This is a genomic window from Thalassobacter stenotrophicus (genome assembly GCF_001458315.1).
Taxonomy (GTDB): domain Bacteria; phylum Pseudomonadota; class Alphaproteobacteria; order Rhodobacterales; family Rhodobacteraceae; genus Thalassobacter; species Thalassobacter stenotrophicus.
In genome coordinates this window covers 1-55655 of the sequence record NZ_CYRX01000029.1, presented here as the reverse complement: position 1 = coordinate 55655, position 55655 = coordinate 1, and the positions used below count along the sequence as shown (strand labels likewise).

56 protein-coding genes (1 of these 56 running past the window's edge) are annotated in these 55655 nt (G+C 59.4%); 23 read left to right on the top strand and 33 right to left on the bottom strand.

Annotation, left to right across the window (positions count from 1 at the left end):
• Positions 1 to 891: the 3' portion of a 5-oxoprolinase subunit C family protein gene (locus THS5294_RS09885; RefSeq protein WP_058123640.1), read on the top strand. The gene continues 111 nt to the left of window position 1, outside the view; the window shows 891 of its 1002 coding nt (coding positions 112-1002); its start codon lies beyond the left edge, outside the window; it ends in the stop codon at positions 889 to 891.
• Between the two features lie 9 nt (positions 892 to 900).
• Here THS5294_RS09885 and THS5294_RS09880 read toward each other — a convergent pair whose 3' ends face one another.
• Both THS5294_RS09880 and THS5294_RS09875 read right to left on the bottom strand, forming a co-directional pair.
• Positions 901 to 1551, bottom strand: a complete 651-nt coding sequence (locus tag THS5294_RS09880) for a DUF2461 domain-containing protein (protein WP_058123639.1) — start codon at positions 1549 to 1551, stop codon at positions 901 to 903.
• 225 nt (positions 1552 to 1776) lie between these two features.
• Positions 1777 to 2463 carry a response regulator transcription factor gene (locus tag THS5294_RS09875; RefSeq protein ID WP_038007599.1) on the bottom strand — a complete coding sequence of 229 codons (687 nt, stop codon included), beginning with the start codon at positions 2461 to 2463 and terminating at the stop codon, positions 1777 to 1779.
• Positions 2464 to 2632: 169 nt separating this feature from the next.
• Between THS5294_RS09875 and ribA the strand changes: the two genes are divergently transcribed.
• The gene (ribA, locus tag THS5294_RS09870) at positions 2633 to 3703 is read left to right on the top strand and encodes a GTP cyclohydrolase II (RefSeq protein WP_058123638.1); all 1071 of its coding nucleotides are present in this window, start codon (positions 2633 to 2635) and stop codon (positions 3701 to 3703) included.
• Positions 3700 to 4194: a L,D-transpeptidase family protein gene (locus THS5294_RS09865; protein WP_058123637.1), complete on the top strand. Its 495-nt coding sequence runs from the start codon at positions 3700 to 3702 to the stop codon at positions 4192 to 4194. Before ribA ends, THS5294_RS09865 begins: the two co-directional genes overlap by 4 nt.
• A 9-nt stretch (positions 4195 to 4203) precedes the next feature.
• On the opposite strand, the gene THS5294_RS09860 is transcribed toward THS5294_RS09865, so the two are convergent.
• The 3 genes from THS5294_RS09860 to THS5294_RS09850 all read right to left on the bottom strand — a co-directional run bounded on the left by THS5294_RS09860 (position 4204) and on the right by THS5294_RS09850 (position 7200).
• Positions 4204 to 4857, bottom strand: a complete 654-nt coding sequence (locus THS5294_RS09860) for a YggS family pyridoxal phosphate-dependent enzyme (protein ID WP_058123636.1) — start codon at positions 4855 to 4857, stop codon at positions 4204 to 4206.
• Entirely contained in the window at positions 4848 to 6173 is a 1326-nt protein-coding gene (locus tag THS5294_RS09855; RefSeq protein ID WP_058123635.1) for a sulfotransferase family protein, read from the bottom strand. The genes THS5294_RS09860 and THS5294_RS09855 overlap by 10 nt, the downstream gene beginning before the upstream one ends.
• Before the next feature lie 82 nt (positions 6174 to 6255).
• Positions 6256 to 7200 carry a porin gene (locus tag THS5294_RS09850; protein ID WP_058123634.1) on the bottom strand — a complete coding sequence of 315 codons (945 nt, stop codon included), beginning with the start codon at positions 7198 to 7200 and terminating at the stop codon, positions 6256 to 6258.
• Positions 7201 to 7488: 288 nt separating this feature from the next.
• Here THS5294_RS09850 and THS5294_RS09845 point away from each other — a divergent pair, with 288 nt between their 5' ends.
• The 4 genes from THS5294_RS09845 to holA all read left to right on the top strand — a co-directional run bounded on the left by THS5294_RS09845 (position 7489) and on the right by holA (position 12108).
• Entirely contained in the window at positions 7489 to 7998 is a 510-nt protein-coding gene (locus THS5294_RS09845; protein ID WP_038007571.1) for a DUF3576 domain-containing protein, read from the top strand.
• 78 nt (positions 7999 to 8076) lie between these two features.
• Positions 8077 to 10623 (top strand): leucine--tRNA ligase, encoded by a 2547-nt coding sequence (leuS, locus tag THS5294_RS09840; protein WP_058123633.1) that lies wholly within the window; start codon positions 8077 to 8079, stop codon positions 10621 to 10623.
• On the top strand, positions 10610 to 11089 hold the full coding sequence (gene lptE / locus THS5294_RS09835) for an LPS assembly lipoprotein LptE (protein ID WP_058123632.1): 480 nt from the start codon (positions 10610 to 10612) through the stop codon (positions 11087 to 11089). The genes leuS and lptE overlap by 14 nt, the downstream gene beginning before the upstream one ends.
• The gene (holA, locus tag THS5294_RS09830) at positions 11086 to 12108 is read left to right on the top strand and encodes a DNA polymerase III subunit delta (RefSeq protein ID WP_058123631.1); all 1023 of its coding nucleotides are present in this window, start codon (positions 11086 to 11088) and stop codon (positions 12106 to 12108) included. Before lptE ends, holA begins: the two co-directional genes overlap by 4 nt.
• Here holA and THS5294_RS09825 read toward each other — a convergent pair.
• The gene (locus THS5294_RS09825; protein ID WP_116904576.1) at positions 12093 to 13241 is read right to left on the bottom strand and encodes a TIGR03862 family flavoprotein; all 1149 of its coding nucleotides are present in this window, start codon (positions 13239 to 13241) and stop codon (positions 12093 to 12095) included. The genes holA and THS5294_RS09825 overlap by 16 nt on opposite strands.
• Positions 13242 to 13303: 62 nt before the next feature.
• Here THS5294_RS09825 and THS5294_RS18590 point away from each other — a divergent pair, with 62 nt between their 5' ends.
• Complete coding sequence (locus tag THS5294_RS18590; protein WP_072936806.1) at positions 13304 to 13612, top strand: HNH endonuclease; 309 nt, start codon at positions 13304 to 13306, stop codon at positions 13610 to 13612.
• Positions 13613 to 13673: 61 nt separating this feature from the next.
• Here THS5294_RS18590 and mutY read toward each other — a convergent pair whose 3' ends face one another.
• Entirely contained in the window at positions 13674 to 14693 is a 1020-nt protein-coding gene (gene mutY, locus THS5294_RS09820; protein ID WP_058123629.1) for an A/G-specific adenine glycosylase, read from the bottom strand.
• Between the two features lie 70 nt (positions 14694 to 14763).
• Between mutY and THS5294_RS09815 the strand changes: the two genes are divergently transcribed.
• Positions 14764 to 15273 (top strand): DUF721 domain-containing protein, encoded by a 510-nt coding sequence (locus THS5294_RS09815; protein ID WP_058123628.1) that lies wholly within the window; start codon positions 14764 to 14766, stop codon positions 15271 to 15273.
• 31 nt (positions 15274 to 15304) lie between these two features.
• Positions 15305 to 15961 (top strand): DsbA family protein, encoded by a 657-nt coding sequence (locus THS5294_RS09810; protein ID WP_058123627.1) that lies wholly within the window; start codon positions 15305 to 15307, stop codon positions 15959 to 15961.
• Here the strand turns inward: THS5294_RS09810 and lpxK are convergent.
• The 7 genes from lpxK to serB form a co-directional block, all read right to left on the bottom strand.
• On the bottom strand, positions 15958 to 16917 hold the full coding sequence (gene lpxK, locus THS5294_RS09805) for a tetraacyldisaccharide 4'-kinase (protein WP_058123626.1): 960 nt from the start codon (positions 16915 to 16917) through the stop codon (positions 15958 to 15960). The genes THS5294_RS09810 and lpxK overlap by 4 nt on opposite strands.
• The gene (locus THS5294_RS09800; RefSeq protein WP_058123625.1) at positions 16917 to 18203 is read right to left on the bottom strand and encodes a 3-deoxy-D-manno-octulosonic acid transferase; all 1287 of its coding nucleotides are present in this window, start codon (positions 18201 to 18203) and stop codon (positions 16917 to 16919) included. Before THS5294_RS09800 ends, lpxK begins: the two co-directional genes overlap by 1 nt.
• A gap of 4 nt (positions 18204 to 18207) precedes the next feature.
• A complete protein-coding gene (locus tag THS5294_RS09795; protein ID WP_038007547.1) occupies positions 18208 to 18453 on the bottom strand; it encodes a DUF4170 domain-containing protein in 246 nt (81 codons plus the stop codon).
• A gap of 65 nt (positions 18454 to 18518) precedes the next feature.
• Positions 18519 to 19298 (bottom strand): inositol monophosphatase family protein, encoded by a 780-nt coding sequence (locus THS5294_RS09790; protein ID WP_058123624.1) that lies wholly within the window; start codon positions 19296 to 19298, stop codon positions 18519 to 18521.
• On the bottom strand, positions 19285 to 20631 hold the full coding sequence (locus THS5294_RS09785) for a TldD/PmbA family protein (RefSeq protein WP_058123623.1): 1347 nt from the start codon (positions 20629 to 20631) through the stop codon (positions 19285 to 19287). The genes THS5294_RS09790 and THS5294_RS09785 overlap by 14 nt, the downstream gene beginning before the upstream one ends.
• A gap of 78 nt (positions 20632 to 20709) precedes the next feature.
• The gene (locus THS5294_RS09780) at positions 20710 to 21330 is read right to left on the bottom strand and encodes a class I SAM-dependent DNA methyltransferase (RefSeq protein WP_058123622.1); all 621 of its coding nucleotides are present in this window, start codon (positions 21328 to 21330) and stop codon (positions 20710 to 20712) included.
• A 40-nt stretch (positions 21331 to 21370) separates the two neighbouring features.
• The gene (serB, locus tag THS5294_RS09775; RefSeq protein ID WP_038007539.1) at positions 21371 to 22243 is read right to left on the bottom strand and encodes a phosphoserine phosphatase SerB; all 873 of its coding nucleotides are present in this window, start codon (positions 22241 to 22243) and stop codon (positions 21371 to 21373) included.
• Positions 22244 to 22399: 156 nt separating this feature from the next.
• Here serB and THS5294_RS09770 point away from each other — a divergent pair, with 156 nt between their 5' ends.
• From THS5294_RS09770 to THS5294_RS09760, 3 genes are all read left to right on the top strand, one after another.
• Positions 22400 to 23554 carry a phosphoserine transaminase gene (locus tag THS5294_RS09770; RefSeq protein WP_058123621.1) on the top strand — a complete coding sequence of 385 codons (1155 nt, stop codon included), beginning with the start codon at positions 22400 to 22402 and terminating at the stop codon, positions 23552 to 23554.
• A 96-nt stretch (positions 23555 to 23650) separates the two neighbouring features.
• Positions 23651 to 25243 (top strand): phosphoglycerate dehydrogenase, encoded by a 1593-nt coding sequence (gene serA, locus THS5294_RS09765; RefSeq protein WP_058123620.1) that lies wholly within the window; start codon positions 23651 to 23653, stop codon positions 25241 to 25243.
• Between the two features lie 238 nt (positions 25244 to 25481).
• On the top strand, positions 25482 to 26657 hold the full coding sequence (locus THS5294_RS09760) for an acetyl-CoA C-acyltransferase family protein (protein ID WP_058123619.1): 1176 nt from the start codon (positions 25482 to 25484) through the stop codon (positions 26655 to 26657).
• 18 nt (positions 26658 to 26675) lie between these two features.
• Here the strand turns inward: THS5294_RS09760 and THS5294_RS09755 are convergent, their stop codons facing one another.
• The 3 genes from THS5294_RS09755 to THS5294_RS09745 all read right to left on the bottom strand — a co-directional run bounded on the left by THS5294_RS09755 (position 26676) and on the right by THS5294_RS09745 (position 29171).
• Positions 26676 to 28253: a gamma-glutamyltransferase family protein gene (locus THS5294_RS09755; RefSeq protein ID WP_058123618.1), complete on the bottom strand. Its 1578-nt coding sequence runs from the start codon at positions 28251 to 28253 to the stop codon at positions 26676 to 26678.
• Positions 28254 to 28369: 116 nt separating this feature from the next.
• Positions 28370 to 28810, bottom strand: coding sequence for an ATP-binding protein (locus THS5294_RS09750; RefSeq protein ID WP_058123617.1), 441 nt, complete (start codon positions 28808 to 28810; stop codon positions 28370 to 28372).
• A gap of 16 nt (positions 28811 to 28826) precedes the next feature.
• A complete protein-coding gene (locus tag THS5294_RS09745) occupies positions 28827 to 29171 on the bottom strand; it encodes an STAS domain-containing protein (protein WP_058123616.1) in 345 nt (114 codons plus the stop codon).
• Positions 29172 to 29320: 149 nt separating this feature from the next.
• On the opposite strand from THS5294_RS09745, the gene msrC reads away from it, so the two are divergent.
• Positions 29321 to 29776, top strand: a complete 456-nt coding sequence (gene msrC, locus THS5294_RS09740) for a free L-methionine (R)-S-oxide reductase MsrC (protein ID WP_503169816.1) — start codon at positions 29321 to 29323, stop codon at positions 29774 to 29776.
• Positions 29777 to 29924: 148 nt separating this feature from the next.
• Positions 29925 to 30230, top strand: a complete 306-nt coding sequence (locus THS5294_RS09735) for an H-NS histone family protein (RefSeq protein ID WP_038007528.1) — start codon at positions 29925 to 29927, stop codon at positions 30228 to 30230.
• On the opposite strand, the gene THS5294_RS09730 is transcribed toward THS5294_RS09735, so the two are convergent.
• The 11 genes from THS5294_RS09730 to THS5294_RS09680 all read right to left on the bottom strand — a co-directional run bounded on the left by THS5294_RS09730 (position 30227) and on the right by THS5294_RS09680 (position 45448).
• Complete coding sequence (locus tag THS5294_RS09730; protein WP_058123614.1) at positions 30227 to 31540, bottom strand: lytic murein transglycosylase; 1314 nt, start codon at positions 31538 to 31540, stop codon at positions 30227 to 30229. The two genes, THS5294_RS09735 and THS5294_RS09730, sit on opposite strands and share 4 nt — an antisense overlap.
• An 89-nt stretch (positions 31541 to 31629) precedes the next feature.
• Positions 31630 to 33867 carry a ribonuclease R gene (gene rnr / locus THS5294_RS09725; protein WP_038007525.1) on the bottom strand — a complete coding sequence of 746 codons (2238 nt, stop codon included), beginning with the start codon at positions 33865 to 33867 and terminating at the stop codon, positions 31630 to 31632.
• 66 nt (positions 33868 to 33933) lie between these two features.
• Complete coding sequence (locus THS5294_RS09720) at positions 33934 to 35100, bottom strand: DNA recombination protein RmuC (RefSeq protein ID WP_058123613.1); 1167 nt, start codon at positions 35098 to 35100, stop codon at positions 33934 to 33936.
• A complete protein-coding gene (mutL, locus tag THS5294_RS09715; RefSeq protein WP_058123612.1) occupies positions 35097 to 36905 on the bottom strand; it encodes a DNA mismatch repair endonuclease MutL in 1809 nt (602 codons plus the stop codon). The genes THS5294_RS09720 and mutL overlap by 4 nt, the downstream gene beginning before the upstream one ends.
• A gap of 42 nt (positions 36906 to 36947) precedes the next feature.
• Positions 36948 to 38249, bottom strand: coding sequence for a M16 family metallopeptidase (locus THS5294_RS09710; protein ID WP_116904389.1), 1302 nt, complete (start codon positions 38247 to 38249; stop codon positions 36948 to 36950).
• Positions 38246 to 39595: a M16 family metallopeptidase gene (locus THS5294_RS09705; protein ID WP_058123611.1), complete on the bottom strand. Its 1350-nt coding sequence runs from the start codon at positions 39593 to 39595 to the stop codon at positions 38246 to 38248. Before THS5294_RS09705 ends, THS5294_RS09710 begins: the two co-directional genes overlap by 4 nt.
• A gap of 98 nt (positions 39596 to 39693) precedes the next feature.
• The gene (locus THS5294_RS09700) at positions 39694 to 40221 is read right to left on the bottom strand and encodes a DUF3035 domain-containing protein (RefSeq protein WP_058123610.1); all 528 of its coding nucleotides are present in this window, start codon (positions 40219 to 40221) and stop codon (positions 39694 to 39696) included.
• Between the two features lie 56 nt (positions 40222 to 40277).
• Positions 40278 to 40748, bottom strand: coding sequence for a signal peptidase II (gene lspA / locus THS5294_RS09695; RefSeq protein WP_058123609.1), 471 nt, complete (start codon positions 40746 to 40748; stop codon positions 40278 to 40280).
• 10 nt (positions 40749 to 40758) lie between these two features.
• Complete coding sequence (gene purH / locus THS5294_RS09690) at positions 40759 to 42348, bottom strand: bifunctional phosphoribosylaminoimidazolecarboxamide formyltransferase/IMP cyclohydrolase (protein ID WP_058123608.1); 1590 nt, start codon at positions 42346 to 42348, stop codon at positions 40759 to 40761.
• Positions 42349 to 42405: 57 nt separating this feature from the next.
• A complete protein-coding gene (locus tag THS5294_RS09685; protein ID WP_233486455.1) occupies positions 42406 to 43971 on the bottom strand; it encodes a heparinase II/III family protein in 1566 nt (521 codons plus the stop codon).
• A 211-nt stretch (positions 43972 to 44182) separates the two neighbouring features.
• Positions 44183 to 45448, bottom strand: coding sequence for an RsmB/NOP family class I SAM-dependent RNA methyltransferase (locus THS5294_RS09680; protein ID WP_058123606.1), 1266 nt, complete (start codon positions 45446 to 45448; stop codon positions 44183 to 44185).
• 46 nt (positions 45449 to 45494) lie between these two features.
• Between THS5294_RS09680 and THS5294_RS09675 the strand changes: the two genes are divergently transcribed.
• The gene (locus tag THS5294_RS09675) at positions 45495 to 45728 is read left to right on the top strand and encodes a DUF1674 domain-containing protein (protein ID WP_038007669.1); all 234 of its coding nucleotides are present in this window, start codon (positions 45495 to 45497) and stop codon (positions 45726 to 45728) included.
• Positions 45729 to 45734: 6 nt separating this feature from the next.
• On the opposite strand, the gene THS5294_RS09670 is transcribed toward THS5294_RS09675, so the two are convergent.
• Both THS5294_RS09670 and dapB read right to left on the bottom strand, forming a co-directional pair.
• Positions 45735 to 46097 carry a hypothetical protein gene (locus THS5294_RS09670; RefSeq protein WP_058123605.1) on the bottom strand — a complete coding sequence of 121 codons (363 nt, stop codon included), beginning with the start codon at positions 46095 to 46097 and terminating at the stop codon, positions 45735 to 45737.
• Between the two features lie 51 nt (positions 46098 to 46148).
• A complete protein-coding gene (gene dapB / locus THS5294_RS09665) occupies positions 46149 to 46973 on the bottom strand; it encodes a 4-hydroxy-tetrahydrodipicolinate reductase (protein ID WP_058123604.1) in 825 nt (274 codons plus the stop codon).
• Between the two features lie 119 nt (positions 46974 to 47092).
• Between dapB and rbfA the strand changes: the two genes are divergently transcribed.
• The 5 genes from rbfA to THS5294_RS09640 all read left to right on the top strand — a co-directional run bounded on the left by rbfA (position 47093) and on the right by THS5294_RS09640 (position 50446).
• On the top strand, positions 47093 to 47515 hold the full coding sequence (rbfA, locus tag THS5294_RS09660) for a 30S ribosome-binding factor RbfA (protein ID WP_038007501.1): 423 nt from the start codon (positions 47093 to 47095) through the stop codon (positions 47513 to 47515).
• Positions 47512 to 48225, top strand: coding sequence for a phosphodiester glycosidase family protein (locus THS5294_RS09655; protein ID WP_058123603.1), 714 nt, complete (start codon positions 47512 to 47514; stop codon positions 48223 to 48225). Before rbfA ends, THS5294_RS09655 begins: the two co-directional genes overlap by 4 nt.
• A gap of 58 nt (positions 48226 to 48283) precedes the next feature.
• Positions 48284 to 49198 (top strand): tRNA pseudouridine(55) synthase TruB, encoded by a 915-nt coding sequence (truB, locus tag THS5294_RS09650; protein ID WP_038007495.1) that lies wholly within the window; start codon positions 48284 to 48286, stop codon positions 49196 to 49198.
• Between the two features lie 210 nt (positions 49199 to 49408).
• Positions 49409 to 49873: a hypothetical protein gene (locus THS5294_RS09645; RefSeq protein ID WP_038007494.1), complete on the top strand. Its 465-nt coding sequence runs from the start codon at positions 49409 to 49411 to the stop codon at positions 49871 to 49873.
• A gap of 60 nt (positions 49874 to 49933) precedes the next feature.
• Positions 49934 to 50446, top strand: a complete 513-nt coding sequence (locus tag THS5294_RS09640) for a DUF1643 domain-containing protein (protein ID WP_058123651.1) — start codon at positions 49934 to 49936, stop codon at positions 50444 to 50446.
• A gap of 3 nt (positions 50447 to 50449) precedes the next feature.
• Here THS5294_RS09640 and THS5294_RS09635 read toward each other — a convergent pair whose 3' ends face one another.
• Positions 50450 to 51406, bottom strand: coding sequence for a pirin family protein (locus THS5294_RS09635; protein ID WP_058123602.1), 957 nt, complete (start codon positions 51404 to 51406; stop codon positions 50450 to 50452).
• A 241-nt stretch (positions 51407 to 51647) separates the two neighbouring features.
• On the opposite strand from THS5294_RS09635, the gene rpsO reads away from it, so the two are divergent.
• Complete coding sequence (gene rpsO, locus THS5294_RS09630; RefSeq protein ID WP_038007491.1) at positions 51648 to 51917, top strand: 30S ribosomal protein S15; 270 nt, start codon at positions 51648 to 51650, stop codon at positions 51915 to 51917.
• A gap of 81 nt (positions 51918 to 51998) precedes the next feature.
• Here the strand turns inward: rpsO and THS5294_RS09625 are convergent, their stop codons facing one another.
• A complete protein-coding gene (locus tag THS5294_RS09625; RefSeq protein ID WP_038007490.1) occupies positions 51999 to 52232 on the bottom strand; it encodes an HP1242/YdcH family protein in 234 nt (77 codons plus the stop codon).
• Positions 52233 to 52535: 303 nt separating this feature from the next.
• On the opposite strand from THS5294_RS09625, the gene pnp reads away from it, so the two are divergent.
• Positions 52536 to 54671: a polyribonucleotide nucleotidyltransferase gene (pnp, locus tag THS5294_RS09620; protein ID WP_058123601.1), complete on the top strand. Its 2136-nt coding sequence runs from the start codon at positions 52536 to 52538 to the stop codon at positions 54669 to 54671.
• Positions 54672 to 54725: 54 nt separating this feature from the next.
• Here the strand turns inward: pnp and THS5294_RS09615 are convergent, their stop codons facing one another.
• The gene (locus THS5294_RS09615; RefSeq protein WP_058123600.1) at positions 54726 to 55442 is read right to left on the bottom strand and encodes a TspO-related membrane protein; all 717 of its coding nucleotides are present in this window, start codon (positions 55440 to 55442) and stop codon (positions 54726 to 54728) included.
• Between the last annotated feature and the right edge of the window lie 213 nt (positions 55443 to 55655).

The window sequence follows — 55655 nt, the reverse complement described above, 5'->3', positions numbered from 1 at the left end:
CGCTTGGCATTTGACGCCGCAAACGCGGCCCTCGGCAACGCAACGGGCCAAAGCGCGATTGAAGTCTCACTCGGCGGGGTGATTTTGCAGTGCCGCGAAGGCGATGTGACCGTCGCCATCACCGGCGGGGATTTCGTCGTGGCCCATGGGGCGGCAGAAACCCGGTCATGGACCGTTCTGACCCTGCGCAAAGGCGAACGTTTGGCCGTACGCGCGGGCAAATCCGGCAGCTGGGCCTATATCGCCTTTGCCGGCACGCTAGAGGCCGCGGAATGGCTGGGCAGCCGTGCTACACATTCAACCTCTGGCTTTGGCGGCGGCGCGCTGCAAACGGGACAGTCCCTGACCGTGTCAGATGCCACCACCCGGGAGGACCGCTTGGGCGACATTGAACGCCCTGATTTCCTACCCACTGGCCCAATCCGCGTTGTGACCGGCCCCCAAGATCAACACTTCGCGCCCGAAACCGTCGCGCAATTTCTATCCAGCGCATTCAAGATCACGGACGCCTATGACCGAATGGGTATGCGGTTGAACGGCCCCCGCATTGAACTGGACGGCGCGCTGTCCATTCCGTCGGAGCCTATTGTCCGCGGCTCGGTTCAGGTGTCAGGCGACGGTGTGCCAACCGTTCTGTTGGCGGACCACCAAACCACGGGCGGCTACCCCAAAATCGCGACCGTAGTTTCATCGGACATCGGTAGATTGGCCCAAACGCGTGCGGGCGACACGATCCAATTCACCTCTACATCAAGCCAGCAAGCGATCACTGAGACCCGTGAATGTGCCAAACGCGCAGCCGATTATCTGACGCACATCGCCGTCCCACGCGGGACCCTTGAACAGCGGCTGATGCGCGAAAACCTGATCCACGGCTGCATCTACGACTAGAACGTCAGATCAAAGATGCTCTCGCAGCATTTGATGAAATGGCAAAAGGCGCTTCACCTCAGTTACGGCGGCCTTCACCAAACCGTCGGGGTGATCGGCACGAACGTTCCGCTGCACGATCAGCCCCTTGCGACGCAACAGATCACCGTGGGTGTGGTCGGGATCAAACGGTTTGGGCACACGCTTCAACGGCTCAGGCCCATAATCCACAACATCGCCGCCCGTGGCATCAATCACATCCGTCAGGTCATCGCCCACGCGATCAACCATCCGGCGATACCGCAAAAGTCCCTCTTTTTGCAGCCCCAAGACCCCAGTGGCCAGATACACCGCGTCATGGTCGATCCCAAAGAAATACCAAGGCCGCGCCTCATCCGCGCCGGCGTCCGACCAAATCATGTGCAGCCACGGATTGAACGGTGACTTGTCCTTGGCAAAACGAACATCGCGATAGATGCGATAGACCTTGGGCGTCACAGGAATATGCGCGATGCGGCTGATTTCTTCGGCCATGATCTCAGCAAACAAAACGCCCGGTGCGCGGATATCATCGTTGTAAAACGCTTTGCGCTCATTGAACCAATCACGCGTGTTGTTCGCCTTAAGATCGGTAAAGAACTGCTGCGCGCGAGGGATAAGCGCGTTGAACCCGTCTGACATGGTGCCTCCTGTCGTGGCCTGACTCACCTTACGACGCATCGCCAAACCCGCGAGGACAAAAAAGAACCCGGACCAAAAGATCCGGGCCAAGTCCAACAGGGAGGTGCATCTGAGAGCCAGCAGATGCCACTGGTCACGATAAGCAATACGCCTTGATGTCGGGCGAAACTTTGACCGAGATCAAGTTTCTTAATGACATTAGTGCGACATACTCACCGGTTCGCATTAACTCATAAGACGATATCCACCGGACTCTGTCACTAAAATACGGGCCTGACCGGGATCGGGCTCAATCTTTTGGCGCAAACGGTAGATATGCGTTTCAAGCGTGTGGGTCGTCACGCCCGCATTATACCCCCACACTTCGTGCAACAGGACATCGCGTGCGACGACCCCATCATTTGCACGGTACAGGAATTTCAGGATGTTGGTTTCCTTCTCCGTCAGGCGAATTTTCTTTTCATCCTCGGTGATGAGCATCTTCATCGCAGGCTTAAAGGTATACGGTCCGAGGGTGAAAATCGCGTCTTCTGATTGCTCATGGGTCCGCAATTGCGCCCGGATGCGGGCCAAAAGAACAGGGAATTTGAATGGCTTGGGAATGTAATCATTCGCACCAGCATCCAGGCCGAGGATGGTATCCGCATCCGTATCATGCCCCGTCAGCATCACAATGGGACACTTCACGCCCTGCTTGCGCATCAAACGGCATAACTCCCGACCGTCAGTGTCGGGCAGACCAACATCAAGCACGATCAGATCATAAAGCTGCTCTTTGGCGCGGACCATTCCGCTTGCGCCCGAATCCGCCTCAAACACATCAAAATCTTCAGTGAGCACCAATTGCTCGGCCAATGCATCGCGCAGATCGTCATCATCATCGACCAGCAAAATTTTCTTTAGGTTAGCCATCTCATGTCTCCAATTGTTAACCAAAGGATTGCCTCTCGGCGCGACACAAACAAGAGACTTCGCGATCTTCTCACGGCGCGTTCACAAGGACGTGTCGCCAAAGGGGGTTTTGTTTCATATCATGAGGAACGGCCTTGTCCGTCCAGCCCGATTGTTACAGAGATCACCCATGATTTTGCTGCCTACCCCCGCTGAACTGGTTGCACGCGCCCGCGCGGACCTGCGGCTTGGGCTGCCAGTGGTGATTTCTGATGGCCCCTCGCGGATCGTTCTGGCCAGTGTTGAAACTGTGTCGAGTGCGCGATTGACCGAGATGCGCGGTTTGGGTGAGTTGATTCTATGCCTCAGCGGGCGACGTGCCCAAACGCTGAAGGCGCGCGCCTATGACGGTGACGTCGCGCGGATCGTCGTGCCAAGCGAGGCGGATTTGGCATGGATGCAGGCAGTCGCGGACCCTGCTGATGATCTGCGAACCCCGATGAAGGGGCCGTTCAAAACCCTCCGTACCGAGGGTGCTGCCGTTTGGCAGGCGGCGGTTGGTCTGGCCAAGACTGCGCATTTGCTGCCCGCAGTTGTCGGCGTTGACCTCAATACCCCGCTGGACGGGCTGACTGTTCTGACGCTCAGCTCGGTGCAGCAGGCACTGGTTGAAGCCTCCACCCTTGGTCAAGTCGTCGGGGCAAAACTACCCATGAACGCAGGCCGTGGCCGGCTAGAAATTTTCCGTCCCACCGATGGTGGCGAGGAACATTATGCGGTGCAAATTGGCTTGCCTGATCGCGCCGCCCCGGTTTTGGTTCGCCTACATTCTGCCTGTTTTACGGGTGATGTACTGGGCAGTCTCAAATGTGATTGTGGCCCACAGTTGCGCGGCGCGCTTGGCCAAATGGGGTCTGAGGGCGCGGGCGTATTGCTTTACCTCAACCAAGAGGGACGCGGCATTGGCCTGGCCAACAAGATGCGCGCCTATGATCTACAGGATCAGGGGTTTGACACGGTCGAGGCCAATCACCGTCTTGGGTTTGAAGATGATGAGCGTGATTTCCGTTTAGGCGCGGGCATCCTGCGCGAAATGGGCATCACCTCCGTCCGATTGATGACGAATAACCCCGCCAAGATCGCGATGATGCAGGCCCAAGGCATCGAAGTTGTCGAAAGGGTGCCGCTGCAAGTTGGCCAAACGCCCGAAAACGCCAACTACCTTGCCGTAAAAGCCGCCAAATCCGGGCATCTGCTGTGACCCCTTTGGATATGGTCGTGGGGCCAACGGGCCTTCGATTTGCGGGGCGGCAGTTCCCCTGCGTCGTCGGGCGCGGCGGCATCACGAGCGACAAACGCGAAGGCGATGGCGCGACACCGCGCGGGACGCACCGGATTGTAGGCCTGTTGTACCGGCCCGACCGCATGGCGCGGCCGACGGATTGGGCGGTCCCGATTGGTCCGAGGGATTTGTGGTCCGACGACCCGACCCATGAGGATTATAACCTCATGGTACGCGCGCCCTACCCCCACAGCCACGAACAACTGCGCCGCGCTGATCCACTGTATGATCTAGTGCTGATCACCGATTGGAATTGGCCGCGGGCAGAACGGAGCAAAGGCTCGGCGATATTCATTCACCGGTGGCGGCGGCCCGGATACCCGACCGAAGGGTGTGTCGGATTGCGGCCAGATCACCTTGCATGGATCGCCCCACGCATCCGGTACGCCACGCGGTTGATTGTGCGGTAGGCGGGCGCGCTAAGCGGTTCCCGCCCGCGCGCCAAAGATCGCAGACCCGACACGCACATGGGTCGCCCCCAGCGCAATCGCCTGCTCAAAATCACCGGACATGCCCATCGACAGACCTTCAAGCCCATTGCGCGCAGCCAATTTCGCCAACAGCGCAAAGTGCATCGACGGATGCTCATCCACCGGCGGGATGCACATCAAACCCAGCACAGGCAGTTCCAGTGCGCGGGCCTCTGCCACAAAGGCATCCGCTTCCGAAGGCAAAACACCGGCCTTTTGCGGTTCTTCCCCGGTGTTCACCTGCAAGAACACACCGGGGCAACGGCCCAGCTCCTGCGCCATAGAGGCGATGCGGCGCGCAATTTTGGGACGATCCACCGAATGGATCACGTCAAACAGCTCCATCGCGGGACGGGCTTTGTTGGTTTGCAGCGGCCCAAGCAGGTGCAACTCAACACCCGGATAGGTCTCTTGCCACGCGGGCCACTTGTCTTGGGCTTCTTGCACGCGGTTTTCACCGAAAACCCGGTGGCCTTCTTGCAAAACCGCCTCGACCCGCTCAGGCGGCTGGACCTTGGACACGGCGATTAGCGTCGTCTGCCCCACGCGGCCCGCCTCTTGTTCCGCCTTTGCGATCCGGTCGTTAATCTCACTCAGTCCCATGGCACGTCCAACGCTTTGAGGGTTTCGATCATCGGGGCAAGGTGGTCGGCATAAGCCCGCCACCCCCCGATGGATTTAGGGCTAATCGGCTGGCGGACCTGCTCAATCGACAGGGTCTGGACAGATCGCGTGTTCCGCTCGGGGTGCAAACACGCCTCTTCCATTGGCAGATCACACGCAGCCAGCAAGGCCGGGATTTCGCGGCCGGGATCGCGCACTAATGCCTCATAGGACACTTCGATGAACATATCAGGATCCTGCGCGCGCCAATAGCTGACCATCTCGGTCACGGCCTTGATCTGCCGGGCGATGTCCCGTTGGTCATTTGCATAGCGGTGGGTGCCAACCTTGAAATGGTTGCGCCAGATGGACCAGCCGATATCCCGGGGATCACGACGCACGTAGATCATCTTGGCATTCGGGATCAGGTCCTTGAGGATACCAGCCACCAGATATGTCGTGATCGACTTATCCGTATAGGTCCCCGTCGCCTTGTGGATTTGGGCCATCCCATCCACATAGCGCTGGCCGATCAGCGAATATTCATCAGGGTTCAGTTTAGACAGGTGCCGAAACCGGGTGCCCTGCTGCAAAACAGAAAACGCCGCGCGGACGGGCAGACCCGTTTCGCCAGTGCCTTTGACGGTGCTGTGGCTTGCAAGGATTTGCTCAACCAGCGTTGTGCCCGAGCGAGGCATCCCTGTGATGAACAATGGTGTCGCGTTGGTTTGTCGTTTTGGCGTTGGCCAAGGGCGGGCGTCGTAGGCGGAACGTAGAAAGGCCATTTCCCTATATCGCTCGGCAAACGTACTCGGAGCCGCGCGCTTTTGTTCTGCATTCCCTTCGGACAGATAAGGCAAACCATCCGCGCCAAGGGCCGCGAACAACGCGTAACCTGCTTCGATCTTTTGCTCAGGCGGTAGGCGACCTTGGTCCCACGCGGCGCGAACGCGCACGACATCTGGGTCGGTGGCGGTCAGCTTTGAGCTAATGCTCAAGAGCCGCAAAAGCGAACCGCTTTCGGTTTCCAGCTTAAGGGCGCGGCGCAAAACCGGCTCGGCTTCGTCACGACGGCCCAGTGTTTGCAAATAATGGGCCTTGTCCGCCAACGGCTTAACGTGGCGCGGGGCGATGGCGGCGATGCGGTCAAATGTGGCAAGCGCGCGCGTACTGTCACCTTGTGATTGATAGGCCCGGGCTAATAGGTCCAACACAATCGGCGTCTTGGTGCGGCTGGCCAAACGCTTGGCCTGCTTAAGCGCAAGTTCGCCCGAACCTGTCGCCAGTAATTTGTTTATTTTTTCAATATCACTCATGCAATCTTCCCTAGAAGGCCACTGCACAAAAGAAAAGAGCGGGCCAAAGCCCGCTCTTCCCCAACCAAATAATCCAGATGGATTAGAAGGACATTGCCATGCCGAGCGACCAACGGCCGTTGTCTGCACCAGCAGCGTTTGTGCCGTCGCCGTAACCGAAGTGTACGCCAGCGCCGCCACCCAGGTCGTATTTAGCAGCAACACCGAAGCCGTCTGCTTTGCCTGTGCCGTCTACGTCGTCTTCTGCGTAGTTAGCATGCAGGGACAGTGCGCCAGCGGAGTAGCCGAGGCCGATTTGCATCAGGTCACGGTCAGCACCGGCGCGATCTTCACCAGTTGCAATCATGATACCAGCGTTCAGAGCGCCAAAGCCGTAGCCGAGGGACACACCGGTCAGCTCAGCTTCGTCGCCAGTTGCATCGGCTGTGCCGGACTGGTGAGCGATACCGAAGGATACGCCAGCAACGTTGCCTTTGAAGCCAACTGCGAAGCCGTTTTCTGCGTCTGCAACACCTTGCTCAACCGACACTGCGAATGCGTAGTCGCCGAAGGAGTAGTCGTAGCGTGCGATCATGCCGTCGCCGTTACCGTCGAGGTACGAACCAGCGTAACCGGAGTAGGATGTTTCGCCGTCAGCGATGGAACCTGGGTTGCCGACGTTGCCGCCTTCGGTCAGGGCCCAGTCCATTGCGCCATCGGTGTCACCGAAGGTCAATGTGCCGAATGCGCCGGAGACGAAGATTGTGTAGTCGTTGGACGTGTTGTCGGTGTTGTCGCCGATTTCGCCGTTGGTTGCTGTTTCCAGTGCGTCATCCAGATCGATGGTTGCGCCGAATGCCAGGCCACCGTCTGTTTCGCCAGTCATGGAGAAACGAACGTCTACGGACGAGAAGAAGCCCAGCTCGTCGTCGCCGTTGTGATCCAGATCAGCGATACCCAGCTCAGCGGAACCGGAAACTGCGACGTCTGCAGCAGCAGCGCCAGCGAATGCGACGATTGCGGTCGTTGCAAAGAGAACTTTTTTCATAGTTTTCCCTCGTGTGTTTTTCAAAATTTGGCCCACCACGGGGAATCCGTACTGGGTATGCCCCTCTCTCACGGTTTCGTCATAGCTTTGCAAGCGAGGCGAAATGGCTACGGATTTTTCGCCATCAAAATGGTGCAGACATGCCACAGTCTGTTTCCGCCCCCGGCACCTTTTGGGTGGCAGGCCCACTATATACACGCACAAATGGATATAGAGCGCGGGGTCTTGCCGGTGCATCCCTGCTCGGATAGACCAACGTGGATAGATATAGATGCAGGGGCGAGACGCATGACGCTGGGGATTACGGCCAAGACAATCGGAACGGTGGCCCTGCTCACCATGCTCGGCGCCTGCGGCGGCGGCGAAAGAACCGGCCTGTTCGGGCAAACCCGCGACGAGCGGATCGCCAACCAGACCAACCCTGCCAAGGAACTAGAGGCCGAACGCCGCGCTCGTGGTTCTGTGTTTGACCTGTTCGACAACGCGGACGACCCAAATGTAACAGTCGAAGTGAACCGCTACTTGTGGAACGCAACGCTGGATGTCCTGAGCTTTATGCCCATTGAGGCCGCTGATCCGTTTTCGGGCGTGATCCAGTTTGGCTACGGCACGCCCCCCGGCAGCGGCCGCGCGTATCAGGCCACCGTGTTCGTGACGGACCCCGCGCTCGATGCTCGGTCGCTGAACCTTGCGCTGCGGACTCGCTCCGGCGCCGTTAGCCCCGAAATTCAGCGCCAGATCGAAGATGCGATCATGACCCGCGCCCGCCAACTGCGGATTGCCGACGGCGACCTATAGAAATTCTGCGCCCAGCGCTTTATGCGTCCCGTGAGCACGCCACACTAAAGGGCGGCCCGCGTTTAAGAAGGATATCCCATGAGCCGGTATGAAACCTCCGAAGTTGAGCCAAAGTGGCAAGAGAAATGGGATGCCGCGCAGGTTTTTGAGGCCAAGGTCGATCCGAACCGGCCCAAATACTATGTGTTAGAGATGTTCCCCTACCCCTCGGGCCGGATCCACATCGGGCACGTGCGCAACTATACGATGGGCGACGTAATTGCGCGGTATAAGATGTCGTGTGGCTTTTCGGTGTTGCACCCGATGGGATGGGATGCGTTCGGCATGCCTGCCGAGAATGCCGCGATGGCGTCCGGTGGTCACCCCAAGGATTGGACCTACGCCAATATCGACGTGATGCGTGGCCAGATGAAACCCCTTGGCCTGAGCATCGACTGGACCCGCGAATTCGCGACCTGCGATCTGGAGTATTATGGCCAGCAGCAGGCACTGTTCCTAGACATGCTGGACGCGGGCCTTGTGTACCGCAAGAAGGCCGTCGTGAACTGGGACCCCGTGGACATGACCGTTCTGGCCAACGAACAGGTCGAAGACGGCAAAGGCTGGCGGTCCGGCGCTGAGGTGGAGCGCAAGGAGCTGACGCAGTGGTTCTTTGCCATTTCATCCATGGCGGATGAGCTGTTAGAAGCCATCGGTGATCTGGACGACTGGCCACCCAAGGTGAAGCTGATGCAGGAAAACTGGATCGGCAAATCGCGGGGCCTGCAATTTGGGTTTGAGCGTGTTGATGGGGGCGATCCGATTGAGGTCTATACCACCCGCCCCGACACCCTGAACGGCGCGTCTTTTGTTGGTATTTCGCCCGGTCACCCCATTGCCAAAGCGATGGCGGAAGAAAACCCCGAGGTTGCAGCCTTTATCAAAGAGGCCAGCAAGGGCGGAACCACCGCCGAAGCCGTCGAAAAGGCGGAAAAGCTGGGCTATGACACTGGGCTTCGGGTCAAACACCCGCTTAACCCCGACTGGGAACTGCCCGTCTGGATCGCGAACTTTATTCTGATGGATTACGGCACGGGCGCTATTTTTGCCTGTCCCGCCCATGATCAGCGTGATCTCGATTTCTGCCGCAAGTACGATCTGCCGGTGATCGACACCTTCTTTGGCCTAGAGGATGCGACCCCCGTTGAGGCAGAGGCCTTTGTGCCGACCAAGACTGAGCGTGTGCGCTGGGTCGATCACTTTGCCGGGCTGGATATCGCGACGGGTGAAGAGGCCATTGAGGCCACAATCGATTTCGCCGAGGCCGCTGGCTGGGGCAAAGGGGTTGAGCAGTTCCGCCTGCGCGATTGGGGCCTGAGCCGCCAACGCTATTGGGGCTGCCCCATTCCTGTGGTGCATTGCGCCACCTGCGGTGTGGTTCCTGAAAAGAAAGAAAACCTGCCCATCGCGCTGCCTGATGACGTCAGCTTTGACGTACCTGGCAACCCACTAGACCGCCATCCGGCATGGCGTGACGCGACCTGCCCCACATGTGGTGGCGCAGCTCAGCGTGAAACCGACACGATGGACACCTTTGTCGATTCGTCTTGGTATTACGCGCGCTTCACCGCGCCGCGCGCAACGACCCCCACGGACATGGCCGAGGTCGACTATTGGATGAACGTCGATCAGTACATCGGCGGGATTGAGCACGCTATTTTACACCTACTCTATTCGCGGTTCTTTGCCCGGGCGATGCAGGTCACTGGCCACCTCCCCGAAAGCGCGAAAGAGCCGTTCAACGCGCTGTTCACCCAAGGCATGGTCACCCACGCGATTTTCAAAACAACCGGTGCAGACGGTCGGCCAAAGTATCACTACCCCGAGGAAGTCGAACTGCGCGAAGGCAAAGGCTTTCTTGAGGACGGCACCGAGGTCGACATCATCCCGTCCGCCAAAATGTCCAAATCCAAGAACAACGTGGTCGATCCGCAGGCGATCATTGCGCAATACGGCGCGGACACGGCTCGTTGGTTCGTGCTGAGCGACTCGCCCCCCGAGCGGGACGTTGAGTGGACCGCATCCGGCGCGGAAGCGTCGTACAAACACCTGCAACGCGTCTGGCGCATCGCCTCAGACGTGGCGCGGGCGGATCGTGCGGCCAACGATGCAGACGCCGAATTGCTGCGCGCCATGCACAAAACCATCCAAGAGGTCACCCAAGCCATTGATGGCTTTGCGTTCAACGCGGCGGTGGCGAAGCTTTATGGCTTTACCAACACGCTCAACAAATCCGATGCAGGGGCCGAAGCCCGCCGCATTGCATGCCGGACGTTGGCACAACTGATGTCGCCCATGACCCCGCACTTGGCTGAGGAAATCTGGGCTTTGCTCGATGGCGAAGGGTTTGTCCTTAACGCAGAATGGCCCAAAGCCGACCCCGCCATGTTGGTCGAAGACACAATCACTTTGCCCATCCAGATCAACGGCAAACGCCGCTCTGAGCTAAAGATCGCCAAAGACCTTCCCAAGGATGAGGTTGAAAAGCTGGCGCTCGCGGATGAAGCTGTGGTCAAGGCTTTGGACGGCGGCACGCCCAAAAAGCTGATCGTGGTGCCGGGGCGGATCGTGAATGTGGTCATCTAGACGAAACGTACTGTTGGGGGCTGCAGCTCTTGCTGGCTGCGGCTTTACCCCTGTGTATGGGCCTGACGGAGGGGTCAATGGCATTCGCGATGCGATACGTATGGATGCACCCAACACGCGCGATAGCTTTGATTTCGTAGCCCAAATGGAACAGCGGCTGGGTCGCTCAAACGCACCGCGCTACGATCTGTCCTATGTGATCACCACGCGTGAAAGCGGGCTGGCCATCACCGGCTCTAACTTTGTGACCCGCTTCAATGTGCAAGGCACCCTGACCTATGCCGTTCGCCCCCTCGGCGCCGATGATCCGGTCACCGAGGGCGTTGTGACCGGCTTCACATCCTACTCGGCAAGCGGCTCGACCATTTCGACACTCGCCTCAGAGCGGGACGCAAGCGCGCGTTTGATGGTTATCCTTGCGGATAAGCTGGTGGCGCAACTGCTCGTGGACCCTGCTCTCACATGAAGCTGGCGGGCGCACAGGCCACACGGTTTTTCGCCAAGCCAGAGGCGGGGATCGCAGGTCTTTTGATCTATGGCGCGGATGCGATGCGCGTGGCTTTGCGCCGCCAAGAAGTGGTCGCTGCGCTTGTAGGTCCCGAGGGTGAGGCCGAGATGCGGCTCAGCCGGATGCCCGCTACCGATCTGCGCAAAGACCCCGCCGCCGCCCTAGACGGCCTCAAGGCGCACGGCTTTTTTCCCGGACCCCGCGTGGTCTTCATTGAAGACGCGACCGAAGCCTTGGCCGCCCCGATCATCGACGCATTGGCGGAATGGCAAGACGGTGACGCGTCTTTGATCGTGACCTGCGGCTCGCTCCGCGCGACGTCAAAACTGCGCAAAGCGTTTGAAGGCCATCGCCGAGCCTATGCCGTGGGCCTCTATGATGATCCACCCTCGCGTGAGGAAATCGAAGCCGCTTTGCGCGCCGCAGGACTAGAGCAAATCAGCAATGAGGCGCACCGCGATCTTGACACGCTTTCGCGGGCGTTGGACCCCGGTGACTTTCGCCAAACCGTCGAAAAGCTGGGTCTGTACAAACGCGGCGACACAACCCCAGTAACCCCTCTAGACGTCGCAAACTGCGCGCCTGTGACGATTGAGGCGGCCCTTGATGACGTGATCCACGCCAGCGCGGAGGGTCGCGGCAATGAAATCGGCCCCTTGATCCAAAAGCTAGGCGGCCAAGGCGTGCAGGCCGTGGCGTTGTGCATTGGAGCCACCCGACATTTCCGCACCTTGTACGCGGCCGCCTGTGACCCCGGCGGCGCAGCCCAAGGGCTTAGCCGCGCAAAACCGCCCGTCTTTGGCCCCCGGCGTGACCGGATGGCCCGTCAGGCGCAGCAGTGGGGCGTGCATAAACTCCAAGACGCCCTGCGCGAGCTGACAACCGCTGACCTAACCCTGCGCTCGTCCTCCATGGCACCGCAAATGGCGGTGATGGAACGGACCCTGCTGCGCCTTGCGGTTTATGCCAACCGATAGTTCGCGGCATGCCGTCCAGCCCAAAGCCCGGTCGCAAAACAGGCCGTTAGAAGGTAGCCGCCCGTAGGTGCCTCCCAATCCAGCATTTCACCGCAAACAAACGTGCCCGGCCTGTCCCGCAGCATAAACTGATCATCCAAGGCATCGCGCCGCACCCCACCAGCAGTTGAAATCGCCTCATCCATAGGGCGTGGCGGACCAAGCGGGATGGGCAGGGCTTTGATGACGGATGCCAAATCATCCGGAAACGGTCGGGCAAACTCATTCAACAGTGCGATTTGTACTGGCGTAAGGCCCAGCGCCTTCCGCAAGTGAGTTGCAACACTGGCCTTCCCTCGCGGGCGTGCCAACCGCGCGGCCACCTCATCACGTGACAGATCGGGCTTCAGGTCCAGCGCCAGCCCCGCGCCCTCTCGCAGCGCGCGGGAGATCGCATAAATGCCTCCGCCCTCTAACCCGCGGGCCGAAACAACAATCTCACCTCGATGCATCCGCTCCGCAACGCGCAGGCCGCAATTCTTAACCGGGGTCCCAAAATGACGCAGCATATGGTCGGACCAATCCACGCAAAACCCCATGTTCGCGGGTCGAAACGGGGCAACTTGCCCCAACCAATCCGCCCATGCCCCGTCAGAGCCAAGCCGCGCCCATGATGCCCCGCCACACGCCAAAACCGTCACTTCGGGGCGCGCAGCCACCGCGCCTTCGGGTGTTTCGAAACACACAGATGGACCATCCCACCCGGTCCAACGCCAATTGCGCCACAACACAACGCCCAACTCATCCAAGCGCGCCAACCACGCCCGCAAAAGTGGTGAGGCTTTCATAGCAATGGGAAACACCCGCCCCGTAGATCCAGTAAACACTTCTTGCCCCAAACCAAGGGCCCATTCCTGCACCTGCTCAGGCCCAAATTCGGCTAACATCGGCGCCAACCAATCCTCGGCTTCCGCGTAAGCCGCCCCAAATTCAGCCTCAACCTTGGTCAAATTCAGCCCAGATTTGCCCGCCATTAGGAATTTACGCGCAGGCGACGGCTTAGCCTCCGCCACGACCACCCTGCGCCCAGCTCGGGCCAAAGCCTCCGCTGCCATCAACCCGGCAGGTCCCGCGCCAATGACCAACGCATCCATGCTCTTGTCCAAATCCAACATAACTCCACCATTAGGCCCGACACACGACCGGAGCCAGCCTAATGTCCGAACCACATCCCATCTGCGCGCTCTGTGAACGGCCGGTTCCGCCGGACGCTCCACAAAGCTGGCACCACCTTGTGCCAAAACTTCGCGGCGGCAAAGGCGGACCCACGGTCCTTGTCCACCAAATCTGCCACAACGAAATTCATGCAAGCGCCTCCGAGGCAGAACTCGCCCGCCTCTGGAACACCCCCGAAACCCTCCGCACCCACCCACGATTGGCCAAATTCATCGCATGGATCCGCAAACGGCCCGCGGACTTTCACTCCAAAACACCTGGCGGCCGCCGAAGCTGGAAAAAACGCTAACCCCTCTTTGGTTCTCAAATATCCTGGGGGAGGCGGCCTCGGCCGACGGGGGCAAAGCCCCCTATTCGTAAGCTGACACCAGATCCAACGCCTTGCGAAATACCGTCGGCAAATCATCCCGAACGACGGGCTGGAACTCCACACCCCCAGATGACTGCTCCACTGTGTGCACGCGCAACACTAAGTGAAAATGCGTGAACGTATGGCGGACCTCGCCCACCTCGCGCCAATCGGCAGCAAAGGGTGCCGCTGGCGCAGGATCATCTGACCAATCAGACCCCGGGAACCCGATCATCCCCCCCAACAACCCCTTATCGGGGCGTTGCTCCACCAGCCAATGATCCCCCCGCCGCGCAAGATAGATATACCCATGGCGCGTTGGCTTCGTCTTTTTCGGCAGTTTCTTGGGCAACTCAGCCTGCACGCCTTGCGCCCGCGCGAGACAGGGCGTGGACCACGGGCAAATCCCACAAGCCGGGTTCCGTGGCGTACAGATCGTCGCCCCTAAATCCATAATCGCTTGCGCATAGTCACCGGGCCGGTCCTGTGGCGTGATCGCTTCGGCAGCCTCGGTGATTTCTGGTTTGGCCTTGGGAAGCGGCGTCTCAATTAAACGCAAACGAGCAATCACCCGCTCCACGTTTCCATCTACAACCGTTGCCGGCGCATCAAACGCGATAGAGGCGACAGCAGCCGCCGTATACGGGCCAACTCCCGGCAGCTTCAGCAGCGCCTCAACCGTATCAGGAAACACCCCACCATGATCTGCGGCCACAACGCGCGCGCATTTCAACAGGTTACGCGCGCGCGCATAGTACCCAAGCCCTGCCCATGCGGCCATCACATCGGCGTCCTCAGCCGCCGCCAAATCCGACACAGTTGGCCATTTCGCCATGAACTTACGCCAATAATCCCGCACCGCAGCGACGGTGGTTTGCTGCAACATCACCTCGGACATCCAAATGCCATAGGGATCGGGCCGTTCTCCGGTTGCGCGAGCGGCAGGTCCCACGCGCCACGGCATCACCCGCGCATGTTGGTCGTACCACCCTAACAAATCTTCGCTTAATTGCTCACGCATTGGTTATCACAGCCCTTGTTCCCCTCTGCTCACCGTGGTGTAGGATAGGACGACTCGGGGAGACAACCACATGCAGCCTGCACGGCGTTCCAAAGGATTTCGGCGGACCAGCACACTGGTGGATCAAAAAGTCCGCGCCGTGACCGGACAGCGTGGCTTTGCGGAAACCCGCATCCTGACCCATTGGGATGACATCGTCGGCCCAGAAACAGCCTCAATGTGCCGCCCCGTTGATGTGAAATACACGCGCACACATGTCGGCGCGACCCTTACCCTGCTGACAACGGGGGCAATGGCTCCGATCCTCAAGATGCAAGAGCCCGGCATCCGTGAACGCGTGAATGCCTGCTACGGCTACAATGCAATTGGCAAAATCCGCATCACTCAAACGGCCCCCACCGGCTTTGCCGAAGGTCAGGTTTCATTCCAAGCGCGCCCCAAAACACCCAGCCTTTCGGCCCAAGAGCAACATGCCAACCGCAGCAAAGCCGCCATCCACACCTCGGATGTGCAAGACGAAGGATTACGCGCCGCTCTTGAACACCTTGGCGCAAACATCATCTCAAAACAAAGCCGATAATGCGGCCCCCTAAAGAACCGGAGACCCCCCGATGCTGAACCGTCGTTCGCTCATGATCATGATCCCCGCAGCTGCCGCTGGCGTCGCATACAGCTATTGGCCCCACGCCGAGGGCACGACACCCCCAGCGTTTGACCTGCGCGCCAATGCCCAAGAGGGGTCGATCACCATCGAAGACATGACCATTGGCGACCCGAACGCACCGGTCAAAGTGGTCGAGTACGCCTCATTCACCTGTCCACATTGCGCGAATTTCCACCGCGATACGTTCAAGGACTTCAAAGCGGAATACATCGACACCGGCAAAGCACATTTCACACATCGCGAAGTCTTTTTTGACCGGTACGGGTTGTGGGCCTCGATGATGGCGCGGTGTGGCGGGGCGGACCGGTACTTTGGATTGATCGATTTGGTTTACGCCACCCAAGGTGACTGGGCGCGCCAATCCCAGCCCGCGCTGGTAGCAGATGCGCTTAAGAAGATTGGCCTTCAAGCCGGTATGGACAGCACAACGCTAGACGCCTGCATGCAGGACGCCGACATGGCTCAATCGCTTGTGGCTTGGTATCAGGACAATGCGGGCCGCGATGGCATTCAATCCACGCCGTCATTCCTGATCAACGGCACTATGCATTCCGGCAACATGTCGCTCAGCAGACTGGGTGAATTGGTCGACGCCGCCAGCTAAAGCAGCGCGCGCAGACGGGCCTCTAGCGGGGCCCAATCCTCAATCTCTAGCCGAACCGGCAGCGTCATCACCCGCCCACGCAGGGCGGGTGGCAGTCGGACGGCATCCTTTTCCGTTGTGACCGGCTGAGCGGAAAGTTTGGCGGCTTTATCGCCCAAACGAGTCAAAAGCGCTTGGGTCAGCGGCTGGTGGTCCGACAAGGCTTCGGTCCCGCGCAGGTCCGCTCCAAGCGCTTTCAAAGTGCGAAAGAATTTCTCCGGCTGGCCGATGCCCGCAAAGGCGAAGACAGGCACGCCCTGCCAACTCATACCCGTGGGCAGGGGCGCAAGCGTCCCGCGCAGCTGAGGTGGGCCGGGAATATTCACATGATCCTCAGCCGCGCCGATGCTGAGCGTGAAGTCAGCCCGCGCAAGGCCCGTTGCGATGGGTTCACGCAGAGGGCCCGCCGGAATAACCTTACCGTTGCCGAACCCTTGGCGGGCGTCGACCACCACAATGCTCAGGTCCTTTTCCAGCGCAGGGTTCTGAAACCCATCGTCCAGCAGGATAATCTGCGCACCAGCCGCGACGGCCGCCTTGGCCCCTGCGGCGCGATCCTTGGCCACCCAAACGGGACCAAAGGCCGCCATCAAAAGTGGCTCATCCCCGACAACTTCGGCACGATGTTTGCGTACGTCGACCTGCACTGGCCCTGTCGCCGATCCGCCATACCCACGTGAGACAACGTGCACCGCAACGCCCCATTCCGTAAGGCGCTGCATCAATGCAATAACGGTCGGCGTTTTACCCGTGCCGCCCGCGTTTAGGTTGCCAACACATACAACAGGTACGGGCAATCGCACCGGCGCGCCCTTGGCCAACCGCCGCGCCGTCGCTGCCGCATAGATGGCACCAAGTGGTGATAACAACGCAGACCACAGCCCCGGGGGGCGCGTCCAGAAACTAGGCGCGCGCATCAGCGTTTCGCCTTTTCTATCATCGCCAAAAGGGCATTCACCGTTTCATCGACCACCTCCGCCCCGTCGGACACAACCTCCCACGCGGCATGTGCAAGACGCGCGGCTTCCTCTGGGGACAGGGCAGCATCCACTTGCTGGCCCAGATCATCAGCCGAGGACACAAGCCGCATCGCGTTGCCATCCGCCAAGCGCCCAAAGATTTCGCGAAAATTATCCGTGTGCGGCCCTGTCAGGATCGCAGATCCCAAACCCGCCGGCTCGAACGGATTGTGCCCACCGATCGGGACCAATGATCCGCCCAGAAACGTCACCGGGCAAACCCGGAACCACAGGCCCATTTCACCCAGCGTATCGGCCAGATAAATCTGGGTGTCTTCGGTCAAATTTTCATCGGCAGAGCGTTGTGCGACGTTCCACCCGTCTGCGCGCAGGTCAGCGGCAATCGCATCGCCACGCTCCGGATGCCGAGGCGCGAGGATCAACAAAAGCCGCAATGACGCGCGGCGCGCATACTTATGCGCCTGCGCCACCAGCGCCTCTTCACCGGGATGCGTAGAGGCCGCGAGCCAACAGGGTCGTCCCGCCAGTTGCGCGGCAAACGCCGCCCGGTCCACCTCTGCGCAAGGTGGTGGGGCGGCACCTTCCTTGAGCGTGCCGGTCACACGAACCGCACTGCCTTTCGCCCCGAGACGGCGTAGTTTACGAGCCGTTTCTCGATCTTGGGCGCGAATTTGGTCAAACCGTTGCAGCAAACTGGCTGCCGCACCGGAAAACCACTTCCACTTGGAAAAGCTCTGATCGGACATGCGTGCATTGATCAACGCCAAGGGGATGCCGCGTGCGTGCGTGTGATGAATCAGCGATGGCCACAGCTCACTCTCGGTCCAGACGGCAAGGTTCGGGCGCCAATGATCCAGAAAACGGCGCACAAAAAGCGTGGCGTCCAGCGGCACATATTGGTGGATTACTTGCTCAGGCAGTTGTTTGGCCATCAATTGTGCCGACGTTACAGTGCCGGTCGTCATCAAGATATTCAGGTCTGGGTCCTGCTCGATAAGCCCTCGCACTACATCCAACACAGAAATTGACTCGCCCACGGAGGCGCAGTGGATCCAAATCAAACGTCCCTTGGGGCGCGCTCTCCCTGCAATGCCCTTACGCTCAGGCAGCCGGTCGGCGTCCTCTTTACCATCAGCGAGGCGGGCCTTTAGCTTGCCCTCAGCAAAGGGGGCCGCGCGGGCGGACCACGCGAGATAAGCGGCCAAAGCCAGTGAGCGTGCCATCAGCTTAGGTGTCCAGCTCCTCGGTGGGGGAGGCCGCTGCCTCCTCATCCCGAAGCCTGTGAATATGGGCGATGAAGTACCTCATGTGCGCGTTATCGACGGTTTTCTGAGCCTCAGATTTCCACGCATCGTAGGCCGAGGCATAGTTCGGGTACATCCCAACGATGTGAATGGCTTCCACGTCTTTGAAGACATTCTTAGTCGGGTCCACCAGTTCGCCGCCAAAGACGAGATGTAGTCGCTGAACCATAGGAGGCTCCTTTCGGGTCACTTTGCGGGCACCATAGGCGTTGACCTTGGTACGTCAAGAAGCGCTCAGGTCGCGGGGACCAAACGCGCCATCAACCCCTGATGCACATTTGCGGGCGCGGCAAGCACGCCGTTGACCTGTGGGTGCGGGTTGTTAAAGCGCAATTGTGTGCCCCTTTGGTCGGTCACGGTGGCGCCCGCCTCGCGCGCGATCAAATCGCCCGCCGCAATGTCCCATTCCCATGAGGGGCGCAGCGTGATCATCCCGTCAAATGCGCCCTCAGCCACCAAAACCATGCGGTAGGCCAGCGAAGACCGAAAGTGTTGCGTGACAGGCAATGGCCCGCCCCAATGCTCTTCCGCGAACATCTTCTTGTTGCCCAACAATTGCGCCCCATCCAGCGCAGTGCGCGATGATGTGCCCAGCGCCATACCGTTCAACGTGGCACCCTGCCCGCGCGCCGCTGTGAACATCAAATCCAACATCGGCAAGTAGACGACTGCGGCGATGGGCACGCCATCTTCAACCACCGCGAGTGCATGGGAAAACCCGGTTTTGCCATTCATAAACGCGCGGGTGCCATCAATCGGGTCGACAACAAAAACGCGGCTCCGATCAAGGCGCGTGGCGTTGTCGGCGGTTTCTTCTGACAGCCAGCCATAGTCGCTGCGCGCGGCGGTTAGTTCCTCACGCAGCATGGTGTCGACCTCAATGTCGGCTTCTGTCACGGGGCCTTGGCCCGCGCCTTTGTCCCACGCCTCGGGGTCTTTGCGAAAGTGCTTGGCGGCTATCTCTCCCGCGGCCTTTGCGGCATCGCGTAGGAGCGCGAGATCAGGCTCCGGCAATCGTAAGCCCCTCTACCCGCATCGACGGAATCGCGCGGGTCAGATGCATCCGCGCGTCATTCGCGGGCGTCATGGTCCGCAGCATATCGCGCAGATTACCGGCCACCGTGCATTCATTCACGGGATAGGTGATTTCGCCGTTTTCCACCCAAAACCCCGAGGCACCGCGGGAATAATCACCCGTAGTCGCGTTGATCGAGGACCCGATCATCGAGGTAATCAAAAGCCCTGTCCCCATTTCAGCCAGCAGCTCTGCCTGCGTTTGGGTGCCCTGCGTTATCCGCAAATTCGATACAGAAGGGCTGGGCGGTGCGGACGTCCCGCGTGAGGCGTTGCCCGTTGAGGCCAGGCCAAGCTTGCGGCCAGTGGCCAGGTCCAGCACCCAGCCCTTGAGGACCCCGTCAGCCACAATATCCCTACGTGAAACGGGCAGGCCCTCACCATCAAAGGGACGGGAGCCGTTGACCCGCGCGAGGGTGGGATCCTCCCACAGGGTCATGCCGTCCGGCAGAACCGGCGTATCCATGGCATCGCGCAGGAACGACGCCCCGCGCACCACGGAACTGCCGTTAATAGCACCCATCAGGTGACCGATCAGGCTGTTGGCGACGCGTTCATCGTACAGCACTGGGTAGGCGCCGGTTGGCGGTTTGCGCGCGCCTGCACGTTGTAATGTCCGCTCAGCAGCCATCCGGCCGATTAATTCGGGCGCATCCAAATCGGCGGCATGGATACGGCTGTCGCCGTAGTAGTCACGCTCCATTTCGGTGCCCGTCCCGGTGATGGCCACAACGCTTAGGCTGGTGCCTGTGCGCTGATAACCACCTGAAAAACCATTCGACATTTCGAGGTGAAGCCGGCGGCCACCATATCCCGCACCAGCGTCCGATACCTGCGCGATACCATCATACGCGAGCGCCGCAGCCTCAGCCCGCGCGGCCATATCCTGAAGCTCAGCGGGGGTTGGTGGCTCCGCACTTTCCGCCAATTCAAGCGCGTCCAAATCCCAGTTTTTCGCCAAATCATCGGGGTCTGCTTGTCCGATTACGGGGTCCTCCGGGGCTTCTTTGGCCATAGCAACCGCCCGCTCGGCCATCTGCGCCAGTGTCGCGGCGGACGTATCCGATGCCGACACACAGGCCTGCCGCTTGCCCATCATAACCCGCAGGCCAATTTCGACCCCCTCGGATCGCTCGGCATGTTCCAACGCGCCGCCACGCACATCAATGCTCACGGATGTGCCGTCCACGGCCAAGGCATCAGCGGCGTCAGCCCCCGCAGCTTTTGCAGCCGAAAGGAGCGCTTTGGTCAGGTCAGAGAGCGATTGCGTCATGGGAAGTCCTTGATCGAGGTCTTCACTGAGGTAGTCCGCAAGGGCGGTGCGTGCAAGGCTGACGGCTGTTAACGAGTGTTAACTGACGTAGGCGCAAATTAGGATCGCGGCATCGGTCCCGTTGCTACCTTGGTGATCGGGGCCATAGATCGGCACCTCAATTTCGGTCACGCGAATGTTCTCGGGCAGGTCCGCAATCGCAAGGTCAAACGAAGCCGCGCGGTAGTGCGCCAACCCGACAGAGATCACACCCAAACCACCCGGCGCAATCACCCGCAGGACCTCTGGTAGTGCGAGCGGACCAAGGTGGCCAAGGGTAAAGGTGCCGCTGCTGATCACACCGCGATAAGCACCGTCAGGCACAGGCATACCCGCCGTAATATCGGCGATAAATGTCCGCTCATACAAGTTTTTTTCGTCAGCAACGCTCAGCATTTCGGTGGAGATATCAGTGCCATCGATCTGGTGCACACCCTGCTGCCGCAACGCAAATGCACCGAGCCCAGTGCCCGCACCCACATCAAGAACAGGACCTTTGCCACCAAGCTCGGCAAAAGTCTGGGCCACCGAAAACGGCAGTTGATAATCCATCGCAGCAGCAAAACTGGAGTCGTAGTCCCGCGCCCAAGCCGCATACAGCTTGCGCGAGTCTTCGGGTGTCCTAAGGCGATATGCCGTTTCTAGTGAACGCTCCGTCATGTTAACAATTTCGCACTTGCAGCATTAATAAATCAACCCACTAGGCAAAATCTGCGACGCTATACCCCTGAATGAACAACAAACCTGTCAAATCGCCATGATTAATGCGCACATCGCACTGGGCCTGAACCGATGGTTTGGCGTGCAAAGCCACCCCAAGACCTGCGCGACTCAGCATTCCTAAATCGTTTGCACCATCTCCTACAGCCAGCACATCCTCTTCAGAAATTCCCAAACGGGCAGTGATTTGCTGCAGCGCAGCAACTTTGGCTTCCTTACCCAAAATTGGCCGCCCCACATCGCCCGTCAATTTGTCACCATTTGCCAACAGCGTATTGGCCCGGTTTTCATCAAAGCCCAGCGCGGCCGCAACCTGCGCGGTGAATGCCGTGAAACCGCCCGACACCAATGCCGCATAGGCACCATTCGCCTTCATCGTTGCCACAAGGGCGGCACCGCCGGGCATATGGGTGATCCGCGTGGCAAGCACGTGATCGATCGTGGCAACGGGCAGGTCCTTTAACAGGCCGACACGCTCAATCAGGGCCCCCTCAAAGTCCAATTCACCATTCATCGCGCGCGCGGTGATATCAGCCACGCGAGGCCCCACACCCGCCTCAGCGGCCAATTCATCAATGCATTCTTGCTGGATCATGGTGCTGTCCATATCCGCCAACAGCATCTTTTTGCGCCGCCCCGCACTTGGCTGCACCACAAGGTCCACGCCGACCGATTGCAAGCTTTCCCACACATCCCAACGGTTGCCCGGCACCTCGTTCACCTCAAACTCAGCAGCGACATCAGGCATAAGCCATTGCACAGCCCCCCCGCCCCACGCGTTGCGGAGATTTTCCACCAAAGCAGGCTCTAGCACGGGGGTCGCGGGCGCGGTCAGCAGGGTTACACACTTCATGAAAGTTTCCGATCGTCGTCAGGGCGTGTCGCATTTGATCCAATGAGCGGCGCTTTAGCGCAGGATTGCCGCTTGTGCGAGTCGGTTTCCCCCGATAGGTGCAGTGGCGGGACACCTCGCCCCAACGCGAGGCAAATATCTGAAAGGGTATCCATCATGGGTATGATCGAACCGGGCATTAAGCCCGCTAATCCGCGTTTTTCTTCTGGCCCCTGCGCCAAACTCCCCAACTTTTCATTAGAGATGCTTGCCGACGCGCCACTGGGCCGCTCGCACCGCGCTGCCGTTGGCAAAGAAAAACTCAAAGCCGCGATTGAGACGACCCGTGAGGTCCTCGGCATTCCCGCTGATTATAAAATCGGCATCGTTCCCGCATCTGATACCGGCGCCTATGAGATGGCGATGTGGAACCTGCTGGGCGAACGCAAGGTTGAGATGCTCGCTTGGGAAAGCTTTGGCTCCGGCTGGGTGACCGACGCTGTCAAACAACTCAAGATCGACGCAGAAGTTAAGACCGCTGACTATGGTCAGATCGTCGATTTCGCCACGGTCGATTTTAACAATGACGTTTGTTTCACTTGGAACGGCACGACATCGGGTGTGCGCCTCCCGAGCGGAGATGTGATCCCCGCGGACCGCGCGGGGCTGACGCTGTGCGATGCCACCTCGGCCGCCTTCGCGATGGATTTGCCATGGGACAAGTTGGATGTGACCACCTTCTCTTGGCAAAAAGTGCTGGGCGGCGAAGGTGCGCATGGGATGCTGATCCTGAGCCCCCGCGCCGTAGAACGCCTTGAAAGCTACACGCCCCCGTGGCCCCTGCCCAAGATTTTCCGCCTCACCAAAGGTGGCAAGCTGATCGACGGTATCTTTACTGGCGCAACAATCAACACGCCCTCGATGCTGTGTGTTGAGGATTATCTCGTGGCACTGGATTGGGCCAAATCCAAGGGCGGCGCTGCTGGCATGATTGCACGCGCCGACGCTAATGCGCAGGCAGTGCATGACTTTGTAGCCGCGCACGATTGGATCGAAAACCTCGCCGAAGATCCAGCGACTTGGTCGAACACGTCCGTCTGCCTCAAGTTCGCGGATGCCCGTATCCAAAACGGTGCAACATTCGCCAAAGCCGTCGCTAAGCGGCTCGAAAAGGCGGGTGTCGCACTGGATGTTGGCGCCTATCGCGACGCGCCGGCTGGTCTGCGCATCTGGTGCGGCGGCACGGTTGAAACCTCAGATGTTGAGGCGTTGATGCCTTGGATCGAATGGGCGTTCGAAGCCGAGATCGCGGCACAAACCGTCGCCGCCTAATCCAATTCCGGCGCGCTGATTGCGCGCCTCACCCCTCTTTTTTCACTGACCCGTAGGGTGCGCATAGGCGCATCCACTCTCAGAAGGTACAATGATATGCCCAAAGTTCTCGTCTCCGACAAACTTTCCGAAACCGCCGTTCAGATTTTCCGCGATCGCGGCATTGATGTGGATTTCGAACCCAATCTTGGCAAAGACAAAGACCGTCTGGCCGAGGTGATCGGCCAATACGATGGCCTCGCCATCCGTTCAGCCACCAAAGTGACCGAGAAAATCCTCGCCTCTGCCGACAACCTCAAGGTGGTGGGTCGCGCTGGTATCGGCACCGACAACGTGGACAAAGCGGCCGCATCGAAAAAGGGTGTGATCGTTATGAACACGCCTTTTGGCAACATGATCACCACCGCCGAACACGCCATCGCCATGATGTTCGCCGTTGCCCGCCAAATCCCAGAAGCCAGCGCATCCACGCATGCGGGCAAATGGGAAAAATCCAAGTTTATGGGCGTTGAATTGACCGGCAAAACGCTCGGCGTGATTGGCGCAGGCAACATTGGTGGCATCGTGTGCGATCGCGCCCGTGGCTTGAAAATGAAGGTGGTCGCCTATGACCCCTTCCTTTCGGAAGAGCGTGCCGACAAAATGGGCGTTGAAAAGGTTGAGCTGGATGCCCTGCTTGCCCGCGCTGACTTCATCACGCTGCACGTGCCATTCACCGATGCAACCGCCAACATCCTCAGCGCCGAAAACATCGCCAAAACGAAAAAAGGCGTGCGTATCATCAACTGTGCCCGCGGCGGTCTGGTGGATGAGGACGCATTGGCCGAGGCCCTGAAATCCGGCCACGTCGCAGGTGCTGCATTTGACGTATTCAAGGTTGAGCCCGCCACCGACAGCCCCCTGTTCAACCTGCCCAACGTGGTTTGCACCCCACACCTTGGGGCTGCAACCACAGAGGCACAGGAAAACGTGGCCCTGCAAGTGGCCGAGCAAATGTCCAACTACCTCCTCACGGGGGCCGTGGAAAACGCGCTCAACATGCCATCGGTCACAGCTGAGGAAGCCAAAGTCATGGGCCCTTGGGTCAAAGTGGCCGAGCATTTGGGATCATTCGTGGGTCAAATGACCGATGAGCCGATCCAATCGATCGAAATCATCTACAACGGCACCGTGTCCGCAATGAACCTAGAGGCGCTGAACTGTTCAGCCGTCGCAGGCATCATGAAGGCCACAAACCCTGATGTGAACATGGTCTCGGCACCGGTGATCGCCAAAGAGCGCGGCATCCAAATCTCGACCACGAGCCAAGACAAATCCGGCGCATTTGATGGCTACATCAAACTGGTGGTCAAAACCGCAGAGCGTGAGCGTTCCATCGCAGGCACCGTATTCTCGGACGGCAAGCCGCGTTTCATCCAGATCAAAGGCATCAACATCGACGCCGAGGTGGGCGCGCACATGCTCTATACCACCAACACCGACGTTCCCGGCATCATCGGGACACTGGGTCAAACGATGGGCGAAAACGACGTGAACATCGCGAACTTTACGCTGGGCCGGTCGGCTGCGGGTGCAAATGCGATTGCGCTTTTGTACCTTGATGGTTCCCCCCCTGCCGCCGTCCTTGAAAAGCTGCGCGCCACGGGTCTGTTCCAGTCGGTTGCACCGTTGCATTTCAACGTGGCCTAATACTCAATTAAAAAACATCATAGCGGGCCGCGTCTTAGCGGCCCGTTAATCCGCGTCACGCCCCCCAAACATCTTTGCGAAGCCTGCAGTCTAGCCTCAAGCGCAACACCGTCACGTTACGCTGGACGCGATGTTTCGGGCCACCTATCCATTGACAAGTCACACTTCAATTCACGTGGCAGCAGGGGGATTAACTGCTCATTTGCCGCCCGGTAATCGAAGCAATGCGGAGGATAGAATGCAAGAAATCGTAATATTATCAGGCGCACGAACCGCCATCGGGACGTTTGGTGGCGCGCTGGCGGGAACCTCAGCTATCGACCTGGGCACCGTTGCGGCCAAAGCCGCGCTGGACCGCGCGGGCGTTGCAGGCACGGCCATCGGCACCACCGTTTTCGGCCATGTCATCAACACAGAACCCCGCGACATGTACCTATCCCGGGTCGCTGCAATGCAGGCGAGCGTGCCGGAAACCGTTCCCGCGATGAACATCAACAGACTGTGCGGCTCGGGCGTGCAAGCGATTGTATCGGGAGTTCAGGCCCTGCAATTGGGCGATGCCGAATTTGCGCTGGTTGGCGGAGCCGAGAATATGAGCCGCGCGCCCTATACCGTTCCCTCCCTTCGGTTTGGCCAGAAAATGGGCGACACTGGGGCCACTGACATGATGCTCGGCGCGCTGACCTGCCCATTCGGAACCGGGCACATGGGTGTCACTGCGGAAAACGTCGCGCGTGAACATAGCATCACCCGCACCGAGCAGGATGCCTTTGCGCTAGAAAGCCAAAACCGCGCAGCCGCCGCTATCGATGCGGGCTACTTTGACAGCCAGATCGTGCCGGTTGAGGTCCGCGTCAAACGAGATACGGTCGAATTTGCGCGCGATGAACACCCCAAAGCGACCACCATGGAAAAACTTGGTGGCCTTCGCGCGGTGTTTCAAAAGGACGGGACCGTGACTGCGGGCAACGCTAGCGGGATCAATGATGGGGCAGCCGCGCTTGTGCTTGCCACCGCAAAGGCCGCCGCGAAAGGTGGGCACCAGCCGATGGCCCGCGTGCTGGGATATGCCCACGCTGGGGTCCGCCCCGACGTGATGGGCATTGGTCCGATCCCAGCCGTTGAGGCATTGTGCGCACGAACCGGCCTTACGATTGCTGACTTCGATGTGATTGAAAGCAATGAAGCTTTTGCCGCCCAAGCACTGGCGGTCAACAAAGGTCTCGGGCTCGACCCCGCGCGTGTTAACCCCAACGGCGGCGCGATCGCGTTGGGTCATCCCGTTGGCGCAACGGGTGCGATTATCACCGTAAAGGCGCTGTATGAGTTGATCCGCACTGGCGGGAAGCGTGCCCTGATCACCATGTGTATCGGCGGCGGTCAGGGCATCGCTTTGGCGATTGAACGCCTGTAACGCTAAACTGTTGCGCGCTTAGTAGCCGAGCGCGCAACCGTCCTTGCGGGGATCAGAGGCCCCTTCAAGATAACCGCTTTCATCAATGCGGATCGCTTGCGCGCCGCCAATCGGTCCATGCGGAATTTCGACATTGTGGCCCATGCTTTGCAGCTCAGCGCGGACAGCATCGCTATAGCCCCGCTCAACCTTTAGCACACCCGTGTCCGAGAAACACCGCGGCCCATCGATGGCTGATTGAGCATCCATTCCGAAGTCCGTCAGGTTGGAAACAAACCGCGCGTGCCCATTTGCCTGATACGCGCCGCCCATCACACCAAAGGGCATGATAACTTTGCCGTTCTGCTTGAGCATGGCCGGAATAATAGTGTGCATAGGGCGTTTGCCCGGACCATATTCGTTGGGATGCCCGCTTTGCAGAGTGAAGCCAGCACCGCGGTTTTGGAACAAAATACCATATTTATCAGATGCCAAACCACTGCCGAAGCTGTGGAAAACCGAGTAAATCAACGACACAGCCATGCCGTCTTTGTCGACGACTGTGATGTAGATGGTGTCTTTGTGCACGGCTTCGGTCCGTGTGTGGACCTCTTGCGCGGCACGCTTGGGGTCGATCAACGCGGCCAAACCCGAAGCAGTTTCGGGGGCCAGCATATGCACCAAAGCAGTCGTATGGTCAGGATCCGCGATGAACCGATCACGGGCATCATAGGCAAGCTTCGCGGCCTCGGCTTCAATATGGGCGCGTTTGGTGCCGAATGGATCAAGGCTCGCGATATCAAAATGCGACAGGATCGCGTTCATCAAAATCGCCGTCGCGCCCATGCCGTTGGGCGGATGCTCGACCAGCTCTAGCCCGTTGTGCATACCGCTTACGGGCGCCGTGTAATCCGCAGATGTTGCCGCAAAATCGTTCAAGGTATGCTGACCACCCAAGGCTCGCAGGCTATTCACCATGTCTTCGGCGACCGGGCCTTCGTAGAATCCGGCGCGGCCATTTTTGGCGATAGCCTCTAGTGCGTTTGCCTGATCGGGCAGGGCAAAGCTTGTGCCCATTTTGGGCGCTTTGCCCCATGGCAGAAACAGTTCGCGGGCGCGACCCTGCGGCGTTTCCTCCGCTTCGGCCCAATCAAAAGCGACCCGAGGTGCGACAGGAACCCCATCGCGGAAATATGGAATAACCGGCCCAAGGGTATCGGCGATGCCTAGCTTGCCGTGATCAGAGGACAGTTTACAAAACGCATCAACTGCGCCGGGCACCGTGACCGCATCGGCGGAATAAAGCGGCACGGCTGTCAGACCCCGGTCGCGCAGCGATTGAGCAGACGCACCTGCCGGTGCCTTGCCCGAGCCGTTTAGTGCGACAACATCTTCAGACCCCGCTGGTTTGAGCAGCACAAAGCAGTCACCGCCCAACCCGGTCATCTGTGGCTCACAGAGCCCAAGCAAAACAGCGCCCGCAATTGCGGCATCAACCGCATTGCCGCCCCGCATCAGGGTTTCGATTGCCACCCGGCTCGCTAATGGGTGCGAAGTCGCACACATGCCCCGCGAAGCGAGCACTGGGGACCGGCCAGGAAGTTGTAAGTCGCGCATTTTGTTCTCCGCTCAGTGTGAAGCGTGACTTTAGCGCGAGAATTTCAGAAGCCAAGATGGGGATTGCAGCGAGCCAAGTGAGCGGAACAGGCTTTGGTCACTTTCGAGGTCGCACCCTAAAACCCCACACAGAACGTGAACCTGTTTTCGTCATCAATTCGTTCGTAATTAATGCTGTCGGCCAACGTATGAATCATGAACCAGCCAAACCCGCCCTCGGGCATGTCTTGGCTGTCTTTGGTCAAGCTGGGCAGGGACGCACCGATCAAGGCATCGGCGGGGACAGGTGGACCTTGATCTACGGTTCGGATGTAGACCGCATTTTTGTCGGCCCGCTTGTGCGCATGAACCGTGAGGTGAATATTGCCCTTCCCCGACGCGCAATACCCATGCTCTACGATATTATTAAGCAGTTCAGCCAATACAATTAAAATGTCGTCTTTGGGCTCAGGCTCAACCGCATTACGCTCCAGCTCAACCTGTAGCTTTTTCAGATGATCCGACACATGAGCGAACGTGCCCGGAAATGCACAGTCGATCAGAGTTTGAGGTGACATGAGCCTCTCCCAAAGCTTATGCGGCGCTTTGCTCGGAGCCGAAGGCGGTTTTGGCATCTGAGTGAAGGACGAAAATACTATCCATCCGCGTTAGCTTGAGCACCTTTTGCACGGCATCCTGTAACCCCGCGAGCTCAAGTTTCTGTCCACTCGGCAGCATCTTCATCACGGCAACAAGTGCCCCAAGGCCCGAACTGTCAAGGAATGCGACCTTTTCCAGATCAACAACCACACGGCCCTTATGGCCGACCAAAAGCTTGCGAAACGCATCCTTGAACTGCACAGCAATCGCCGCATCAATGCGCTCATCCTCAACCGTTACGCAAAGCGCATCGGGCTTTATCTGGGTCGTCAACTGCATCACGGCTTCCCTTCAAACTCTCACACATTTCGAAAACCGTACGCCACAATTATTACCAATCCGTTTCCATCGATCAAAACACTCGACCCTACGAAAACACATGAGTATCTGTAGCTGCACATTTTGTGGCACTTACATCCCAAAGGACGATCATGGCCGACTACGCAATGTTGCATCAAACGACCGCTGCGCTAACGGCAGGCGAGGATGATTTAGTCGCTCTGATGGCGACCGTCGCCTGTGAGGTGCATCACGCCGACGACAGATTTGATTGGACCGGATTTTACCGCGTTGTCGCCCCTGAACTGCTAAAAATTGGACCCTACCAGGGCGGGCATGGCTGCCTTGTGATCCCCTTTTCGCGTGGCGTATGCGGGGCCGCCGCACGCACCGAGACGACGCAATTGGTACCGGACGTGGAAGCCTTTCCGGGCCATATTGCTTGCGCCAGCTCCACCCGATCCGAGTTGGTCCTGCCGGTACATGATAACGCAGGCAAGCTGATCGCGGTTTTTGACATCGACAGCAATCAGCCAGACGCATTTACCACCCAGGATGCGGCCGAGTTGGAACGCTTGCTCCGAGATGTTTTTACCCGCCCTTAACGCGAAGCGCGATCTTGCTCGCGCCTAAGTACTATCAACTCACGCTTAGACCTGCGCATATTTCGCGAAATACAATAGAAATCATGATTTTTCTTGATAGGTGCTCTATTTACTGTTAGCGGCCTCACCTATTCAGAAGGGAGCTATCATGGACCTGAATACACTTTCGCTCGACGAGCTAAAAAAGCTGAAACGCGATGTAGAAAAAGCCATCACTTCATTTGAGGAACGGCGCCTGCTTGAAGCACGCAAAAAGCTCGAAGATTACGCTAAGGAAATTGGCGTTGATTTGAACGAAGTTGCCGGCATGAAGAAAACAACGAAAAGCGTTAATCCACCAAAATATCGCCACCCCGAAGATTCAGCCCTCACATGGACCGGACGTGGACGTAAACCAAAGTGGATTGTTGAGGCTCTCGACGCTGGAAAAGACCTCGAATCCTTCGCCATTTAACGGCGTAATTGATTTAGTAAATCAAGCGAGACATATCCATCGGGCGTCGCTCCGATGCTCGCTTGATACCGCCTCACGGCAGACAACGTGTTGGGCCCAATTTTCCCATCCACACCGCCGGGATCAAAGCCCCTGCGCGCCAAAAGTTGCTGAACTTCCTTCCGCTCTACAAACCGCAGACCCCTGTCCCCACGGGGCCAAGACGCCTTAAAATCAGGCCGGCCTGCAATGCGGTCTGCTAGGTGGCCCACCGCAATTACATAGGCATCTGCGGGGTTATATCGCTCAATTACTTGGAAGTTTTGATAGATCGCAAAGGCCACGCCCTTTGCACCAGCGGGCACCAAAATCGAAACGCGATCACTATTGGGCAATTGTCCGCCGCGTGCAGGACGCACCCCCAATTGACGCCACGCATTCGCGGATTTGCGAATTCGGTCACCAGTTTGACCGTAATCAAATCCATTGGGCAATTCGACCTCTACACCCCAAGGCAGGTTTTTCTGCCATCCGAAGCGGGCCAAATAATTGGCAGTTGACGCAAGGGCATCGCTCGGATCATCCGACCAAATATCACGGCGGCCGTCCCCGGTAAAATCAACGGCATAAGCATTGTAGCTAGAGGGCATGAATTGCGTATGCCCCATAGCACCCGCCCAAGACCCAGTCATATTCTGCGGCGCAATATCCCCGTTTTGCAAAATAGTTAACGCGTTAACTAATTCACTTTCGAAAAAGCGCGCGCGGCGGCCATCAAATGCAAGGGTAGCCAATGCGGAAATAGTCGGCTCGGACCCGCGGAAGGTGCCATAGGCGCTTTCTAGCCCCCAGACCGCTACAACGGTCTCTTTGGGCACCCCGTATTGCGCCTCAATCCGGCCTAAAACACGGGCATGTTTGCGCAAAGCGGCCTTACCGTTGCGCACACGCGTCGCAGACACCGCACTGTCCAAATATTCCCAGAGCGTTTTGGTGAACTCGGCTTGGTTGCGATCCCGGCGGATCACGTCAGGCAAATACTGCGCCGCTTCAAATGCCTGATCCAATGTACGTTGCGAAATACCCTGCCCCCGCGCACGACGCTTGAACGCCCCCACCCAGCGGTCAAATCGCGCATTCGCAGCAACCTCAATTACCGGCGTTTGAAGCGTCGGGGCCGTCGGGCGTGGCACAGGGCTTAGCGTTGAGAGGGTAACCGTCGAAACCTGCACGCGTTGCGCAGGCCGCTCAGAGGTGTCCACAGCCAAAGGGCTGGCCTCTACGCCTCCACACAATAGAACAAATCCGATGACTGCTGCTGCGCCGCGCATGGTGTCTCCCATTTGACCGTTCGCACGCAGAGCGTAACGCGAATGGGGAAAATCACAAAGACAGTTCGCAGAGGATAAGCGGGTCTGTGCTACTTGGTGGATCGACGGCGCGTCGACTTTTTGACACGCTTACCTTTGTGCCGAACAGGCCCTTTTCCGCGCCGCTTGGTGAACTGTTTGGTCACCGCGCCATCGATCTCAAGCATTTCGAGGGTCAGCCCCCCCGTTACAGGCACGGCTGCGGCCAGTTTGACGGTCACGCGCAGCCCAATTCCAATTTGCAGGCCACTCTCGGTGCCCTCAAGCACCTGGGCATCGCGGTCATAGCGGAAATATTCACGCCCCAGACTGCGAACCGGGATCATCCCATCCGCCCCCGTCTCATCCAACCGTACAAACACGCCAAACGCCTGCACGCCACTGATGCGCCCCGTAAACTCCGCGCCGACATGGTTGCTCAGGAAGGCTGCGAGGTAACGGTCCGAGGTGTCCCGCTCGGCCACCATCGACCGCCGCTCGGTGTCAGAGATCAGCTTGGCCGTGTCATCCAGCGTTTCAGTATCCTGGACGCTCAGCCCGTCGTCGCCCCATTTGTGCGCCGCAACCAAACCGCGATGCACGATCAGATCAGCATAGCGCCGAATGGGCGACGTGAAATGCGCATATGCCTTCAGCGCGAGACCAAAGTGCCCAATGTGTTTGGGCGTGTAATAGGCCTGCGTCATGCTACGCAGCGTGGACATGTTGATCAGCTCGGCAAAGTCGCTCTCGGACGCGTCATTGAGCAATTTGTTCAACTGCCGGGTTTGCAGAACCTGCCCTTTGGCCAGCGAAAAGCCACTGGCCTGCGCGGTATCCCGCAGGGCCTCAAGTTTGTCGGCGTTTGGCTCTTCGTGGGCACGGTACAACAGCGCTTGGCCCCGGGTGCCCAGTTCTTCGGCGGCGGCGACATTGGCCAGCACCATGAATTCTTCAATCAGACGGTGCGCATCCAAGCGGTCCTTAAAGGCGACGGCTGTCACCTCCCCCTCGGGGCTCAGCTGGATGGTCCGCTCCGGCAGATCAAGCTCTAGCGGTTGCCGTGAGGCCCGCGCGGTCTTGAGCGCGTCATAGGCCGCATAAAGCGGACGCAAAACATCCTCAAGAAACGGCTCAGTACGGTCCGTGGGCGCGCCATCTATAGCGGCCTGAACCTCTTCGTAATGCAGCGACGCATGTGATTTCATAAGGCCCCGCGTGAACCGCTGACCAATCTTTTCGCCTGACGCATCAATCTGCATCCGCACCGCGATACAGGGCCGCTCAACCCCCTCGTGAAGCGAGCATAGGTCCCCCGAAAGCCGATCCGGCAGCATCGGCACCACACGGTCAGGGAAGTATGTTGAGTTGCCGCGCCGACGCGCCTCTCGGTCTAGTTTGGAGCCGGGGCGCACGTAATGCGCAACGTCCGCAATGGCGACCCAAATGATATGACCGCCAGGATTTTTCGGATCATCATCGGCATGCGCAAAACAGGCATCGTCGTGATCCCGCGCATCATGGGGATCAATCGTGATCAGCGGCAGCTCGCGCAGATCTTCGCGCTTGCCCAGATCGACGGGCGTTGCGGCGTCGGCTTCTTCCATGACCGCATCAGGAAAATGATCGGGAATACCATGTTGATGGATCGCAATCAGGCTAACGGCTTTGGCCGCACCCGGATCACCCAACCGCGCAACCACGCGGGCGCGGGGCATACCCATGCGTCCTTTGGGGCCGGTCTGTTCGGCCTCAACCAATTCTCCGTCCTGCGCGCCCTCGCGGGCACCGGCAGGCACGTGCCATTCGCGGTCTGCACCCTTGTCAATCGGCACGATGCGACCGGCCTCGGCCCCAGCGCGGTAAACTCCCAAAATCCGCTTGGGGTTGGTGCCAATGCGGCGGATCAACCGACCGATGTATTCGTGCGTTTCGTCCTGCACAGCCTGCAACCGCACAAGCGCCTGATCGCTTGGCCCCATTGCCGGGTCCGAGGCTTTTAGCTCCATCAGGATACGCGGGACATCGCCTTCACCCTTCCACTGCAAAGGCCGGGCAAACAGGTCACCGTCTGCGTCAGTCCCCGTAACCTCAACCACCGCAACAGGCGGCAGCGTATCAGGGTCCGTATAACTGCGAGATCGTTTTTGCAGATGCCCCTCAGCCTCCAACTCGCGCAAGACGCGTTTTAGATCAATCCGCGCGGCCCCCTTGATCCCAAAGGCCTTGGAGATGTCACGTTTAGAAGTGAGCGAGGGGTTATCGGCGATCCATTGTAGGATCTGCGGCTTGGTGGGTACCTGTGTCATAGGCATCCAGCTAGCACGCGGCCCGGTGTACGCCCAGCCCGAAAGCGGCGGGGCCGTCCTTATCGGCTACTCAGCGGGCGGGGTCGCAGCCTTGGTCAACGGAACTACAGTATCCGGCGCGCTTGGCTCGAACTCGAAACTCTCAAGCTGACCCGCGCGTTTGCCCGCGCGTTCCGCAGCGATATTGATCCCTTCAACATCGCGCCGGGCTTGGCCGAAATGTGTGTTCAGCTTGCCCACACGCTCAACCACCAATTCCACGTCGCGGTGCAAAGCCGAGATTTGTTTGCGGATTTCACCGGCCTGCGCCTGCATCCGCGCATCCTTGAGGATCGCGCGCATCGTGTTCAACGTCGCCATGCAGGTCGTGGGCGATACGATCCAAACCCGCGCGGCAAACCCATCGCGCACAACCTCAGGGAAATGCGCGTGCAATTCGGCGTAAACAGCCTCTGAGGGCAGGAACATCAACGCACCGTCCGCGGTTTCACCCTCTAGAATGTACCGCTCGGAGATCGCTTTGATGTGGGTGCGAATGGCAACGCGAAAGGCGCGCTCAGCCTCCGTTTTGGCCTGCGGCGTGTCCGCACGAACCAAGGCCTCATACGCCTCCAGCGGGAATTTACTATCAATCACGATAGGCCCCGGAGGGTTCGGCAAATGGATCAGGCAATCCGCACGCTTGCCGTTTGAAAGCGTTGCTTGCAGCGAATAGCTGTCTGCTGGCAGCGCCTTGGACACGATATCATTCAGTTGGATTTCACCAAACGCCCCGCGCGTTTGTTTGTTCGACAAGATATCTTGCAGCGACAGAACATCGCCCGATAGCTTTTCGATCTTGGCCTGCGCGCGGTCGATGGTTTCCAAACGTTCTTGCAACGCACCCAGCGAACGCGCCGTACGGTTTGAGGTCCCGTGCAGCGTCTCGCCCATGGATTTTTGCACGTCTTCCAACCGCCGTTCCATATTGGCAAGCATGGCGGATTGGGCCGTGGCCTGTGCCTCTGACACGGCTGCAAGCGCGCCAGTGATCTGCATCTGACCATCAGACAGAGCTTGGACACGGGTGCTGAAATAGGTCATCTGCCCGGCGATAGGCTCTAATGCGCGGGCGGTACGGGCAGCGGTTCGCAAAGATAGAAACACCAGCAGGATGACCAGCGCACCCGCCCCGATCAGCGCCAAGGTGACCGGATCATCCAACGCGATCTCAATGCTGCCCAGACGGATCATGTGCGCCCAAACAGCCGTTCGATGTCAGACAGTTTCAGCTCCACATAGGTGGGCCGCCCGTGGTTGCATTGGCCGGAATGGGGCGTGGCTTCCATCTCGCGCAGCAGCGCGTTCATTTCCTCTGCACGCATTTGACGGCCAGAACGGATTGACCCGTGACAGGCAATACGACTGAGCACAGCCTCAATTCGGGATTGCACCGTCAGGGTATCACCGGTGTCGTCCAACTCATCCAGAATGTCCCGCAACAGAGCCTCGGCGTTGATGGTGCCCAAAATGGCAGGGGTTTCGCGCACGGCAATCGCACCCGGGCCGAAGGGTTCCAGCACAAGGCCAAATCGCCCCAGATCAAGCTCCAACAGACGGTCCGCATCCGTCCCTAATTCAACGATATCCGGGATCAAAAGGGCCTGCGTCGGAACGCCATTTTCTGCCATCTGACGCTTTAGCTTTTCGTACACAAGCCGTTCATGGGCGGCATGCTGGTCCACGATGACCATGCCATTTTGCGTCTGGGAGATGATGTAGTTTTCATGCACCTGCGCGCGGGCTGCTCCCAAGGGGCCATAAGTCGCCTGAGGCGTTTCGGGGGCAGCGTCAATAACAGGCTCAAACCGCGCTGTTGGCTCGGCGAATGCAGGCGTTTCGATCTGATAGCTTTGGGGGCGGAGGCTCGGCGAACGCTCCATCTGATAAACCGGCGCGGTCGGGGCTTCGGGGCGCATGGCCCCAAGCGTGGCGTCGGCCACAGTGGTCGACGCACGGTGCCCCGCATTGGCCAAGGCATGCCGCAGCGCGCTGACGATCAAGCCGCGCACCATGCCCGGCTCCCGAAAGCGGACCTCCGACTTGGCAGGGTGCACGTTGACGTCCACCAATTCCGGCGGGCAGTCGATGAACAGCGCCGCAACCGGATGCCGATCCCGGCTCAAAAAATCATGATACGCGCCGCGCAACGCCCCAAGTAACAGCTTGTCCCGCACGGGACGCCCGTTCACGAACAAAAACTGCGCCACCGCCGCGCCGCGCGAATAGGTGGGGAGGGCCGCATAACCGGTCAGGCCAATGCCATCCCGCTCTGCATCAATGGGCAAAGCGTTTTCGGCGAAATCCTTGCCCAGCACAGTGGCAAGCCGCCCATGCAGCGCATCAAACAGATCACCGGTTTGCGGGTCCGCGCGAAAGGTAACCCGTGCCGCATCAGCGGACACATCGCGCAAAGTGAACCCAACGAAGGGTTCGGCCATAGCGAGGCGTTTGATGACATCCGATATCGCCTGCATCTCCGCCCGGTCGGTGCGCAAAAACTTGAGCCGCGCAGGCGTGGCATAGAACAAATCGCGCAGCTCCATCACGGTCCCGCTGCTGAGCGCGGCGGGCTTGCAGACGCCAAGCGCACCACCTGTGACGGTCAGGCTCGTCGCTTCCTCACCAGCCGTGCGGGACGTCAGCGTTAGCCGCCCAACAGCCCCAAGAGAGGCAAGCGCCTCACCTCGGAAACCGAAAGAGTGAATGTTCGTCAAATCTGAGCCGTCGATCTTGGACGTGGCGTGGCGTGAAACGGCCAAGGGCATCTGCATAGGCGCGATCCCGTGGCCATCATCCGTGACGCGGATCAGTGTTTTACCGCCATCCGCGATATCAACGGTGATGCGCCGCGCGCCAGCATCCAGCGCGTTTTCCACCAATTCCTTAACGGCAGAAGCGGGTCGTTCGATCACCTCGCCTGCGGCGATGCGGTTGACCGCGCTTTCATCAAGCTGACGGATCGTCGGAAGGGATATATTGCGGTCGGGCGCGTTCATACCGCTAGAAGTAGCATGTTCGCGCCCGATTCTGCCAGTGTGTTAGTTGAAGCCCTGCGGCTGCCCAACGATCACAAAATGCATGTCCTCAACCACCAAATGCTCAGCGGCAACGCGCTGAATGTCTTCTAGCGTGACGGCGTTTACCTGATCATTGCGGGTCTCGATGTAGTCCACACCCAACCCCTGCGCCTGCATCCCCGCAAGGATACCCGCGATCCGCCCATTGCCATCAAACCGCAGTGGATAGGCCCCGGTGAGATATGTCTGAGCGGCATCCAATTCCTCCGGGGTGACGCCGTTTTCGGCCATGTCATCCCAGATGGATTGGATCAAGTCGATGGCAGGCCCGACGTTTTCATTTGAGGTCGAAAACTGTCCCAGCCATTGGTTGCCATAATCGCGCGAAGCAAGGAACGAACTGATCCCATAGGTCAGCCCGCGCCGTTCACGCACGTTCACCATCAGGCGCGATTCAAACCCGCCGCCACCAAGGATGTGGTTCGCCACAAAGGCCGGGAAAAAGTCGGGATCGTCACGGTCCACCCCTGCGTGGCCGAACAGAACCACCGATTGGGGTGAGCGGTAGTCAACGATGGTCTGCCCACCCTCCAGCGCAAGCTCTGCCTCAACAGGCATCGGCGCGCCAGTCGCAGGCAAATCACCCAGCAACGTATCCAGCAAAGGCCCAAGCTCTGCCGCAGAAATATCGCCTGTCACGCCGATATAGACCCTGTCCCGGGCAAAAACAGCCTCATGCGCAGCGATCAGATCTGCACGCGTCAGAGCATTCACGCTTTCAACGGTGCCTTCTTGCGCAGTCGCATAGGGATGCCCCGGATAGCTTAGCGCGGCCAGCGTCGTGCCCGCGATGTCGTTTGGATCGGTTTCATTGCCCTCAATGATCGACACAATCTGCGTTTGGACGCGGTCGATGGCGTCTTGGTCAAAACGGGGGAACTTAATCGCGTCACGCAACAACGCGAGGCTTTCTTCACGGTTTTCCGTCAGGAACTGCGCCTCAATCTGGACGCTATCCCGGAAGGTATCAAAGCCGAAATTAGCAGCAACGGCTTCGGTCGCTTCGGTAAAGGCGCGGGCGTCACGGTCCCCGGCGCCCTCCTCTAGGAGGCCCATCATCATATAGGTCGCGCCACGCTTGCCTTCGGGATCAAGCGAGCTGCCGCCCTTGAAACGGATGTCCATCGCCACAAACGGGATCGAGGGTTCCTCCACCAGCCATGCGGTGATCCCACCGGGTGAGGTGACCTCTTGGATTTCAACGGCCGCACGTGCGCCGAAGGGCACGAGTACGGCGATGATCAGAGCGAAACGGAGCATCATTGCGTGGCCTCCTCGGCGGATGGGTTGGTCAGATAACCCGTGACAGATGTGTTCAGATCGAGCAGCGATTGGGCAGCAGCGAGGATTTGTTCTTCGGTCACCGCCTCAAGGATGGTTGGCCACATCTGCACGTCCTCTACGGTCAAGCCCGAGGTCAAAGCCGCGCCATAGCTGCGCGCACGCCCCTGCAAACTGTCCTGCCCATAAATCTCGGAGGCCCGCACCTGCGCCTTGAGCCGTTCCAGCTTGGCACTGTCGATCCCGGCCTCAATGAAGGTTTTGAGCGAACGCTCCATGTCAGCCTCGGCCTGCTCAAGCGTCCGGCCCGGAACGGGCACGACCAACATACCAAACGTCGTGTCGTCCAGCGACATGCCGCTATAAAACGCCTCTGTGTAAAGCGCGGATTTCTCAGTCTGCTCTAGCAGGTTTCCCATGTGCGAAGTCGCGGAATTGCCACCCAACAGCGCGGCCAAAAGGGTATAGGCCGCCGCATCCTGCTGCGCGCCCGCATCCCGTTCAGGCGCAAGCCACGTGCGGATCACATACGGGTTGGACACGCGATCATCGACCATTTCCATATGGCGAGCCGACAAATGCTCAGGCTCCGCTGGGCGTGCCCGAGGCGGTAGATTTTCGGATGGCGGCACGGGGCCATAATACTGCGTGGCCAGCGCGCGGACCTCATCGGGGTCAACGTCACCCGCCACCACAAGCACCGCATTGTTGGGCGCATAATGCAGCGCATAGAAATCAAGCGCGTCTTGGAGTGTCAGGGCGGCCACTTCATCGCGCCACCCAATGATCGGACGGCCATAGGGGTGGTTCAAAAACTGCGCCGCGCGGCGTTGTTCGCTGAACAATGCGCCCGGGTTGCTGTCGGTGCGTTGGGCACGCTCTTCGACCACAACATCGCGCTCGGTCAGCATGTCCTCATCGTCTAGCACCAGATTGCGCATGCGGTCCGATTCCATGCGCATCATCAGTTCCAAGCGGTCCGAGGCGACGCGCTGGAAATACGCGGTGTAATCATAGCTGGTAAACGCGTTGTCAGAGCCGCCGTTGGCGGCAACCACACGACTGAACTCACCCGGTTCCATCGTTTCGGTGCCCTTGAACATCAGATGTTCCAGAAAATGCGCGATACCGGATTTGCCGGACGTTTCATCCGCAGAGCCGACCTTGTACCACATCATATGGACGACGACGGGGGCGCGGTTGTCCTCAATCACGACCGCCTCCAACCCGTTATCAAGGGTAAAGGTCGTCACGCGATCAGCGGTTTGCGCCTGTGCGGCGGCAGAGAACGCGAAACATGCGAGGGTAGCGAGAGCAAAGCGGCGCATAGGGCCTCCGAAGGTCAGGGCTATTGCATAGGAGATGGGCACCCATGCCGCGAAGTCAACGGACAGCGCCTATTCCTGACGACCTCGTGAGGACGCGACTACTGCTCTAGCAGGGCAGGATTTGGGGGAGCGGCCGGTGTCCGAACACCTGCGTCACGCAAACGTTGCAGTTCGCGGTACTTGTCCAGCGACTGGGGCCGGTAGGATTTATAATAGACGTTAACGTTAAACAAACGCTCCAGCGTCAGGCCATCATTGGCCCGGCGAAACGCCTCATCCTCGGTGGCAAGGGTCGCGCGAATGTCGGACCCCACGCCATAGCGCGTTACAGTCGCGATCAGCCCACGGTCACCGCCAACGCCCGCATCCACGCGACCACCCAATGCGGCCACTGCGTCAGCTGCGGGGGTTGGATCGGTCCGATTGACGCCACCGGGCGTCGGTACGGGCAGTTCAGCAAACGTTTCGGGCTGTAGCAATGGGGTCGTCGGCAGGATCGAAAACTCATCCGGCGTTCTATCCGTGTTGCGCAGGTTCATCAGGTTAGGGGCCGCATCCCGGTCCCCACAGGCTGACAACGCCACAAGGGCGGCAAGGCTCATTAGGCTGACCCGAAGTTTTCCCATTGGTCCAAGACTTTCCTGCTGCTCGTGAATTCGTTTACCGCAAAGAACGGACGCCGTCACGCGGGCTTTTTCGTCTCATCGGCAAAGAACACCAAACCGAATGCCCCAGCAAAGATAAAGATATCAGCAATGTTGAAGGTAAACGGGTTTTGGATGCCGCAGCAGGACATGTTGAGAAAGTCCGCAACGGCGCCGTAAATCACCCGGTCCAGCGCATTGGCCAATGCCCCGCCCACAATCATCCCTGCCGACACCCGCGCGATGGGTCGCGGCAAACGACGCGCCCAGTGGACCAGCCAACCCGAGATGCCCAGCGCCAACGCGATCAAAACCCAGCGCGTCACATCACTGTCTTGGGCAAAAAGCCCAAAGTTCACGCCCCGGTTCCACCCCATGCGAAAATTCAACAGCGGCGGCACCACATCCAGCGCCAACCGCGTCTTGAGGTCCAGAATATGAACCACGGCAACCTTGGACATCTGGTCGATGGCAAAGGCCACGATGGCCCATATAAAGATCAATCGCATGTTTTGGACCTTAGTGCCGGAAGTGGCGCATGCCAGTGAACACCATCGCAAGACCGGCCTCATCGGCGGCAGCAATGACTTCATCGTCGCGCATAGAACCGCCCGGCTGGATCACACTGGTGGCACCGGCGGCAGCGGCCTCTAACAGACCATCGGCAAACGGGAAGAACGCATCCGAAGCCACAGCCGACCCAATGGTCAGGGGTTGTGGCAGCGAAAGTGCCTCGGCCATACGCTCGGCCTTTTTGGCCGCGATAAGCGCGCTGTCCACACGGCTCATCTGACCTGCGCCGACACCTACAGTGGCCTTGTCTTTAACGTATACGATAGCGTTGGATTTCACGTGTTTGGCAACTTTCCATGCGAACAGCAGGTCAGCCAATTCCGCATCAGAAGGCGCGCGTTTGGTCACAACCTTTAGGTCATCAAGCCCGATGTGGCCCGCATCCTTGTCCTGCACCAACATCCCGCCTGCAACCTGACGGTAGCTGCGCAGTGCAGTGCGCGGGTTGGGCAAGCCGTCCGTCGTCAACAGACGCAGATTTTTCTTTTTGCCCAAGATTTCGCGCGCATCGGCATCGGCACCGGGGGCAATAATCACTTCGGTAAAGATGCCGCCAATCAGTTCGGCCGTGGCACCGTCCAGCGGTTGGTTCAGTGCGATGATCCCACCAAAGGCTGAGGTCCGGTCGCAGTCAAACGCGCTGCTGTAGGCTTCGGCCAGTGTCGCACCGCGTGCCACGCCGCAAGGGTTTGCATGCTTAATGATTGCACAGGCAGGGCCATCGACGGGGTCAAACTCCGCGACCAACTCAAACGCCGCATCGGTGTCGTTGATGTTGTTGTAGCTGAGCTCTTTGCCCTGATGTTGCTCGGCGGTGGCGACGCCGGTGCGTGCAGAGCCGTCCACATAGAACGCAGCCTGTTGGTGCGGGTTTTCGCCATACCGCAGGCTTTGGGTCAACTCACCGGCGACGACGACGCGGCGGGGGGTTTCCTCACCGATGGCGCTGGCCATCCAGGTTGAGACCGCAGCGTCATAAGCACCCGTGCGGGCATAAGCGATCTGCGCGTGCCGCTGGCGGAATGCGAGGCTGGTTTGACCGTCTTGGGCGTCCAGCTCTGCCAAAAGGGCGCTGTAATCCTCGACATCGACGATCGTCGTGACAAAGCCGTGGTTTTTCGCAGCAGCACGGATCATGGCAGGGCCGCCAATGTCGATGTTCTCGATCATTTCACCGTAGTCCGCGCCACGGGCAAGGGCGGCCTCAAACGGATAAAGGTTCACGACCAGCAGGTCGATGGCCCCAATGTCATGCTCTGCCATGGCCGCCGTGTGCTCGGGGTTGTCGCGCAGCGCCAGAAGGCCGCCATGCACCTTGGGGTGCAGCGTCTTGACCCGGCCATCCATCATTTCGGGAAAGCCTGTCACATCCGCCACGTCCCGCACCGCGATACCTGCGTCCCGGATTGTCTTGGCCGATCCCCCAGTGGACAGCAACTCAACGCCCCGCGCGTGCAACGCGCGTGCAAGGTCCAGCAGCCCGGTCTTGTCGGAAACGGAGATAAGCGCGCGGCGCAGTGGCACGAGATTGGTCATAGGAGGTGTCCTCTTGGGTCTTTGGTCGGGCGGCCCCGGCGATGATACGCCCTAGGCTTAGGGCGACACATGCGCGTCCTGCGCCTTGGTCAGGGTCCAGTCAATGGTGGCGGCATACTTCACCAATCGGTCGGATAAAACGATCTGTTTTGTCGCGCGTGGCTTTAATCGCGCCGGGTCCAGATACACGGAGGGAGCAAGGCTGGCAAATCGGCCTTCACCGGGACGGAAAATCCAAACCTCGGAGTTGGGCAATTGAATCGAGACGGCGCGCCCGCCCAAATCCACCTCAGCCTCAGTATCCGGATGCAGATGGAACCGCAGGCTTAGCGCGATGCCTTCAAATCCGGTGGCATCCATGACCCGGTCAAACTGTGCTTTGTCCGCACGTGTCAGGGCGCGCAGGCTGTCCTCAGCAGTCAATGTGCGCCCATCCAAGCTTAGCGCGAGGCGGCGCAGGTGGGTCAACCCTTGGCCGCGCACATACCCATCATGGCTCATGATGAGGGTCGTCATTTTGCGGCTTTCGGACTTTTGGGCGATGACTTTGTGCGGGGCCTGAACCAGCGGTGCGATGGGCCCTTCTGCGCCAATCACCTCGGGCCCGATGCGGGCCGAGGAATATTGATCCAACCCCATTGTCGAATGGCTCGCCGTGGCCCGGCACGCCCGCGCCCAATCAGAGCCAAACGCAGAGCCCGTTCCGCAATTCACGATCACGCCGTGTCCGTCGGAGTTCAGCTCGAACGCAAGCGTACTGGCGTGGGCCACACCCGAAGCCTCACCCGTAGGTGGGGCAGCCGCATCCACAATGACGGTCGTGCGGCCATGGTGCAGCGTGTCGTATCCCATCGCCTGAACCTTGGCAGCGGGTGTGCGGATATCCGATAAGACCAACGCCTTGTCCAACTGTCCCGGCGCGCCGCCATTGCCACCATGAAACCGCGCCAACTGACCATCCACATGGCGCAATGCCCGCAAGGTGGGCGCGATCCGTTGCAGCGCGGCCTCGATCTCAAACACCGGCTCTTTGCCGCCTTCGCTTAGGGCAGACCGAACCCACCCCAGCAAGGTAAACACCTCAAGCAACTCATCCGGGTTGCGCGACGCAACGCCACCATCCGGCGTCACACTGGCGGCAACCGTGCGCGCCAACGCCTTGAGGGCGGCTTCACGGATGGGCTCATACCCCTCAAGCGTGAGACCCGCATAGATCAACCCCGTCAACGCCTCGATCCGAGGCAAACCCTGCGGACCACGCGGCCATTCACGGCGCAAAAACAGCGTTTGCCGGGAGAGGCTGTGAAACAGCAAAGCCTGCGATTTGGGCGGCATATGCATCAGCAGCATTGGCGCATGCGTGATCAACCGCACCAACCGCCGGCCCGTCACCGCAGGGGTCCAGCCCGGCCCCTTTCCGGTGCCAAACCGCGCGATCCAGTCCAGCGTCCATGCCTGCGCCGTCTCGCGCGCGGCGGTGTCACCAATGGCTGCAATATCCTCAAGCCACTCGAAACTGTGCAAGGCGTTGGCAAAGGCATCAGACGGCGGATCAACTGCCCAAACAGATGTGGATATGGGATGTTCAACCAGTGCGCCTGCAAACAGCAGGTTACCCGCCATGATCTGACGCCCCTTGGGATAGGACCCGATGGCCTGCGGCTGAGGATGACTAACAAAGGCGCGCGCACCACGCCCCGGATGCGCAAGCAAAACCCGCAACCTGCGGGCCGTACCCGGTCTGGGCCAGCGAGGATGTGAGGTGGGGAAAGCCACCATGGCGCGTCTGCTCAGTCTTGTTTTGCAACAACCCTAGGCGCTGACGCGCAACCTGTCACCCGTCGCGACGCAGCACCGAGATGTAAAAGCCGTCCATGCCGCCCTGCTCTGCCCAAAGATCAGGCAAAAGCCGCAGGCCATGGGGGCTTTGAGCTTGTTCCGGCAGGCCAAGGTCGGTGGGGTCCAGCGGCAGCGCGTTCCAGCCTGCATGACGCTTAAGCGCTGCTTTGACTTGGAATTCTCCCTCCACGGGCAGAAGCGAGCATGTGCAATACAGCAAACGCCCCTCCGGCGCGACAAAGCCCAGCGCCCTGTCGAGCATCTGATATTGCAGCTGAGTGAGGGTCTCGATCTCGGCGGGTTTCCGCAAATGCGGCAAGTCCGGGTGACGGCGAATAGTTCCCGTGGCCGAACATGGCGCATCCAGAACGACCACATCGAAGGGGGCCTCGGGCTCCCACTCCATCACGTCGGCAACGATAACATCCGCCGCAAGGCCGGTCCGCGCGAGGTTGTCCCGCAGACGCCGGACGCGTCCCTCAGAGATATCAAGCGCGGTCACATGCGCGCCAGCCGCTGCCATTTGCATGGTTTTGCCGCCGGGGGCCGCACATAGGTCCAACACCCGAAGCCCCGAAATATCGCCCAAAGTGCGCACGGGTGTTGCGGCAGCCGCGTCCTGCACCCACCAATCGCCGGTCTCAAACCCCGGAAGGGCCGTCACCTGCGCGCCCTCAATCCGGCGCGAACCGGTGGGCAAGTCGGTGCCGGGCAGCCCCTCTGGCATCGTGGTTTTCATCGTTAAATCTAGCGGCACTTGCGCCAAATGCGCGGCCTCAATCGCCTCAAGCCGGTCCCGGCCATAGGCCTTGGCGATGGGTTTGCGCAGCCACGGCGGCAGGGTTGCACTGGGCAACGCATCCCACCCGGCACGGTCCTGTGCCACTTTGCGCAGAACGGCATTCACAAGACCCGATTGCTTGGCCGTTTTAGGCACTGCCCCGGCAAGGGACACCGCACTATCGACCACACCATGCGGGGCGGCGTCGTCCAGCATCAATTCCGCCACGGCCAGCCGCAGAATTGCCTGCGTCCGAAGCGCGGGGGCGCGTTTGAGGTGCGGGCGCAACAAGGCGTCAATCCGGCTGAGGTGGCGCAGCACCAACCCCGCCAAACGGCCGGCACGCGCGGCATCAGCCCCATACATCGACAGGTCGGATTGCGCCTCGGTGAGCATCCGTTTTTCGATAAGAACAGCGTGAAGCAGCCTGAGCGCGCCGTTGCGGGCGTCCTGACCTGAGGCGATGGGCGTTGCGGACATGGCGCTTTCTCTTGAGTCTGCGGAAGTCACGCGTATATCAAAGGCCATGGCTGACACAACACCCACCCCACCCGAAGTTGATCCCGACACCCCACGGGAAACCGAAGCTGAGCGTCGCGCCAAGCTGCCCGAAGTCGCGCGCCGCGCCCTTGAGGAAGCCGACGCACGCAAAGCCGCGCAAGCCGCCGCCGAGATGCCGACAGAATTGGGCGGACGCGACGGGCCGGAACCCGTCCGCTATGGCGATTGGGAGAAAAAGGGCATCGCGATCGATTTTTGATCGCGCCTAGCGCAGCTTCAAGTCGGCGGAATCTCCAGCACCCTGATCGGACGTGAACCGCAGCGTGTCGCCGTTCACGCGGACCTCTTGGCAGTTGTACCCAAGGTCATAGGTGCCCCAGTAAAGCGACCGGCAAAAGTAGTTGCCCTGCCATTGCCAAGCGCCCGTTACATCACGACCAAAACCACGGCCAAGGATGTCCCCCTGCCCGGTGACATCCAGTTTGATCCCAAAGCGTGTCAGCGCCTTGCCATCAATCAAAGAGACGAAATCCGTCCGCGAATCTATTTTCTCAAATGCATGCGCCGACACCGGCAACATCAGCATGACCGCCCCAAAGGCTGCCAAAGCCGTCCAACGTTTAACCATAACATCACTCCTTGGTGATGCAGAGTATACGCAGGACTATGACATTTGGATTTATTTCAGTCCCAAAACGTCGAGCATATCAAATGCACCGGGGCCTTTGTCCTGCCCCCAAAGGGCGGCCTTTAGTGCCCCGCGGGCAAAAACAGAACGGTCGCTGGCAACGTGGCGCAGGGTCAAACGCTCTCCCTCGGCAGCAAAGAGGACGTCATGTTCACCAATGATGTCGCCGCCGCGGATGGCGTGAAAACCGATGGCTCCACGTTCCCGCGCGCCAGTGATCCCGTCCCGGCCACGGTCCGCCACATCCGCCAGTGAAACACCGCGCCCTTCGGCTGCCGCCTCACCCAACATCAGCGCAGTCCCAGAGGGTGCGTCGACTTTGTGACGGTGGTGGCCCTCAATGACCTCAATGTCGTAGTCGGCGTCCAACGCAGCGGCGACCTGTTTCACCACTTGGGTCAACAGATTAACCCCGAGGCTCATGTTGCCTGCGCGCACAATCGTAGCGTGGCGCGCGGCAGGGCCGAGGGCTGCGATATCCTCATCCGATAGCCCCGTGGTGCCAATCACATGCACGGCACGGGCCTGTGCGGTCAGTTCGGACATCGCGAGGGTTGCGGCAGGCGTTGTAAAATCGATCACGGCCTGCGCATTGGCGACCACCTCAATGGGATCATCCGTCACCGGCACGCCGATATCCGCCCCACCCAGACACGAACCCAGATCTCGACCTGCCCAGTCGTGGCCCGGACGTTCCGTCACCCCCACAAGGCGACAATCGGGGGACGCTTGCACCACGTCGATAAGCATCCGCCCCATGCGACCCGAGCCGCCCATCACAACGATACCGGGCGTCTGCGACTGTGATTGGACCATGTTTTTGCCTCCTGGGAATTGAGCCCCGTTGATGCGCAATCCGCAGCCCAAAGGCAACGGGTTGCTTGCGCCCTTGCGCTTGCGGGCCTATCTGAAGCGAAACAACCAAGGGGCGCGCCATGGGCAAGTCGACTTTCTCTGATGGGGCCGGACCCTCGCAACGCCAGCTACGTGTTGGCGAATTGATCCGACGCACCATGTCGGAATTGCTGTTGCGCGGTGATCTGCATGACCCCGATCTGAACGCGCTGTCGATCACTGTGTCCGAGGTGCGTGTGTCCGGCGATCTGCGGATCGCAACGGCCTACGTCCTGCCCTTGGGTGGTGACAACAAGACCGCCGCAATCGAAGCACTCAAGCGCAACAAAGGTGAAATTCGCCGGGCCGTGTCCAAGGGCCTGACCATCAAGCATTCGCCCGAGATCCGCTTTTTGATCGATGAGACATTCGACAAAATGGACGAAACCAAACGGCTTTTGGCCAGCGATCACGTGGCCCAAGACCTCAAGCCGGATACACCCCAAGACCCCGACACCGAATGATACTGCGCGCGGCCATTGCACTTCTTTGCTTGTTGGCCGCGCCCGCAGTGGCCTGTGAGCAGATCACGCACCGTGATGCGCGCTTTACCGTATGCGAAGTCGCGCCAGACGCCCGTGTGGAACTGTTCCTGCGTGATGAAGCGGGCGATATCCTTGGTGCGTTCTCATCCGTGAAATCCCGCGTTGACGGCACCGTTGTCATGGCGATGAACGCGGGCATGTATCACGATGACCGCCGCCCCGTGGGCCTGTACATTGAGGACGGCATCCAAGAAGCCCCGATCGTCACCCGCGCTGGGCCGGGGAACTTTGGCCTTCTTCCCAACGGGGTCTTTTGCCTGCGCGCGGATCGCTCAGATGTGATCGAAAGCCGCGCATTTGCCGCCAACCCACCCGCCTGCACCGACGCCACGCAATCGGGGCCAATGCTGGTGATCGACGGCGCACTGCACCCACGGTTTCTGCCCGACAGCACGTCACGCAACATTCGCAACGGGGTGGGCACTTCGGCCGATGGGCAACGCGTTGTTTTTGCCATCTCGGATGATGCGGTCACCTTTCACGAATTCGGAACCCTTTTCCGCGATACACTGGGCCTGCCGAATGCACTGTATTTCGATGGTCGGATCTCACGGCTGTATGCCCCCGCCGTGGGGCGCAATGACTTTGGCCTGCCTCTGGGGCCGATCGTCGCCGTGATCGCGGATTGACGGGCTTACACGGGCGCAGTAGCACGCGGCCTTCATCTTTCAGGACGGATCAAAACACATGGGACGCAAACGCAAGGGTCGCGCAGTGCACGGATGGCTGGTTGTGGACAAACCTGCGGGCGTGACCTCAACCGCTGTGGTCAACAAGGTTCGCTGGGCGTTGGGCGCTCAGAAAGCCGGCCACGCGGGGACCTTGGACCCTGATGCAACAGGCGTTCTGGCCGTCGCCTTGGGTGAGGCCACAAAAACCGTGCCCTACATTACCGATGCGCTGAAATGCTACCGGTTCGAAGTGCGGTTGGGGGCCTCTACCACCACCGACGACGCAAGCGGTGAAGTGATTGAAACCTCTGATGCCCGCCCCACGGACGCTGAAATCGAATCTGCCCTTGCAGCCTACCGTGGCGATATCATGCAGGTCCCGCCGCAATTTTCCGCCGTAAAGGTCGATGGTGAACGCGCCTATGACATCGCCCGCGAGGGTGAGGTGATGGAACTGGCTGCACGCCCCCTTTGGGTGGATAGTCTGGATCTGATTGAGCGGACCGGCCCTGACACTGTCCTACTTGAAATGGTCTGCGGCAAAGGCGGCTATGTCCGGTCAATCGCGCGCGATCTGGGCGCGGATTTGGGCTGCTTGGGGCATGTCGCGTGGTTGCGCCGCACATGGTCTGGCCCGTTTGAGGCCGAAGCCGCGCTGCCCTTTGACCAAGTCGATGCCTTGGCCCAAACACCCGAGCTAGACACCCATATCCAACCCTTGGAATTAGGCCTTGAGGATTTGCCCATGCTGCCTTGCGCCGCCGACGGCGCCGCGAAACTGCGCAACGGCAACCCCGGAATGGTCTTTTCCTCTGACGTTGACTACGGCGAAGAGGCGTGGGCCGCGCTAGATGGCAAAGCCGTTGCCATCGGAACCTACCGGAGCGGTGAATTGCATCCCTCAAAGGTGTTTCAAACCTTCCAAAGTTGAAACATTTGGGGGGACGAGCATGTAAGTCGCAGCCCGTTGCCCCCCAAACACCGTCTAATTGTTACAGCCAATCACGGTGATAGGAACGCGCCTACACCTCGCCGTGAGGCGTGTATCCCGCTGCGTGTTTTGCCTGCATCCTAAGTGCAATCACATCAACGGGCCGTGCGTCACACACACCGCACGGTCCACCATTTTTAGGACTGCACAATGAACCGCTCTTTCTTTCAAATCCTCACCGCAGGTGCGCTCGCGACCATCGCGTTTGACCTTTTCGGCCAAGGGCTTTCACCGCTTTTTGGCTTTGCAAAACTTGCCCCTGTGGGCCTTGCCAACGGCACGCTCAACGCGGTTTTTGGCAGCTCGCCCAAAGGCGCTGCTGATGCGCTACATATCATGACAGGGCTGCTTGCCTATCCGCTGGGCTATCTGCTCGTCGCACGGCCCATTGCTGGAAAAATCCTGCCCAACCTACATTGGAGCGGTGTCGCCATCGGCTATGGCATCGGACTGTGGGTTTTTGCCCTGTATGGTATGGCGCATCTTGTGGCCGGGCTGAAACCCTTCCTCGGGTTTACGGGCATCACTTGGGTCGCGCTTTGGGGGCATATCCTCTTCGCGCTTGTCGCCGCATGGGTGCTAGAGCGAGAGGCCGAAGAACCCGCACACGCCTAAACAGACCAACACGCGGCCGCCCCTTTCCTCAGGGGTGGCCGTTCGTATATGCCACCCGTCATGATCACACGCACACATATCAAAGACGACGCCCCCTCTGTGGCGACCTATTCCGATTGTGAAACATACCGCTACGCGTTGACCCGCACATGGGACGACAGCGGCGCGCGGGTGAATTTCCTAATGCTCAACCCCTCCACCGCGACGGAGGTACAAAACGACCCCACAGTGGAACGCTGCGAACGCCGGGCGCGGGCCTTGGGGTTCGGCGCATTTCGGGTCACGAATATCTTTGCACTTCGCGCCACAGACCCGCGCGACATGCGCGCCGCTGCCGATCCCATCGGTGCAGGTAATGACGCCGCCATCCTAGAGGCCGCGGATTGGGCCACACAGGTGGTCTGCGCGTGGGGCACGCACGGCGCACATATGGGGCGCGGGATTGCGGTTGAGGCCCTGTTGCGCCCAACGGGCGTGCCGTTGTTGCACCTTGGGCTGAGCAAAGCGGGCCATCCGAAACACCCGCTTTACATCAGCTACACGACCCAGCCAGAGCCGTGGCACCCCGCCTAGACCCTAGTCCTTGGGCGTGGTGCGCGCATACTCAGGCGTGATTGGGATGTGTTCATCATCATCGCCGGGTGGCAGCTGAAACGGGCCGTTTTCCCAATCGGCCGCCATCCACGCCTCTTTAGCCTCTTCGATCTTGTCCTTTGAGGACGACACGAAGTTCCACCAAATATAGCGCTTTTCATTCATCGTCGCGCCGCCCAGCACCATCAGCCGCGCGCCCTGCGGACCTGCTTTGGCGGAAATGGAATCGCCGGGGCGGAACACCATCATCCGACCCGCTGGGAATGTATCACCCGCTACTTCAATGCTGCCCTCGGTCACGTAGATACCGCGATCCTCATGATTGTCCGGCAGGGGAAAGGAGGCCCCCGCAGCCAATACAACATCGGCATAGAACGTTTCAGAATGCATCGTGACGGGGCTGGTTTCGCCGTAGGCATCCCCAAGGATCAGCCGCGCGGTCACACCTGTGTCCGTAATCACCGGGAGAGCAGCCTCCTTATGGTGCTCAAAATCGGGGGCAATGTCCTCTTTGTCCTCTGGCAGGGCGATCCACGTCTGAATTCCGAACAGCTTATTGCGGGTGGCGCGTGTCTCTTCTGAGGTCCGCTCCGAGTGAGTGACACCTCGGCCAGCTGTCATCCAATTCACCTCACCGGGATAAATCATCTGATGGGTGCCGATGCTATCGCGATGCTCAAACTCACCTTGATAAAGGTATGTCACAGTCCCGAGACCAATGTGAGGATGCGGGCGCACATCGATCCCGCCATCAGTGATAAATTCCGCCGGACCCATCTGATCGAAAAAGATGAACGGCCCAACCATCTGGCGCTTGGGCGATGGCAGCGCGCGGCGCACGTCAAACCCGCCGATATCCCGCGCACGGGGAACGATCAGTGTTTCTAACGCACCGGCGGCGCTTGGGCATTCGGGACTTTGGGTCGGGTTCCAACTCATCTGGGTCACCTTTCTAACTGCGGGTCCGTAGGGAATTTGTTAACCATATGATGTAAAAACGCCAAAGCGCCACTGCAGCGAAAACGCACCGCACGTGCATTTCCGCACAAAGGTCGCTGCCGCGGCTGCGCGCAATGGGTTGCATCGGATGTGGAATCGTCCTAACTGCCCTCACTTCTCCAAGGGCCCTGCTGGACGACATCCCGGCTTGTGCCATTCACTCAAACCATAGGAGACCCCGATGTCGATCACAGTTGAAGAAAAAAACCGCCTGATCAAAGAATTCGCAACCAAAGAAGGCGACACTGGTTCGCCCGAAGTGCAGATTGCGATCCTGACCTCGCGGATCTCCACGCTCACTGAGCACTTCAAAACACACAAAAAAGACAACCACGGCCGTCGCGGCCTTCTGAAGATGGTTGCTCTGCGCCGTAAGCTTCTTGACTACACACGTGGCAAAGACGAAGCGCGCTACCAAGACATCATCAAGCGTCTCGGCATCCGCCGCTAAGTCGCTTCGATAGTTAAAAGAAACGCTCGCATCTTGGTGCGAGCGTTTTTCGTTGTGGGGTGCCGGTTTAGGCGCGGATAGTCAGTTCAAGTACTGAGCGATCTGATCCTTTAGAGCCATGCGTTGCTTGCGCAGCATATTCATATGCTCGTCCGAGGTCGGCTCCACATTCGTTTCGGCACGATGCACGGCACGATTCACTTCGTGATAATCCTCAAACAGTTTCGCAAAATGGGCGTCCGACTGTTTGAGCGTACTCATGTGGTCCGCGCTTTCGGGGAATTCTTCGGCCAATTCGTGTGGTGTGTTGCTCATGTGTCCTCCGGGATGTCTGGTGCGCCCGGACCATTCACCGACCGGGCACCGCCTAACCTGACGCGTCTGCCCCAGATTGCCTTGACCCAAATCAACTGGGACCAATCGGTCACGCGCGCCCAAACCCCGCGCGCCAGCAAGACCCTTCCCAAACGGCACCAAACACTGTATGCGCGCACCATCTGAGACGTAACGCAGCAGACCCCGGCGTTGTGCAAAAGGATTGGGGTCGGCGGCAATGGGGCCGCCAAGCCACGGGAGACCCGGGAAGGCCCGGGAGTGCTCCCTCATAGGAAACGATGAATGTTCAACGTTGTTAAGAAAGAAATCGAGTGGGGTCACGACACCCTTACTCTGGAAACAGGTAAAGTTGCGCGCCAAGCAGACGGCTGCGTAATCGCCACCTACGGTGAGACGTCCGTCATGGCCGCCGTCACCTTTGCAAAGGCGCAAAAGCCCGGCCAGGACTTCTTCCCCCTGACCGTGCACTACAATGAAAAATACTACGCTGCGGGTAAAATCCCCGGTGGTTTCTTCAAGCGTGAGGCCCGCCCCACCGAAAAAGAAACACTGACCTCGCGTCTGATCGACCGCCCGATCCGCCCACTGTTCGTGGACGGCTTCAAAAACGAAGTTCTGGTGATCTGCACAGTGCTGTCCCACGATCTTGAAAACGACCCAGACGTCGTTGCAATGATCGCGGCATCCGCTGCTCTGACGATCTCTGGCGCACCATTCATGGGCCCCATCGCTGGCGCACGTGTTGGTTTCGTGGATGGCGAATACGTGCTGAACCCAGCCGTGGACGACATGCAGGACCTGCGCAACAACCCCGAGCAACGTCTCGATCTGGTTGTCGCCGGCACCAAAGACGCCGTGATGATGGTCGAATCCGAAGCCTATGAGCTGTCGGAAGCCGAAATGCTGGGTGCTGTTAAGTTCGGTCACGAACAAATGCAGCCTGTCATCGACCTGATCGTTGATCTGGCCGAAGATGCCGCAAAAGAGCCCTTCAACTTCCAAGCTCCTGATTTCAGCGACCTCTCGGCCGCCGTAAAGGCCGCTGGCGAAGAGCAAATGCGCGCTGCATACGCGATCACCGACAAGCAAGAGCGCACCGCCGCTGTTGCCGCTGCAAAAGACGCGATCAAAGCCGCACTGACCGAAGATCAACTGGCTGACGAAAACCTCGGCACCGCACTGAAAAAGCTGGAATCGGCTGTTCTGCGCGGCGACGTTGTCAAAAACGGCAAGCGGATCGACGGGCGTGCCCTTGATACCGTACGTCCGATCGTCTCTGAGACTGGCATCCTGCCACGGACCCACGGCTCGGCGCTGTTCACACGTGGTGAAACGCAAGGTCTGGTTGTTACGACACTCGGCACCGGCGACGATGAGCAATTCATCGACGCGCTGCACGGCAACTTTAAGTCGAACTTCCTCCTGCACTACAACTTCCCTCCCTACTCGGTGGGTGAAGTTGGGCGTTTCGGCCCTCCCGGTCGTCGTGAAATCGGTCACGGTAAACTCGCATGGCGCGCCCTTCAGGCCGTTCTGCCCGCCGCAACCGACTTCCCCTACACCGTGCGCTTGGTCTCCGAGATCACGGAATCGAACGGCTCCTCCTCGATGGCTTCCGTCTGTGGCGGTTCGCTGTCCATGATGGACGCTGGTGTGCCTCTGAAAGCCGCCGTTGCAGGCGTGGCCATGGGCCTCGTTCTAGAAGACGACGGTGACTACGCTGTCCTGACCGATATCCTCGGCGACGAAGATCACCTCGGCGACATGGACTTCAAAGTGGCTGGTACCGAAGAAGGCATCACATCGCTTCAGATGGACATCAAGGTCGCAGGCATCACGCCCGCAATCATGGAAAAAGCTCTGGAGCAAGCCAAAGCAGGCCGTATCCACATCCTCGGCGAAATGGCCAAGGCACTGACTGGCGCGCAGGAATTCTCTGTGCACGCCCCCCGCATCGAAACGATGCAGGTTCCAACCGACAAGATCCGTGAAGTGATCGGCTCGGGCGGTAAAGTCATCCGCGAAATCGTGGAAGTCTCGGGCGCGAAGGTCGACATCAACGACGACGGCATCATCAAGATCGCCTCGCCAAATGCCGAAGCCATCCAAAAAGCCTACGACATGATCCACTCGATCGTCGCAGAGCCCGAAGAAGGCAAAGTCTACAAAGGTAAAGTCGTCAAGATCGTCGACTTCGGCGCCTTTGTGAACTTCTTTGGCAAGCGTGACGGCCTTGTGCACGTCAGCCAGATCGAAAACCGTCGCCTGAACCATCCCTCGGACGTCCTCAAAGAGGGTCAAGAAGTATGGGTCAAGCTGCTCGGCTTTGACGATCGCGGCAAAGTCCGGCTCGCCATGAAAATGGTGAACCAGGAAACTGGCGCAGAAGAAGTAAAAGAAGAAGCCGCAGAGGGTTAAGCCCAACGCGTTTCTCAATAAAGGCCCCGGTGGAAACGCCGGGGCCTTTTGCGTTTAGTGAGTTGCTAGGGCAGGACGACGGGCCCGGAACCAAAGGGTTGTGCCAGCAACAATGACGACACCAACACCCGCCAGCATCGCAACCTGCCCGCCGAAATCATTGCGCACCATAATCGCGACCAAAGCCCAAACCACCGCTGCGCCATAGGTCAGGCTGGGCCGTTTCCACAGCACGACAAGCGCGATGCTGAGCGCGACACACAGCGCGATTAACCCCCAAACAACATCGCTAAGTCCACCGATGCCCCAGCCCGCTCCCGTAAGGCCCAACGCCACGCTGGACGCAGCTGTCAGCCAACCCGCGTACAAGCCCAATGGCCCCGCCAACATCCAAGCATCCTTGCGCGGCGCACGGATCAACGCCCAAAGCGCGCCTACAAGCATCACGTAAATCATAACCGTGGCCCAAACGGGTGAAACCTCTGCCACTGCCAACCATGGCACACCGGCAATCATACTCAGGATAAAACCGGGGCGCGTCGCGTCCCACGCAGGGTCCTCTCGAAACCGCCACAGCCCGACGGCGGCCATCACCAACAGCCAAAGGTAAATGATACCCCACAGCGAAAACGCATAGCCCGCAGGCAGCACCGGCGGCGTAAACTGCGGGATCGGATAAAGGGTAGGATTGAACCCATCAAACGGCACAAAAACCGGAGAGATGAAGAACGCGAGTGTCAGGCCAAGTACGGCAATTGCTTTGATAGTCATGCTCTATACATAGGGATTTACCCACAGGATACGAGCCGAAATCCCGCGCTTTTTGGGCGATTTTGCGCCGGAATACCTTTGCGTGAAATCCGTCATAGAACTGTTACGCCAACGTATCATTCTCGTCACACCGTATAGTTAACGATACATTTGCGTAGGGCTTTGTTGCACAAACCCGCTTGGGGACGTGTTTCCCCTGACCCCGGACGGATT

What these genes read in the sequence shown, in the direction of transcription:
- THS5294_RS09860 (WP_058123636.1), bottom strand. Translation starts at nt 4,857, where the DNA reads ATGGGACTGAGTGAGATTAACGACCGGATCGCAAAGGCGGAACAAGAG.
- THS5294_RS09795 (WP_038007547.1), bottom strand. Translation starts at nt 18,453, where the DNA reads ATGGTTCAGCGACTACATCTCGTCTTTGGCGGCGAACTGGTGGACCCG.
- mutY (WP_058123629.1), bottom strand. Translation starts at nt 14,693, where the DNA reads ATGCGTGAGCAATTAAGCGAAGATTTGTTAGGGTGGTACGACCAACAT.
- THS5294_RS09825 (WP_116904576.1), bottom strand. Translation starts at nt 13,241, where the DNA reads ATGGATGCGTTGGTCATTGGCGCGGGACCTGCCGGGTTGATGGCAGCG.
- THS5294_RS09635 (WP_058123602.1), bottom strand. Translation starts at nt 51,406, where the DNA reads ATGAGTTGGAACCCGACCCAAAGTCCCGAATGCCCAAGCGCCGCCGGT.
- THS5294_RS09810 (WP_058123627.1), top strand. Translation starts at nt 15,305, where the DNA reads ATGCTGAACCGTCGTTCGCTCATGATCATGATCCCCGCAGCTGCCGCT.
- THS5294_RS09855 (WP_058123635.1), bottom strand. Translation starts at nt 6,173, where the DNA reads ATGAGTGATATTGAAAAAATAAACAAATTACTGGCGACAGGTTCGGGC.
- serA (WP_058123620.1), top strand. Translation starts at nt 23,651, where the DNA reads ATGCCCAAAGTTCTCGTCTCCGACAAACTTTCCGAAACCGCCGTTCAG.
- THS5294_RS09750 (WP_058123617.1), bottom strand. Translation starts at nt 28,810, where the DNA reads ATGTCACCTCAAACTCTGATCGACTGTGCATTTCCGGGCACGTTCGCT.
- THS5294_RS09880 (WP_058123639.1), bottom strand. Translation starts at nt 1,551, where the DNA reads ATGTCAGACGGGTTCAACGCGCTTATCCCTCGCGCGCAGCAGTTCTTT.
- THS5294_RS09685 (WP_233486455.1), bottom strand. Translation starts at nt 43,971, where the DNA reads ATGGCGGGTAACCTGCTGTTTGCAGGCGCACTGGTTGAACATCCCATA.
- THS5294_RS09875 (WP_038007599.1), bottom strand. Translation starts at nt 2,463, where the DNA reads ATGGCTAACCTAAAGAAAATTTTGCTGGTCGATGATGATGACGATCTG.
- mutL (WP_058123612.1), bottom strand. Translation starts at nt 36,905, where the DNA reads ATGAACGCGCCCGACCGCAATATATCCCTTCCGACGATCCGTCAGCTT.
- THS5294_RS09800 (WP_058123625.1), bottom strand. Translation starts at nt 18,203, where the DNA reads ATGGCACGCTCACTGGCTTTGGCCGCTTATCTCGCGTGGTCCGCCCGC.
- dapB (WP_058123604.1), bottom strand. Translation starts at nt 46,973, where the DNA reads ATGGTCCAATCACAGTCGCAGACGCCCGGTATCGTTGTGATGGGCGGC.
- holA (WP_058123631.1), top strand. Translation starts at nt 11,086, where the DNA reads ATGAAGCTGGCGGGCGCACAGGCCACACGGTTTTTCGCCAAGCCAGAG.
- THS5294_RS09735 (WP_038007528.1), top strand. Translation starts at nt 29,925, where the DNA reads ATGGACCTGAATACACTTTCGCTCGACGAGCTAAAAAAGCTGAAACGC.
- THS5294_RS09700 (WP_058123610.1), bottom strand. Translation starts at nt 40,221, where the DNA reads ATGGGAAAACTTCGGGTCAGCCTAATGAGCCTTGCCGCCCTTGTGGCG.
- pnp (WP_058123601.1), top strand. Translation starts at nt 52,536, where the DNA reads ATGTTCAACGTTGTTAAGAAAGAAATCGAGTGGGGTCACGACACCCTT.
- THS5294_RS09730 (WP_058123614.1), bottom strand. Translation starts at nt 31,540, where the DNA reads ATGCGCGGCGCAGCAGCAGTCATCGGATTTGTTCTATTGTGTGGAGGC.
- THS5294_RS09680 (WP_058123606.1), bottom strand. Translation starts at nt 45,448, where the DNA reads ATGTCCGCAACGCCCATCGCCTCAGGTCAGGACGCCCGCAACGGCGCG.
- THS5294_RS09705 (WP_058123611.1), bottom strand. Translation starts at nt 39,595, where the DNA reads ATGCGCCGCTTTGCTCTCGCTACCCTCGCATGTTTCGCGTTCTCTGCC.
- THS5294_RS09760 (WP_058123619.1), top strand. Translation starts at nt 25,482, where the DNA reads ATGCAAGAAATCGTAATATTATCAGGCGCACGAACCGCCATCGGGACG.
- THS5294_RS18590 (WP_072936806.1), top strand. Translation starts at nt 13,304, where the DNA reads ATGTCCGAACCACATCCCATCTGCGCGCTCTGTGAACGGCCGGTTCCG.
- THS5294_RS09675 (WP_038007669.1), top strand. Translation starts at nt 45,495, where the DNA reads ATGGCTGACACAACACCCACCCCACCCGAAGTTGATCCCGACACCCCA.
- truB (WP_038007495.1), top strand. Translation starts at nt 48,284, where the DNA reads ATGGGACGCAAACGCAAGGGTCGCGCAGTGCACGGATGGCTGGTTGTG.
- THS5294_RS09780 (WP_058123622.1), bottom strand. Translation starts at nt 21,330, where the DNA reads ATGACGGAGCGTTCACTAGAAACGGCATATCGCCTTAGGACACCCGAA.
- rnr (WP_038007525.1), bottom strand. Translation starts at nt 33,867, where the DNA reads ATGACACAGGTACCCACCAAGCCGCAGATCCTACAATGGATCGCCGAT.
- THS5294_RS09815 (WP_058123628.1), top strand. Translation starts at nt 14,764, where the DNA reads ATGCAGCCTGCACGGCGTTCCAAAGGATTTCGGCGGACCAGCACACTG.
- rbfA (WP_038007501.1), top strand. Translation starts at nt 47,093, where the DNA reads ATGGGCAAGTCGACTTTCTCTGATGGGGCCGGACCCTCGCAACGCCAG.
- THS5294_RS09655 (WP_058123603.1), top strand. Translation starts at nt 47,512, where the DNA reads ATGATACTGCGCGCGGCCATTGCACTTCTTTGCTTGTTGGCCGCGCCC.
- THS5294_RS09645 (WP_038007494.1), top strand. Translation starts at nt 49,409, where the DNA reads ATGAACCGCTCTTTCTTTCAAATCCTCACCGCAGGTGCGCTCGCGACC.
- lspA (WP_058123609.1), bottom strand. Translation starts at nt 40,748, where the DNA reads ATGCGATTGATCTTTATATGGGCCATCGTGGCCTTTGCCATCGACCAG.
- THS5294_RS09670 (WP_058123605.1), bottom strand. Translation starts at nt 46,097, where the DNA reads ATGGTTAAACGTTGGACGGCTTTGGCAGCCTTTGGGGCGGTCATGCTG.
- THS5294_RS09710 (WP_116904389.1), bottom strand. Translation starts at nt 38,249, where the DNA reads ATGATGCTCCGTTTCGCTCTGATCATCGCCGTACTCGTGCCCTTCGGC.
- THS5294_RS09770 (WP_058123621.1), top strand. Translation starts at nt 22,400, where the DNA reads ATGGGTATGATCGAACCGGGCATTAAGCCCGCTAATCCGCGTTTTTCT.
- rpsO (WP_038007491.1), top strand. Translation starts at nt 51,648, where the DNA reads ATGTCGATCACAGTTGAAGAAAAAAACCGCCTGATCAAAGAATTCGCA.
- THS5294_RS09845 (WP_038007571.1), top strand. Translation starts at nt 7,489, where the DNA reads ATGACGCTGGGGATTACGGCCAAGACAATCGGAACGGTGGCCCTGCTC.
- serB (WP_038007539.1), bottom strand. Translation starts at nt 22,243, where the DNA reads ATGAAGTGTGTAACCCTGCTGACCGCGCCCGCGACCCCCGTGCTAGAG.
- THS5294_RS09745 (WP_058123616.1), bottom strand. Translation starts at nt 29,171, where the DNA reads ATGCAGTTGACGACCCAGATAAAGCCCGATGCGCTTTGCGTAACGGTT.
- purH (WP_058123608.1), bottom strand. Translation starts at nt 42,348, where the DNA reads ATGACCAATCTCGTGCCACTGCGCCGCGCGCTTATCTCCGTTTCCGAC.
- THS5294_RS09785 (WP_058123623.1), bottom strand. Translation starts at nt 20,631, where the DNA reads ATGACGCAATCGCTCTCTGACCTGACCAAAGCGCTCCTTTCGGCTGCA.
- ribA (WP_058123638.1), top strand. Translation starts at nt 2,633, where the DNA reads ATGATTTTGCTGCCTACCCCCGCTGAACTGGTTGCACGCGCCCGCGCG.
- THS5294_RS09640 (WP_058123651.1), top strand. Translation starts at nt 49,934, where the DNA reads ATGATCACACGCACACATATCAAAGACGACGCCCCCTCTGTGGCGACC.
- lpxK (WP_058123626.1), bottom strand. Translation starts at nt 16,917, where the DNA reads ATGCGCGCGCCTAGTTTCTGGACGCGCCCCCCGGGGCTGTGGTCTGCG.
- THS5294_RS09850 (WP_058123634.1), bottom strand. Translation starts at nt 7,200, where the DNA reads ATGAAAAAAGTTCTCTTTGCAACGACCGCAATCGTCGCATTCGCTGGC.
- THS5294_RS09615 (WP_058123600.1), bottom strand. Translation starts at nt 55,442, where the DNA reads ATGACTATCAAAGCAATTGCCGTACTTGGCCTGACACTCGCGTTCTTC.
- lptE (WP_058123632.1), top strand. Translation starts at nt 10,610, where the DNA reads ATGTGGTCATCTAGACGAAACGTACTGTTGGGGGCTGCAGCTCTTGCT.
- leuS (WP_058123633.1), top strand. Translation starts at nt 8,077, where the DNA reads ATGAGCCGGTATGAAACCTCCGAAGTTGAGCCAAAGTGGCAAGAGAAA.
- THS5294_RS09625 (WP_038007490.1), bottom strand. Translation starts at nt 52,232, where the DNA reads ATGAGCAACACACCACACGAATTGGCCGAAGAATTCCCCGAAAGCGCG.
- THS5294_RS09755 (WP_058123618.1), bottom strand. Translation starts at nt 28,253, where the DNA reads ATGCGCGACTTACAACTTCCTGGCCGGTCCCCAGTGCTCGCTTCGCGG.
- THS5294_RS09720 (WP_058123613.1), bottom strand. Translation starts at nt 35,100, where the DNA reads ATGATCCGTCTGGGCAGCATTGAGATCGCGTTGGATGATCCGGTCACC.